A 57,671-nucleotide genomic window follows, 5' to 3' on the forward strand; every position below is an offset into this window, starting at 1 on the left:
AACCGATGAAGACCTGAAAGGCTCCATATGGCTGGCGCAGTTCGTATTCACGAAATGTACAACCGTTTGTCCGCCAATGATGAGCAATATGGTCACGTTGCAGGAAAAATTGATTGATAATAATATCGAGGATTACAACATCGTGTCATTCAGTGTAGATCCGGATGTGGATACACCAGAAGAACTTGCGAAGTATCTCGACATGTTTAGCGCGCCGGATGAAAGTAAATGGCAAATGCTGACAGGATACGATATGAAGACGATTGAAAAAATAGCGGCTTCATCATTTAAACAATTGGTGAAACAAATTCCTAACGACGATCAGGTCATTCATGGTGTCTCTTTCGGCTTAGTAAATCAAAACAATGAAGTAGTAAAATTGTATGGTGGGAACGAAGATGTAGACTATGATACAATCGTAAAAGACATAAAAGCACTCATCAAAGATGGCAAGTAATCAACAGAAGGGGTGAGGCAATGAAGAAATTAAAGAAAAAGAGACTGAGTCGATCCGGACGCGTTATGGTCGCTTTTTTGGTTTTATTAGTACCTGTTGCTGTCACACTCTTTACGATTTCCGCCATTCTTTGGGTGAATTTCGGAAAACACGACACCATCACAGAAACTGCTACGGCGTTATTTCATATACAAGACCGTAAAACTGGAGAAGCCGTACCACAGGAATTTATTCCGATTTATATCGAAGCAGCAAAAGAATACAATATTCCTTGGACATTGCTTGCAGCACATCACCGCATTGAGACCAGGTTCTCTACAATGAAAACTGACGTCTCGCCTGTTGGAGCGGAAGGACCGATGCAGTTCATGCCGTGTACATTCGTTGGCTGGGATTATCCTGGTTGTAAGGAGTTAGGCAAGGGAGATATTCCTGAACGCGACAAGATTGATCCTGCTGTTATCGAGCAATACGGCGGCTACGGTGTCGATGCAAATGGTGACGGAATTGCAGATCCATTTGATATAGAAGACGCCATCTTCAGCGCCGCCAATTATCTATCGGATAGTGGTGCAGCTGACGGAGATATACAGAAAGCTGTTTTTACTTATAATCACAGCGATCAGTATGTGGAAGATGTATTGTGGTACTATAATGAGTTCGAAGAGCAACGCATAGCATCTGAGAAGCAAGTGAAGAAATAAAACGTAGAGTCCACCGAATATGGTGGCTCTACGTTTTTTATTTTCTTTAAATTTGAAGGTGAAGGTTCAAGAGTGGTGCGATTGAGCGGTTGCAGGTCGGGATAGAGCGCTTAATGTAAAATATGAGCGTTTACGGACCATTGATAGAGCGGTTGCCAACTAGGATAGAGCGGATACACATCAACTATGAGCGCTTAGCCGAATTAATGAGCGAAAAAGCGAACTTGCAAGACCTTCATTTACAAAACAAAAAACGTGAAGATCACCGAATGGCATCTTCACGTTTTGATGTTTAGTTTTATGAAGCTTTGCGCATACTCTTCATAATCAAGCTCACAATGAATACAAGTACGATCGCACCGATTAGCGCTGGTACGAAATAGAAACTTGAGATCTGTGGACCCCATTCTCCTAATAGTGCACCACCAATCCATGCACCTACAATACCTGCAATGATGTTACCAATAATACCGCCGGGAATATCTTTGCCTAAAATAAGTCCAGCTAGCCAACCAATAATACCTCCGATAATTAAGAACCATAAAAAGCTCATGTTGCTCATCTCCTTTTCAAATTGTTATGTAGCTCTCGCTTAGTATTGGTATTACCATCTTTTTAATACCTCAAACATTTTTCGAAAAAAGTTCAGACAGGAAAAATACCTGCTGAACTTTTGTATCGTTTTATTTGGCTAAAACGGTTGCGCCCAATGTGTTTTGGAAGTGGGAGAGAGCCCAGTCGTGGCCTGCAGCATTGAAACTTGCGACACCGCCTTCGTGGACGACAATCGTGTAACCGAGGTTGTACGCATCGACTGCAGTATGTAAAATGCAAATATCCGTACATACACCCATAAGATGAATTTCTGTAATGCCGCGTGCACGCAATTGGATATCGAGGTCTGTTCCGGCGAATGCACTGTAACGTGTTTTATCCATCCAGATCATTTCCTCGTTCTGTTCGGTATAGAGATCGTGCAGTTTCCCATAAAGATTTCTGCCTTCCGTGCCTCGAATATTGTGAGGAGGGAATAGCTTGCTTTCAGGATGATATGGATCATTTTGTTCATGCAGGTCGTTGATGACGAATACTGGCAGTTGTTGTTTCAAATAAGCTGCTGTCTGATCCACGATATACTCCTCTAGCGCGATACCTGGTTCGCCGCAAGTCAACGCTCCTTCCTTATCTACAAAATCCACTGTATAATCTACAACGAGTAACGCTTTCTTCATATAGAACAACTCCTTGAGTAACGCTTTCTTCATATAGAACAACTCCTTTTCTTTATTTTCTCATAGTGGCGGCTCGGTGTCTAAACAAATGTAAAGACATCTTTAGCTTTATTCATTTAGATAAAATTATAATAAAAAATAAAATATTTTAATTAATTATCTTACCGATAAGATATACAATAAATGTCATAAACGGCCTATTTACGAGTGAAATTCGCGCTATTTGAGAATGTAAATGACTAATTGAGAATTCTTAACGATATTTCGAATAGTCATAAGCTTTTCTTATGTATACCTATAAATTAAATGTATTTTACTATTGTTCTTTGATATACTAAGATGGAATAGAGGAAAGATGTAAACTTTTCGTCTTTCAGTACATAAAGGGAGGAAACATAAAAATGGCAAAGAGCAATTTGCATAATAGCCGTCAGTCTTTTACAGTAAACGACAAGACGTATAACTACTACCGTTTGAAAGCTTTAGAAGAAGCAGGACTAACAAAAGTATCGAAACTTCCTTATTCCGTAAGAGTATTACTAGAATCAGTACTTCGTCAACACGACGGATACGTAATCAAGGACGACCATGTTGAAGATTTAGCTAAATGGGGCACTGTACAAAACGCAGACGCTGAAGTTCCATTCAAACCTTCACGTGTAATCCTACAAGACTTCACAGGAGTTCCTGTTGTAGTGGACTTGGCTTCACTGCGTTCTGCAATGAACGAACTAGGTGGAGATCCAAACGAGATCAACCCTGAAATTCCAGTGGATCTAGTAATTGACCACTCAGTACAAGTAGATAGCTATGGTACGCAACAAGCTCTACAACTGAACATGGAACTTGAATTCGAACGTAATGCTGAGCGTTACCAGTTCTTGAGCTGGGCACAAAAAGCATACGATAACTACCGTGCAGTACCACCTGCAACGGGTATCGTTCACCAAGTAAACCTTGAATATCTTGCAAACGTTGTTCACGCTGTTGAAAACGAAGATGGATCATTCGAAACATACCCTGATACATTAGTTGGAACGGACTCCCATACAACTATGATCAACGGGATCGGCGTACTTGGATGGGGCGTTGGTGGTATTGAAGCGGAAGCAGGAATGCTTGGACAACCTTCATACTTCCCAATTCCAGAAGTTATCGGTGTAAAATTGGTTGGAGATCTTCCAGACGGAACAACTGCAACTGACTTAGCGCTTAAAGTAACTCAAATCCTTCGTGCACAAGGTGTTGTAGGTAAATTTGTTGAGTTCTTCGGCCCTGGCGTTTCTAAATTGCCACTTGCTGACCGTGCGACAATCGCAAACATGGCACCTGAATACGGTGCAACTTGTGGATTCTTCCCAGTTGACGAAGAGTCACTTAACTATATGCGCTTAACAGGCCGCGACGAAGAGCACATTGCAGTAGTGAAGCAATACTTGATCGAAAACGATATGTTCTTCACTCCTGAAAAGGAAGAGCCGACATTCACTAAAGTTGTAGAAATCAACCTTAGCGACATCGCTGCAAACCTTTCAGGTCCAAAACGTCCACAAGACTTGATTCCATTGACTGAAATGCAACAGTCGTTCAAAGACGCAGTTGTAGCTCCAGAAGGAACACAAGGCTTTGGCTTAACACCAAAAGAGCTTGAGAAAAAAGGCACAATTAAGTTCGAAGACGGACGTAAAGTGGAGCTTAAAACAGGTGACGTTGCGATCGCAGCTATCACTTCTTGTACAAACACATCTAACCCTTACGTTATGTTAGCGGCTGGATTGGTTGCGAAGAAAGCTGTTGAAAAAGGACTTACACCTCCTGCATACGTTAAAACTTCATTGGCACCAGGTTCAAAAGTTGTTACTGGCTACTTGAACGAATCAGGTCTATCTGATTACATGGATCAAATTGGATTTAACACAGTAGGTTACGGATGTACTACATGTATCGGTAACTCTGGTCCATTGCTTCCAGAAATCGAAAAAACAATCGGTGACGAAGATCTTCTAGTTACATCTGTTCTTTCAGGTAACCGTAACTTTGAAGGCCGCGTACACCCATTCGTTAAAGCGAACTACTTGGCTTCACCTCCACTAGTTGTGGCATACGCACTAGCTGGAACAGTGAACATTGACTTCGCAAAAGATCCAATCGGAACGGACAAAGACGGTAATGACGTATTCTTCAAAGACATCTGGCCTTCTACACAAGAAGTTAACGATGTATTGAACGCTACGGTTACACCTGAATTGTTCCGTAAAGAATATGCTCGCGTATTCACTGAAAACGAAGCATGGAACGCAATTGAAACGACTGACGATTCTCTATACGATTTCGATGAGTCTTCAACATATATTCAAAACCCACCGTTCTTCGAAAACCTTTCGAAAGAACCTGCGGATATTGAGCAGCTTAAAGGCTTGCGTGTAATCGGTAAGTTCGGTGATTCGATCACGACTGACCACATTTCACCTGCTGGAGCGATCGGTTTGAACACACCTGCTGGAATCTACTTGCGTGAAAATGGCGTAGAGCCACGTAACTTCAACTCTTACGGTTCACGTCGTGGTAACCACGAAGTCATGATGCGCGGAACGTTTGCGAACATTCGTATTCGTAACCAAATTGCAGCTGGCACTGAAGGTGGATTCACTACGTACTGGCCAAACAAAGAAGTTATGCCGATCTATGATGCAGCTATGAAGTATCAACAAGACGGTACGGGTCTAGCTATCCTTGGTGGTAAAGACTACGGAATGGGCTCTTCACGTGACTGGGCAGCAAAAGGTACGAACTTGCTTGGTATCAAGACAGTAATCGTAGAAAGCTTCGAGCGTATTCACCGTTCGAACCTAGTGATGATGGGTGTACTTCCACTTCAGTTCATCAATGGTGAAAACGTTGAGTCTCTAGGCTTAACTGGTGAAGAAGAAATCAGTGTGAATATCGCTGAAGGCGTAAAACCACGTTCTATCCTTAAAGTTACAGCGAAAGCTCCAGACGGCAAGGAAACTGAATTTGAAGTACTAGCTCGTTTCGACTCTGAAGTTGAAGTGGACTACTACCGTCACGGCGGAATCCTTCAAATGGTTCTACGTAATAAATTAGCAGCAAAGTAATAAGGAATAGATAAGGATGCCCGGCATTGCCGGGCATCTTTTTTGCGTATTTTACAAGTACAATAGCGAAGAAATAGTGAAAAACATCGCGTAGGCGCTCATTAATTCGTATACGCGCTCATAGTTCATGCGTAAACGCTCTATGGTCACCGTGAAGCGCTCTATGATAAAGGGCAACCGCTCTATCACAGTCTGTATCCGCTCATACCCGACTTGCAACCGCTCATAAGGACGTCCTAAGTGCTCTATAGCAACTATCTATCGCTCTATCATAGTCTGTATCCGCTCATACCCGACTTGCAACCGCTCATAAGGATGTCCTAAGTGATCTATAGCAACTATCAACCGCTCTATCATAGTCTGTATCCGCTCATACCCAACTTGCAACCGCTCATAAGGACGTCCTAAGTGCTCTATAGCAACTATCAATCGCTCTATCATAGTCCCTAACCGCTCATAGCCTCACCTCTCTTCTCATTTTGAACTAGAACGCGCAAATCCAAACGCGACTCTAACTATAATTTCGACCCCATCATAATGTCTATCACAAGCAATCCACTTTCCCATTCGCTATACTAGACGATGAGGTGATGACATGTTTACCAGTGAAAAAGAAATCGAAGTACGATACGCAGAAACCGATCAGATGGGCGTCGTTTACCATGCCAACTACTTAGTTTGGATGGAAATCGGCCGCACTGCGTTGATCAAAGACCTTGGATACGAATATGCGCAGCTCGAACGTGATGGCTACCTAGCGCCTGTAACAGAGCTGTCAGTGAAGTATAAGGCGTCGATTACATATGGTGAGACTATTACAGTCAGAACATGGGTGGAGTCGCACGGCAAGCTACGTACGGTCTATGGCTATGAGATCTTGCATGCGGATGGATCGATTGCGGCAACTGCGGTTTCCGAGCACGTACTAGTCAAAAAAGAAAATTTCCGTCCTGTGTCATTGCGCAAAATTCATCCAGAATGGGACGCGTTGTACACGGAAATTCAGCGAGGCGAAAGCTGATGGCATTCGGAATCAATCGCCAGCAATTAAAAGAGTGGAAAAATGCGGTCCGACGTGAGGAAATTGCGTTTTTGACACATTATTGGCTGGACGACCGGTTTCCAACAGTAAATACAGTCACGAAAGCGGGATGTAGTAATGTGGAAAAGCTCATACAGTGGGGAAGACAGTATGGTTTGCAACCGGAATGGATCCACGCACGCGAGGAATACCCACATTTTGATCTGCTCGGCGAACGTCAAGTGGAAATTTTAACGCAAGAAGGGCAATTACATCAATTAACCCAATTAAAAAATGGTAAGCATAACTCTCTATAGGAGTTGTGCTTACCATTTTATTTGTCATTTACGCTACTTGATAGTCAAAGGATAACTCTTCCGTTGACGTATCCACATCAATATGCAAGTCATGTCCATCGAAGAACCAGACATCGCGTTCTTCTACGTAATAATGCACATCATTAACAATGGTTTCGACTGCCAGTTCATCTGGCTCTTCTTTCGTAATCCCTATGGAAAAGCCTTCATGCAGCGGGCTCGATCCGCCATAACGTGCGAAAAATTTCACATAATCGCCTGCAGCGACTTCCATATCTTCTTCAAACCATTGAATTGCTTGTTCGGATAGGTGAATATTCATGCTTTATACATCCTTTCCAGTGGATAAACCTATAACCATTTCACTTTCGGCTCGGTCCCATTTTTAATTCGACTGATATTGTCACGATGGCGATAAAAAATGAAGAAGCCCATCAGTGCGACGACTAAAAATAAATACAGGTCGCCACCCATAAAGTAATATATGAGACAGTATAGTGGTCCCAAGACCGACACGATGATGGATGTTAACGATACCATCTTCGTTAGTTTTAATGCAATTAAAAACGTAATGACGACCAATAAGAAAATCGGCCAATTAAAGCCAAGTAATACACCGCCAGAAGTCGCAACGGCTTTTCCGCCCCTAAGTCCTGCGAAAATAGGGAAGATGTGCCCAAGAACTGCGACGACTCCAAGTATTAATGGATGAATCGCTGTATCGTGGAAGAAAGGTAATAGCGGTAAGAGGACAGCTGCTGTTCCTTTGAAGATGTCCAACAGTGTGACAACGATGCCAGCTTTTTTTCCAAGTACCCGAAATGTATTTGTCGCGCCCATGTTTCCACTGCCATGCTGTCTAACATCCGTCCCATAAAAAAGCTTGCCGATCCAGAGTGCGGAAGGGATGGAGCCAAGTAAATAAGCTGCCAGAATGATAACGTAATTTTCCATAGTGAACCCCTTTATGCATGATAAACGATTTTATTATTAGTGTAGCAGATGCATAAGTTCTGGACAATAATAGAATTCTAGAGGAAGATGAAGAACAGGCGAAAAAAGGAATTTGCGCATAAATCGTTCGGCGCGTTGTCATCGTTTGCTCGTTGCAATCCGTACATTTCTTCTATACAATAGGTTGAGCTGAAACAAAACGTTGATTTGACAAGGTTTATCAGAAGATGTATGATTAAAATAACAGAACATTTGTTTGACGGGGGTTTCATTTTGACGAAACAGAAAATACAAAATACGTATGATGATAGTTCCATTCAAATTTTAGAAGGCTTAGAAGCGGTACGGAAAAGACCGGGAATGTACATCGGTTCAACCGATACGAGAGGTCTGCACCACTTAGTCTACGAAATCGTCGATAACTCGGTGGATGAGGCGCTGGCAGGCTTCGGTAACGAGATTGATGTCACGCTCCATAAAGACGGCAGCATTAGCGTACGAGACTATGGACGTGGTATGCCGACGGGGAAACATGAGTCAGGGAAACCAACTGCTGAAGTCATTATGACTGTATTGCACGCAGGTGGAAAGTTCGGGCAGGGCGGCTATAAAACGAGTGGCGGCTTGCACGGTGTTGGGGCATCCGTTGTCAATGCATTGTCCGAGTGGTTGGAAGTGACGATCTACCGTGACGGCAAGAAATTTCTTCAGCGCTTTGAGCACGGTGGTAAACCAGCTACGACACTTGAAGAAATCGGTAAAACTAGAGAAACAGGAACGATGATCCATTTCAAACCGGACACGACGATCTTCTCTACGATTAAATATCAATACGACACACTGGCAGAAAGATTGCGTGAGTCCGCTTTTCTATTGAAAGGTTTAAAGATTACGCTAAAAGAAGAAGGCACGGACAAGCAAGATATCTTCCATTACGAATCCGGTATCGAAGCATTTGTTGCTTATTTGAATGAAGAAAAAGAAGTACTGCACGACGTAGCGTACCTCGAAGGTGAAGTCGACGGCATTGAAGTCGAATTTGCGTTTCAGTTCAGCGATGGCTATGCCGAAACGATTCTTTCATTCGTCAACAACGTTCGAACTAAAGACGGCGGAACACATGAAACCGGTGCGAAAGCTGCGATGACACGTGTGGTGAATGAATACGCACGTAAAGCGGGCTTGTTGAAGGAAAAAGATAAGAATCTCGATGGCTCCGATATTCGTGAAGGGATTGCAGCAATCGTTTCGGTTCGTATACCGGAAGAAATCCTGCAATTTGAGGGTCAAACGAAAGGAAAACTCGGTACAAGTGAAGCACGAACGGTGACAGATGCCGTCATTTCGCAAAAAATGCTGTATTTCCTTGAAGAAAATGCGGAACTGAGTGCAAATCTTGTCCGTAAAGCAATTCGTGCCCACCAAGCACGTGAAGCGGCACGAAAAGCGCGTGAAGATGCGCGTTCAGGCAAGAAACGTAAGAAATCCGATACATTGTTGTCTGGTAAATTATCCCCGGCGCAATCACGTAACGCAGCGAAGAATGAATTATACCTCGTGGAGGGTGACTCAGCTGGCGGTTCAGCAAAACAAGGTCGTGATCGTACGTTCCAAGCAATTTTGCCGCTCCGTGGTAAAGTCATCAATACGGAAAAAGCGAAACTCGAAGACATCATGAAAAATGAAGAAATCAACACGATTATTCATGCAGTTGGTGGTGGAGTGGGTGCTGATTTCCAAATTGAAGATGCTGCGTACGACAAAGTCATCATTATGACCGATGCCGATACCGATGGTGCGCATATTCAAGTGTTGCTCTTGACGTTCTTCTATCGCTATATGAAGCCATTAATTGAAGCAGGTAAAGTATATATCGCACTGCCGCCTTTATTTAAAGTATTTAAAGGTACCGGTAAAAGTGAAAAGCTTGCCTATGCGTGGACGGATGATGATCTTGAAGAAGCTATCGAAAAAGTTGGAAAAGGCTATATGCTTCAACGCTACAAAGGTCTTGGTGAGATGAATGCTGATCAATTATGGGAAACAACAATGGATCCATCGACACGGACGTTGATTCGTGTAACGATTGAAGATGGAGCGAAATCCGAGCGTCGCGTGACCACATTGATGGGAGATAAAGTCGAACCACGTCGTAAATGGATTGAAGAGAACGTCGATTTCGGCTTGATTGAAGAACATAATATTTTAGACAATGCATATATACATGTTGAGGGGGATACGAAATGACACAGTCAGAAACGTTTCAAGATCTGCCCTTGGAAGAAGTAATTGGTGACCGTTTTGGGCGTTATAGTAAATATATTATCCAGGACCGTGCAATTCCAGATGCGCGGGACGGATTAAAGCCGGTGCAACGTCGTATTTTGTATGCGATGTTCCATGAAGGCAATACACATGAAAAAGCGTTCCGTAAATCCGCAAAAACCGTCGGTAACGTAATCGGTAACTATCACCCGCACGGTGATACGTCCGTCTACGATGCAATGGTCCGGATGAGTCAGTCATGGAAACTGCGTCATGAAATGATAGATATGCAAGGAAATAACGGTTCGGTCGACGGAGACTCTGCGGCCGCAATGCGTTATACCGAAGCTCGACTTTCTGCTATTGCGAGTGAAATGTTGCGCGATATTCGTAAAGAAACAGTCGACTTTGCCTTTAACTTTGACGATACGGAACTTGAACCTACTGTCTTACCGGGGCGTTTTCCAAATTTGCTAGTCAATGGTTCTACAGGTATCTCTGCTGGTTATGCGACCGATATTCCGCCTCACGCACTGCATGAAGTCATCGATGCGGTCTTAATGCGCTTAAAGAAGCCGAACGTCAGCGTAGATGAGCTAATGACGGTCATTCCGGGGCCTGATTTCCCGACAGGTGCGATTATCCAAGGAACAGATGGAATCCGCACGGCCTATCAAACTGGCAAAGGGCGTTTCATTATTCGTGCGTTGTGGGAAATCGAGCAGTTAAAAGCAGGTAAATCTCAGATTGTCATTACAGAAATCCCGTATGACGTCAATAAAGCCAATTTAGTGAAGAAGATGGATGAACTGCGCCATGACCGTCGATTGGATGGTATTGCGGAAATTCGTGATGAATCCGACCGTACAGGCATGCGTATCGTAGTCGAGTTGAAGAAAGAAATAGACGGCACAGCCATCATGCAGTATTTATTGAAGCATACAGATCTACAGATTACGTACAACTTCAATATGATCGCTATTGCGGGCAGACGTCCGATGTTAATGTCTCTACCCATGCTTCTTGATGCGTATATTGATCACCAAAAAGACGTTATTACACGACGTTCCAACTTCGATATCCGCAAAGCAAAAGAACGACTACATATCGTAGATGGCTTAATGAAAGCTTTATCGATCCTTGATGAAGTCATTAAGACAATTCGCGCGTCAAAAGATAAAAAAGATGCGAAATTGAACTTGGTCAATGCATATGATTTCACTGAAGTGCAAGCAGAAGCCATTGTTTCATTGCAACTCTATCGATTAACGAATACCGATATTACGGAATTAAAACGCGAGGAACAAGAACTCCGTGACTTGATCAAAGAGTTAGAAGCGATCCTGGCAAGCGAGGCTAAATTGATATCTGTTTTGGTAAAGGAACTTAAAGGGATCCGCAAGCAGTTTTCTGAGCCACGTCGTTCTGTCATCGAAGAAAAAATCGAAGAGTTGAAAGTAGATCTCGATATTCTAATTCCTAGCGAAGAAGTCATGGTATCCGTCACAAAAGGCGGCTATGTCAAACGCACAAGTATGCGTTCTTACTCCGCATCAGGTGGAAAAGGCCAAGAAATGAAGGAATATGATTATAATCTAATCGAATCTGCCATGAATACACAACATCACTTGCTGTTGTTCACATCACTCGGTAATTACATCTATCAACCGGTCCACGAGCTGCCAGAGATACGCTGGCGTGATTTAGGGCAGCATTTGTCTAGCATTTGCGGACTCGAGCCAGGCGAAGAGCTAGTAGACGTGATCGCCCTTGAGAAATTCGATGAAAACAGCAGTATTTTAACTGCTTCATCCAATGGGAATGTGAAAATATCGAAACTGACCGACTTCCAAGTGCAACGTTTTAACCGTTCATTCAAAGCTATGAACGTCAAAAAAGACGATCGACTAGTTGGTGCACGGATTATAACGGGTGAAGAAGATGTATTATTGGTCAGTAAACAAGCCTATTCACTTCGATTTGCGCTGTCAGAACTCGCGATTACCGGTATCCGTACAGGTGGCGTCAAGGGAATCAATCTGAAAGCCGAAGACGAGCTTGTGGCGTTTGAGATCATCACACCACAAACGCGAAATATCTTTATTGCTACACAACGTGGATCAGTGAAGCGTATGAATGTTTCCGAGTTTGAAGTGAGTTCCAGAGCACTTAGAGGCGTAACGGTAGTGAAAGAACTGAAGTCTAATCCGCATCGAGTGATTGCGATGAAGACAGTGAAAGACGATGAAGAAATGGTTTTGCTGACGACACGGAATCATAAAGTGGAGATTGATCCGATGTCGTTGAAGAATACGACTCGTCAGTCGACGGGAAGTGCTATCGTAGATGAAGCTAAGGACGGCAAGGTTGTCCAAGTTTCTACAGTGAAAAAGGAAAGCAAATAAGTTCATATCCACGGAGCTGTCCGACCAGTCGTTATAGTACGACTGGCTCGGGCAGCTCTTTTTTTGCATTTTTTGCAATGTGAGTGGGTGATACGTGTTGTTGTGTATCAAAGTTAGGATTGTAGGTCCTTCAGTGAACGAATGCTCATAGTTTACCTTTCTTCACACGGTAGCTCCCCCCTTAACCACAGCCAACTTTTGACCTCTCGCTGACACCTCAGTATCCCCTACCATGCACACCTATCACCACCATACAGGAAAAAAGCGGTGATCGATCTTCCATGTCGTGGCTATCGTGCATACTAGTCGGGTGTATCTAGGTTAGTCAGAAAATAATGAGAATGAAAAACGCTTGATCCCCAACGCTTTGTCAGGATGTATTCTAACTTTTCCAGCGCTAATAATATTAATTACTTAATCCCCGAAAGTAAAAATAGTAAATAATGTGCTTTGTTATGATTCTATACAAGTTAGGCAAACAAATAGAAGACTTGAGAGCGGAGAGGTGACGAGTATATGAAAATGATAAATGAAGAGGTTGTAGCAAACTTAGAATTGGATCCTTTATTCCATCCACATACGATTGCGGTTTTGGGAACTTCCGAGAATCCAAATAAAATTGGATACTTGCAGCTGAAGGCATTACTTGACGGTGGGTTTGCAGGAGATATTTATCCGATTCATCGCAGTGCGCAGCAAATTGCAGACTTGACGTGTTACCCAAGTGTCAAAGATGTACCGAATGAAATCGATCTAGCTATTCTCTGTGTCGGGATCGACCAAGTGGAAAAGTGTTTGATTGAGTGTGGTGAAAGCGGTGTCAAAGCAGCGATCGTCTTCGCTTCAGGCTATTCCGAAATTGGAGAAGCGGGTATAGTGGCGCAACAACGCCTGAAAGACATTTGCGACCAGTACAATATCCGCATTATCGGTCCCAATTGTGTTGGTTTGCTCAATACAACGAATGGATTAATGGGAACATTTTCTCCTGGGTTGACGAATGTGCCATTAAATAAAAAACGGGAAGCAGGCTTCGTCACACAAAGTGGAGCGTTCGGTGTGTTAACGTATATTGCCGCTGCCCAGCAAGGTTTAACGTTCAACTATTTTGTCAGTGTCGGCAATGAAGCCGATGTAGGCTTTGCTGACGTCATGGAGTACATGCTGCATGATCCGAACACGGCGATTGCAACCGGCTATCTTGAAGGAGAGAAAAACCCTGAGAAGTTACGCAAGTTAGCGAAATTCGCACTCGAGATCAACAAACCCATGGTCATCATGAAATCAGGCCGAAGCAGTGCAGGCAGTCGAGCTGCAGCGTCACATACGGGTTCACTTGCTGGTGCCGATCAAGTATATGACGGATTCTTCAAACAAACCGGTATAGTTCGAGCGGAAGATTACGTAGATATTATTTCTTTCTCAAAACTATTCATGTCGAAAAAGACACCGAAAGGAAGAAATGCGGTCATCATTACGAGCTCTGGTGGAAGAGGAATTAACGAAGCAGATCGCTGTGAATCATACGGTTTGAATATTAATCCGTTAAGTAATCAAGTGAAAAAAGAAATCGAGAAAAATATTCCGAGTTATGCAAGTGCTTCCAACCCGATTGATTTGACGGCTGCAGCATCGATTACTCATCCCGAATTGTTTATTGAACCATTGAAAGTACTCGTTAACGATCCGGATACGGACATCATCATTTTCTCCGAATTCCCAATGGGCTGGGATGAAAAAACACCTGAGCTACAAGAATTCGTGCAGCTTTGTGAGAACTCCGATAAGTTCGTTCTAGTCACGACGTTCCCATTAGAAGGTATGTCCGTTCCAAAAGGTGTCGGATATCTAGAGGATCACGGCATCGCATTCGTTAGAGGCGACATGAACCCGATCCGCTCGCTTGCCAAACTTGTGGAATACAGAGAAACCTACGAGAAAGCCAAAGAACAGAGAAAGCAAGTTGAACCTAAGAAAATCAATAAAACGAACATCCGCCACTTATTACTAGAAAATCAGACATTGAGTGAATCGCAGTCAAGCGAGATCTTGAACGAATACGGAATTCGTACAGCGAAACGTGCAATCGCGCAAACTTCAGAAGAAGCCGTAGCGTTTGCCGACACTATGGGTTATCCCGTCGTACTGAAAATCGATTCGCCTGATATTCCACATAAAACGGAAGTAGACGGCATCCGTTTGAATGTAAGGAACGCGGAAGAAGTTAGAAAAGCGTTTGACGAAGTGTATCAAAATGCCACTCGAAACTGTCCAACAGCGAATATCCACGGAGTGTCCGTGCAAGAAATGCTGGCAGAAGGCGTGGAGGTCATTGTAGGCGTCACGAACGATCCGACATTCGGTCCGGTCATCATGTTCGGTCTTGGTGGTGTATTCGTCGAAGTGTTCAAAGATGTATCATTCCGCGTCGCACCGATCACGAGACAAGACGCGATCGATAAGATGGAAAGTCTCAAAGGCTATGAACTATTAAAAGGTGTACGAAATAAAAAGCCAGTCGATCAGGAAGCGATTATCGATGTGTTGCTGAAAATATCCGAATTGATTCAAGATTATTCGAATGAAATCAAGGAAATCGATATTAACCCGCTCATCGTCTACGAAAAAGGCATTGTGGCAGCAGATGCATTAATCATTACAAAGTAATAGATGAGGAGGATGGAAAATGGACTTGGATAAAAGCGTAATAGGTGTAACGAGTAATGAATACGTATTTGAAGTCGAAAGACGGCATGTCGGCCAATTCGCCACTGCCATCGGAGACGACAATCCGCTATATACAGACGAGAATTATGCCAAAGAATCGGCATATGAAGGACTGATTGTCCCACCAACATTCCCGATTGCGATGAACGATGGCAAAGTAGAATTGCCAGTGCAGCTCGACCAACGCCGGATGTTACACGGTGAGCAGGAATTTCTCTACTACAAGCCAATTCGCATAGGAGATCGACTGCGTTGCCAGATTAAAGTAAGCGATCTGTATGACAAAGAAGGCAAGAGCGGCAAGATGCAGTTCTTGAAGCTCGATACGGAAATGAAAGACACAACAGGTGAACTCTTTTGTATTAGCCGAATGAATATCGTCTATCGCTCACTTGCGAAATAATAGGAGGGACATCATATGATCAAAGATTGGGTGTTAGAAGAACTAACTGTGGATCAGAAACTTGAACCGATGGTGAAGCCGCCGATCACGAAAGTGCAGCTCGCCCAATATGCAGGTGCTTCCGGAGATTTTAACCCGTTGCACCTCGACGATGATTTCGCACAAAAGATCGGCATGGATGGTGTCATAGCGCACGGCATGCTGGTGATGGGATTCCTTGGGGAGTACGTCATGAAAATCGCAGGCAAGGAAGCACACGTCGCAAATTTGAAGATGCGTTTTGGCAAAATGACGGTACCGGGTGATGAAATACGTTGCTCAGGTATAGTCGAACGAACGTATGAAGAAAATGGCAAGCCGTGCATCGCATTGGAATTGACAGCCGAGAAAGCGTCAGGAGAAATCGTCGGATCCGGCAGCGCCATCTTACAACTGAAGTAAAAGCCATCGTGAAATAGGAGGAATGTATCTATGGGAACTATTAAAGACCGCTATGCCATTGTGGGCGTAGGAGAAAGCGAACGCTCAAGAAAATCTGGAACAACGCCTCTTCATTTGGCACTTGATGCGGCAAACGCAGCGATCAAAGATGCGGGTTTGAAAGCAACGGACATTGACGGATTCATGAACTATAACGAAGGAGATTCTTGTACATCTCACCAACTAGCCACCTATCTCGGTGTACGACCGAAGTACGTCAAGGATATTCAAGGTGGCGGAGCGAGTACGGAAATGCTGATTGCAGATGCAGTGGCGCTCATTGAAGCAGGCCAGCTGAACACGGTATTGATCTATCGCTCCATGAACGGTAGCTCAGGAACGCGTGTAGGCCGCGGATATGATCCCGATATGCTACAGGGCGCGCTCGCTGGCGGAAGTTTCGTTATACCGTATGGATCGGCAAGCCCATCTCAATGGTTCGGCATGTATGCGACGCGCCATATGCATGAAACAGGTATCACGAAAGAACATCTCGGTCATGTTTGCTTGAGCTTCTATGAGCATGCGCAACGAAATCCGAAAGCGTTCCTTCACGGCAAGCCGTTAACGATGGAAAACTATCTCGCTACACCGGATATCAGTTCTCCGTTCAATATCCATGATTCGTGCCTTGAGCTCGATGAAGGAAATGCAATCATCGTGACGTCTGCTGAAAAAGCGAAAGACTGTACGTCTAAACCTGTCTATATCATGGGTATGGCGGCAAGACAATGTCATCCTCACGCTCACTACTGGAACGATATCGACCAGGTCGCTTCGGATTATGTAGCGGAAGAACTCTATGAAAATGCGGGTGTGACACCGGACGATATCGACGTGGCCTCTATTTACGACTGTTTCAGCTGGGTCGTTATGCGACAGCTCGAAGCTTACGGATTTGCGAAACGTGGAGAAGTAGGAGATTTCGTTGCAGCGGGCAACTTGAAGATTGGCGGCAAACTACCAACCAATACAGCAGGCGGCATGTTATCCGAAGGCTATACGCACGGAATGAATAACGCCATTGAAATCGTTAGACAGCTGCGCCATGACTACGACGGAACCGACCGCCAAGTAGAAGATTGCAAGATCGGTATATGTACCGGCTGGGCCGGACCCGATATCGCAGGCGCCATGATCTTACGAAACTAGGAGGAATAACTATGACACAATCAACGACTGCTTACCAAAAACCGATTCCGTTGAAAGATATAGATAATGCCCCGTACTGGGATGCAGCAGATAAACACCAACTGGCGCTGCAGAAATGCGATGACTGTCATGCGTACTCACAACCGCCAGGCCCGACATGCGCCAAATGCGGAAGTGTAAATGTCAGTTGGGAACAATTCGGCGACGATATTAAAGCAACAGTCTATTCCTATGTGGTGTCCTACCGCCCGTTCTTGCCAGGCTTCCAGGATGAACTCCCAACGATTATTGCACTTGGACAGTTAGACAATGTACCAGAAGTGAAAATCATGGGCAACATCTTAAATTGCGAAGAAAAGGATTTGGAAATCGGCATGCCGATCCAAATGACATGGGTGGATATTACGGAAGACCGTGCATTACCGCAGTGGATTCCAGCTACGAACTGATGGATGGATAAGAAAGAAAGGATGAGCGTATATGGATTTCTCTTTCACAAAAAAAGAAGAAAAGTTTAGAACCGAACTACGAACATGGCTTGAAGCCAACCTTCCTGAAGGGTGGCTCGAAGGTAAACGCGATTTGCCGGAAGACCTCGACGAATATTCCCGTGTGTTACGAGGATGGCAAAATACATTGTACGAAGGCGGATGGGCAGCCATCGCCTGGCCTAAAGAATACGGTGGCCGCGATGCAAGTTTGATGGAAGAGATTATCTACCATCAGGAAATGGTACGTGTCAAAGCGCCGCCACTTATCAACTATATCGGAATCCATATGGTAGGTCCTACGTTGATCGATATTGGTACGGATGAACAAAAAGAGAAATACTTGAAAAAAATCCTGACGGGTGAAGAAATCTGGTGCCAAGGCTATTCAGAGCCGGGCGCAGGATCAGATTTAACAGGACTTAAAACACGTGCGGTAAAAGACGGCGATCGCTGGCTTATCAATGGCCAGAAAGTCTGGACGAGCTTTGGCCATGTAGCGGATAAATGCTTCCTGTTGACGAGAACAAGCAATCACCCGGAAAAGAAGCACCGCGGGATTACGGTCTTCATGATGGATATGCACCAGCCGGGAGTCGAAACACTTCCGATCGTGCAGATGGACGGACATAAGGACTTTAACGAAGTGTATATGACGGATGCTGTAGCGACGGATGCGGATATCGTCGGACAAGTCGACTCGGGCTGGCATGTATTGATTGCGTTAATGCTACATGAGCGTACAGGTATCGGTGCGGAACTCTTCACACTCGAAAAGCAATTCCACGATACGGTGGAACTGGCACAGCAGTATAAAGTCAATGGTCGGCCGTTGATCGAAAATCCTGCAATTAGACAAAAGTTGGCGAACTTCTATGCCCGCATGCGCGGATCACTATTGAACTACTATAAGAATTTGACAACCACGATCAAGAACGGACAACCGGGAGCGGAAACATCGATCGATAAATTGGTGGTAACCGAGCTCAACCAGGCACTCTCGGCATTCGCAGTGGAGATCCAAGGACACCAAGGTGTGTTATTTGATAGGGATGCCGTAGCCGATCCGAAATGGCAGCATTTATTCCTCGCATCATTCGGACAGACAATCGGTGGCGGTACGAGTGAAGTACAACGCAATACAATTGGCGAGCGTGTACTAGGGTTACCAAAAGACATGGGACGTTAATAGACTTGGAGGGATGAAATATGGACTTTTCACTAACAGATGAGCAAGAAATGTTCCGTGGTCATATCCGCAAAATGTTGGATAAATTTGGCGGTACACAACTGGCTCGCGAAATGATCGACAATAATCCGCAAAACTTGAAGAAAGTTTACACGACGTTAGCGGAACTGGGATGCAGTGCGATCAACATTCCTGAAGAATACGATGGTATGGACCTTGATGCACTCGATCTCGTTCCGACGTTCGAAGAGATGGGACGTTCCCTCGTACCCGGCTTATTCATGGAAACATCCGCACTCGTAGTTCCGATCCTCAAGAAATACGGTACGGAGGAGCAGAAACAACAGTATCTGCCGAATATTGCTTCAGGAGAAAAACTCGTTTCATTCGCGGCACTGGAGCCGTTCAACGACTTCTCTCCTGCAGGTATCCAATGTACATTGGTGCGCCAAGACGGACGGTACGTGCTAAACGGTACGAAAACCCTTGTACCGGAAGTTGAACTTGCGGATTCACTACTCGTAGTGGTACGCACAAACCAGGAAGATCAAGAAGACGGACTAGCGCTTGTGTTGATCAAGACAGAAGGACTGAACATCGACAAACAATTATCCTTTGACGAATCAAAACATGTAGCGAAAATCGAATTCCACAATCTAGTCATCGAGGAGCAGCAAATAATAGGTGAAGTAGACAATGGATGGACACAGCTACAAGAAGGTTTGTTGTACTTCAATGCCGCACTTAGTTCCTACATTGTTGGTGCAATGGAAAGCGTCGTCAATATGGCTACGGAATATGCAAAGATCCGAGAGCAATTCGGCCAAGCTATCGGACGTTTCCAGGCAATCAAGCACAGCATCGTCAATATGAAAGTGGATTTGGAAATTGCCCGCTCCCTCAGCCATTATGCCAACTGGGTAGTCGATACGGACGAATTCGACCGACAGGCGGCAGTATATAGCGCCCGTACATATGCGACGGAGAAATTCATCGAAGTCTCGGCTCACAACATCCAAATTCATGGCGGTATCGGATTCACAGAAGAAATCGATTGCCACTTATATGTCAAACGCGCGCGTTATTATGACCAGTATTTAGGCTCCACCCCTTTCTATCAAGAACAAGTAGTCGCATCACTAGGCTGGTAATCTGAAGGAGGAAAACATATGACGAACGTATCCGAGAAATCCAAATTGACGACTTACGGTAATATCATCAACGGGAAGACCGTACAAGCAAAGGACGGAGCCCTATCGAACAGTATCGACCCGTCTACAGGTGAAGTGTGGGCACAGATCCCGTCGAGTAAGAAAGAAGATGCAGAACTCGTCATCCAGGCGGCACGTGGAGCATTTGAAGATTGGTCGAATCTACCGGCACGTACACGCGGGGATTATATGCGCAAGATTGGCGATATGATTTCCGAGAATGCTTCGGAGCTACTTGAACTGGAGACGCGCAACAATGGCTGGGTACTCGATGAATACGGATATCTCGCAGAAGTGTTGAAGCAAGTCTGGTACGACGCAGCAGGTGCGGCCACATTAGTAGGCGCACAAGGGCGTACCGTACAGATGGGTACAGGGGATTTTGGATTCACGAAGCGTAAGCCATACGGAGTAGTCGTCGGAATCTTACCTTGGAACGCACCGCTGTTCACGTTCACGATCAAAGCGGCCTATGCACTCGCAGCAGGAAATACCGTCGTGATCAAGCCGGCTGAAAGTGGAGCGGTTGGATCTTTACGCTACGGTGAATTAATTGCACACATCTTACCTCCTGGCGTACTCAATGTCATTTCCGGGGCTGGTCGCGAAATTGGGGATTATCTCGTCAGTCACGAAGAAGTGAATAAAGTGAGTCTAACAGGCTCTAAGGCGACAGCTGAACGAATCACGAAGGCAACTGCTCATTCACCGAAGTCACTGATCTTCGAGCTCGGCGGTAAGTCACCGAATATCGTCTTTGAAGACGCGAATATCGATCAAGCGGTACACGGGTTGATCAACGGCATCTTCACACCAAACTCTGGTCAGATTTGTGTAGGTGGGTCACGCATGTTAATCCAGCGTTCCATTTACGATGAAGTGATTGGACGCTTGAAAGAGTTGATGACGGACAAGGAATTCGTTAAACACGGCAATACACTGGATACGACGAATACGATGGGGCCAATCGCCAATGAAGCGCAATACCAATCGGTCTGCAACTATATCGACGAGGCGTCAAAAGACGATTACGAGATTGTATTCGGTGGAAAGTACGGCGGGGAAGCGGTTCTACCAGGTCAGCCGGAATTCGAGGACGGCTACTGGGTGCAACCTACGCTCGTGAAGGTAGCGGATAACAGCACAAGACTAGCACGTGAAGAAATTTTCGGTCCAGTGGCGGTCGCGATTCCGTTTGATACCGAAGAAGAAGCTATTCAAATAGCGAATGATACAAACTTCGGTTTAGCGGCGGGGGTTTGGACACAAAACTTGGGTCTCGCTCACCGGATGATCGATAAGCTTCAAGCCGGCAATGTATGGGTCAATACGTACGCTAGAGTCGGAGCGGATCTGCCGTTTAGTGGTGTGAAGGAAAGTGGTTACGGTACGGACTCGATTCTCGATTATACTCAGGAAAAAGCGTGTGTCATCAATATAGGCTAATCAACTAGTAACGTTAAGATCTGTGGTGGGAGAGCTTTGGTGTTGCTCCAAGCATGCTGAACCCTCCTTCTGCAGATTTTTTAGACCACAGCTAGATTTGACATAATAAATAAAGCTTACAAACTAGTACAACATCGATAAAGGGAGGCCACTATATGAGTGAAGCGGCATTGAAAGATCAATCGATTAATAGAGGTTTTTTGTTCATAAGTTTCGGAGCATTTTTTATTATGTTAAGTTTAGCGACCCATCTTCCGGCCTATCCACATATGATAGCGGAATTTAATCTGACGCCGGGCTACGCAGTGTGGATGCAACTTGGCTTGGCTATCGGATTGACAGGTTTTCAGCCATTGCTGGGATGGATTGGCGATTCGTTCGGATTAAAGATCGTGATCTTGATCGGCGGGATCTTCATGGTCATCGGTTCATTGCTTGTCGCATTTTCGTTTTCATTTTGGGTACTCGTTCTCGGATTGTTCTTTAAAGGAATCTCGGGAGCGGCGATCGCACCGTCGGGAATTGCCTATGCTGGAAAATTCATGGTCGGTACCCAGCGTGCTAAAGCGATTGGGACGTTTGCGGCATTCATTACGATCGGGTCAGTGTTTGGACCGATTATTAGCGGCATGATCGTTGATACAGCCAACTGGCAAGCGAGCTTTATGTTTACTGCTATTCTTGGCGGAGTAGGAATTGCGCTCTTCGCTTTTGTCCCACATGTCAAAGTACCAGCAAGAAAGAAGCTGGATGTTCTTGGATTGGCTTTCGTTATCATCCTGTTATTGGGGCTACTGACGATTCCAACATTCATCAACAGTTTCGGTATCGAATCGGGTATGTGGATTCCCTCATTGCTAGTGTTTGTGGCGGCATTGATTATCTTAATCTTTGTAGAGAAAAAACAAAAAGCGCCATTGCTTGATTTGAAGTATGCTGTAAACCGTAATTTCTGGGTTCCGACAACGATTGCCGTATTCATTTTCCTCGGGTACACAGGGATCATGTACTTACTGACATTCTTCGTCCAGAACGTTCAAGGAAAAGCGGCCACGACGGTAGGATTTTTACAAATGGCGGTATTCCTTGGTACATCGTTGGCGGCGTACTTCAGTGGAAGAATTTTGAAGAAACTTTCGGCTCGAACGATTATAGGCTCAGGAATTCTCGTATTTGCTTCCGGTATTATCATGTTGAATTTCGTTACCCTTACGACATCGTTCATCTATTTGTTCATCTCGATGAGTCTGATCGGGCTTGGAGTCGGATTCCAAACACCTGCAGTTAAGGGCTTGATCGTTTCAGAAGCATCAATTGAACGAATGAATGTCGTGACATTTACGAACACAGTGATTGAAAGTCTTGCACAAAGAATGGGCGCATCATTTGCTCTAGTCGCTTTCTCGATCTTCAGTGCAAGTGGTAACAACGTCGGGGCAGTAGTGAGTACTTCCTGGATTATTATGGGCTTCGTCGTCATCGCATTGTTGTTCCTACCGTTGATTCCGCGGACTATTCCTGGAATTCATACGAATGATGATGACTTACTAGGGACGAAAATCATACCAAAAACTTTGAAAATTGAGGAAATCAAATAATTTTTCTGTTGCGTACAGAGAGGAGTCATTTAGATGAATATTTATGTTTTATTGAAAAAAACATTCGACACAGAAGAAGCCATTTCCGTGTCAGGCGGTAAAATTGATGACAGCGGCGCGGAGTTCATTATTAATCCGTACGATGAATACGCGGTGGAAGAGGCCATTTTGCAGCGTGATGAACACGGTGGTACGGTAACGGTCGTGACGATTGGTGATCAAGACTCGGAGAAGCAGCTACGCACAGCGTTAGCTATGGGAGCCGATCATGCGGTACTCATCAACACGGATGACGACCTTGACGAAGGCGATCAGTTCACGACAGCGAAAATTCTCGAGAAGTTCTTTGAAGGAAAAGAAGCGGATCTGATCCTCGCAGGAAACGTAGCAATCGACGAGGCAAGCGGTCAAGTCGGTCCGCGTCTTGCTGAGCGTTTAGACATGCCGTTCATTACGACAATTGTCAAACTAGAAATTGCCGACGGTACAGCGACAATCGAAAAAGACGTGGAAGGCGATCTAGAGAGAATCGAAGTGTCGCTTCCCGTTCTGGTTACATGCCAGCAAGGTTTAAATGAGCCGAGGTATACATCACTACCAGGCATTATGAAAGCGAAAAAGAAGCCTCTTGAGCAGCTCGAACTAGATGATCTAGACCTGGATGAAGACGATGTGGCAGCCAAGACGGCAACGATTGCTGTGTTCCTACCACCTAAAAAACAAGCAGGACGTATTCTAGCAGGCGAAACGGAAGCCCAAGTGAAAGAGTTGGTCGATTTATTGAAGAATGAAGCAAAAGTAATGTAAGTAGTTCTACAGACAGAAGGGAGTAGTATGATGAGTAAAAAGATAGTAGTAATCGGGGAGTTACAGCAAGGGGAACTTCGAAAAGTAAGTTATGAGACGATAGCAGCCGCGAAGCAAGTAGATGCCAACGCAGAAATTATCGCATTGGTCATGGGAGACGGTGATTTACAAAAATCGGCTAACGAAATGATTCAGTACGGTGCCGACCGTGCGATTACGGTAGCTCACGCGAACCTAAGCAACTATACATCGGAAGGCTACGGTCAAGTCATTATGGAAATCATGCAAGACGTAAATCCATCCGCTATTATCATGGGTCATACATCCATCGGTAAAGATGTAACGCCTAAAATCGCAAGCCGCTTAGAGCTCGGTTTGATATCAGATGCCGTAGCGATTGAAAAAGAGGACGATCAAGTGGTCTTCACTAGACCGATCTACTCCGGTAAAGCGTTCGAAAAGAAAGTGATCAAAGACGATGGACTACTGTTCGCAACAATCCGTCCAAATAACATTTCTGCATTACAATGCGATGTAAGCCGTACCGGTGACATCACAGTAAAAGATATGGATGTCAAAGATTTGCGCACGATTGTCAAAGAAGTCATCCGCAAGAAAACCGAAGGCGTCGATTTATCCGAGGCAAAGATCGTTATCGCAGGCGGACGTGGCGTTAAGAGCGCCGAAGGCTTTAAGGTATTGTATGAGCTAGCAGAACTGCTAGGAGGCGCTGTAGGGGCTTCACGTGGCGCGTGTGACGCAGATTATTGTGATTACTCCTTGCAAATCGGCCAAACAGGCAAAGTAGTGACACCAGACCTTTATATTGCGGTAGGAATCTCGGGGGCCATTCAGCATATGGCCGGAATGTCCAATTCTAAAGTAATTGTAGCAATCAACAGTGATGCAGAAGCGAATATTTTCAACATGGCGGATTACGGAATCGTTGGGGATCTCTTCGAAGTTCTTCCGTTACTCATTAAAGAAATGAAAGTCGAAGGCGCGCTCATATCATAAAATTAAAAAGTCCGTACAGTTCACAATTGAACTGTACGGACTTTTTTGCCTTAGTCGCTTACGTACGCCACTTTTATTACCGTAGAGGCGTATAGATAATTCTGTAAACTCATGATATACTACTTGAAACTTACGGTTTATCGGGGGGATAATTTTTGATCAATTACGATTTACTGTTGAATGACACGAACTACGAACTAACCCACCATCAAACGATTGCAAATAAAATCGACCGCTTCCAAGTGATCATCATTCATGATCGCCAGCCCAACTTTTTTGATTATAATTACTTACTTAACTTTCCGTCTGAAAATGTACGTAAAAAAGTGGATGCCAAACGTATTTTCCCAAGAGTGAAAAACGAGACATTCGTTGTCCGTCAGCAAAACTACGAAGAAAATATTGATTTATTTTTCAAGATGCGTGTAGATGCGAGGCGTGAAGTGCTTGCGAAGGCGACAGAGTTCATGATAGCTAAATTTTTCAGCACCTATGAAGGTCATCTTGCACCATTGCTTGCGAATAAGCCGACACTTAAATGGGAAATCATCAATAAATTACACGATAAATACGATAAGATTCTGCGGGCACACGACGGGCTCAATGATGAAAATTCCTGGAATGTATTCAGCACGTGGTACAGGACATATTTAAAGAATTATACCATCAAAGAGTTGATCGAAAAGCATGGTTACGATACGCTGAACGCTCTTAACAAAAAAGAGTTGAATGAATTATTCCTCGAAAAAATGAGCGCCAGTTTCGCTTCTAATGATAGCTTCCTGAATACATTTACCACTGACGTCAACGTTTACTTCGAAAGAATGGTTTCCGAAATACTCGCGAAGTTTGAATCGGAAAAAAACTCAATGGAGCAGATTAATGAATTAATTGGAGTTAGTGCACAGTTTTCCATACATCAACCTATCGAAGCCACGGTAAAAACAAATAATCTTGTCGTCATGAGTAATGTTGTTTATCAATTCATTACAGAAGCAATTTCTAACCAGAAATTCGTTTGCGAGCCCGATCAATGGCCACGAGCAACTATTCAAGGCACTAGATTAGCGGGTTCTCTACAATTACTTCCGAATGAAGAGGATCAAACAGCAAGCCGCTTGAATCTGCTGCATCACTATGCATGTGCATTATCCGAAGTCGATGTCGACGTACTGGATTCGCTATGTCATATGTATTTGAGACAATCCCCGCAAGCTAACACCCGAGTAGAAATTCGGATTGATGATCTATTGACAATCCGTGGACTCAAAACAAAACTCGGAGGAACAGGGCGAAGAGGTGGCTACGAAAAAGATCAACGCACCCAAATAGTGAAAGCGCTTTCGGTTATACAATCACTATGGGTAGAACTTGATAGCATAGTAATCTATGAACAAGGAAAACCAGTTAACAAGAAGATGCAAGGTCGCGCATTCTTTTTAACAAATGAAGACGGAAGTCCATTTACATTTATCGAAGATTCACTGCCTGAACGTTTATATGTCATGATCGGAGATGTATTTGATCATTTTTTACTGGGATCCGCGAGACAAGTGAAATTATTGCCGAAACAAGCAATCGAACTCAATCCATATCAGCGTAAATGGGAGAAAAAACTCATCCGTTATATTAGCTGGCGCTGGCGTACACAGGCACGCAAAGCAAGTTATTTGCAACCACATAAAATCAGTACATTGCTCGAAAAAATAGGTCTACAAGCTGACTCACAGGCTCCATCACGCATTCGGGACCGTCTGGAGAAAGCTCTTGATCTACTTGAAGAAGAAGGCGTCATTACGTTTTGGCAGTACAATCAATGGAACGAAGACAGTATGTCGAAAAAAGGTTGGCTGCGTGTCTGGTTAGATTCTACGATCATCATCGCGCCACCTGACGAGATTGTGAGCTATTACGAGCCGATCGAGAGAAAGAAATCCATCAAGGCGCCAAACAAATTTTCCTTAGTACAAACGAAAGAAGAAATCTGCAAGAACATCGGTAGTGATTTTAAAGAATGTCGGATCTATCGTGGCTTAACACTGAAACAAGTATCTGACGAATTGAATATTTCAACATCCTATATAAGCAATATTGAACGAGGTGGAGCGTTGCCTTCAGAAACAGTCTATAAAAAGATGAAGGATTGGTTAAACTAAGGTGGCATGATAGTATACTTGTCAGCTTAACTCGGCTAACTTAAAATTAAATATATAACTTTTTAAAAAAGCGAACATACGGACGCCATACTAAGGTATACTAAGCAAAGCTCAGTTTTTGTCGAGCTTTGCTTTTTTATCGATAAAAGCAAACTTAAAAGATTATAGAATCTTAAGAAACCTGGTTCCAAATAATCCTTGTTATCTAATATAGTTCGCATCAAATAAATCAGCATGCCATAAATATCCCACGAGCAGCAATCAAGAAGAGGGGATTAGCAACGACAAGAGTTACTTCATGCAAAAGTATTGGTTTCAGATGATTTATTAATTTACCAAGGAAAAGAATGTAAAACATTTCCTCGGTAAACCAATCTGAGATTTATCTAACAATGAACGTAAATATTGAAATCCTACATAAACCATATAGAGCGCGATTTTCAAGCTGCAAAGGTTTTAATAAGCCAGCATTATGCATCAATGCGTATAACGTTATTTAATGATAAAAAGCTATACTACATATCAACAAATAACAAAATACGAACATACAAGCGTTTATTAACACAATTATAATCAGGGCTCATATGGAGGAAAAGACTAAACACATAGGATATTCTCAAGAAACCTGGTTCCAAATAACCCTTGTTAAGTACAATATTACTCGCATCACATAACCACAATACACTTCAATTATTGCACGTAAAGCAATCAAGGAAGGCGATTAAAGGCTACTTAAAGGGTCTTTTCGAGAAGTCATCAAAGTAATGTTAGAAGTGGTCAGCAACTTTCGGCAATAGGATAACTAGTATGAAGAAGGTATAACGATGGATCAACATGTTAAAAGCCCAAATAAACGACACATTAAAAAAGCTTGTTCAGTTAAGCTGGTGAGATTTATTGTCGATATAGTTAAATGACATATTAAGCTCAGTGCAGGAAACCGATGAAATTGAAAAGCGAAACGTAAACACCATAAAGCTTGAAGTGAACCGGTTAAGTAATTATAATAAGACGAACGCGAAATTCAGCGGAAAATTCGCTGATATCTCACTATCGCAAGTATACTTAATAGTGAAATATTACTTCCTATAATTTATATTATGTTCGGGGCGTTCTACGATCTATACATATTCTACTCTCGATGTATCCTTCTCGCGCTAGCTTTCTAAGCGATTCTTATGATCTTTAGTTTTGATGTGTTCAAAGTCGATATGTCCTACACTGTACTCAATGACATCGTTAATGAATAGCTTGTGATCTTTTGCCAGCTGTTTAACGGATTCCAATAATTCTTTATCGTACGTCGTTTTGTACTGGATTCGATCTGTTGGACGTAAATTCTTATCGTACTCAATAACTCCTGTGGCTAATACGTTCCACAATCCATTTTCCAATAAATAATTGCTATATGTATCATGTTCTTCAGATAATTCTTCTAATTGCTGTAAAATCTCTTGACTGATATTCGTGCGAAATTTAATCCGTGTTTCATCTGTCGTTTGAATCATTTTTCCGTTCACTAATTTCCACATTGTCATTTCCTCCTTAGATATGAAAAACTCGCAAATAGTACATTCACGAGTTAATCTTTTGTAATCGATCCGTTTGTTGTAACGCCTGGATATTCGCAGAGCCCGTTGCAAACATCGCCATGCGTAATTCCAGCTCACGAACTTCCATTGTTTGGAAAACGTTTTCAGCTGATATAGTTGCTTCTTCTAAAATCGCTCGACCAAAACCGACAAAATCTGCGCCTAACGCGATACATTTTGCAGCGTCGACACCTGTATGAAGTCCACCACTTGCTACTAATAACTTATCGTTCATATGAGGTTTAACTAACTGTAGTGAATCTGCCGTTCGAATTCCCCATTCGCTAAATGCTGCTGCCGCTTGCTGTTTAATCGGCGTCGTACGGTATTTCTCAACTTGACTCCAAGATGTTCCCCCTGCACCAGCTACATCAATGAATGACACACCGATATCCAAGAGCTTCTTAGCAGTTTGGCCATCTATTCCCCATCCAACTTCTTTAATGCCGACAGGAACCGATAATACATTGCATAATTTCTCGATTTTACATAATAAATTACTGAAATTCGTATTACCTTCAGGTTGAATAACTTCCTGTAATACATTTACGTGCAATACTAATGCATCTGCATCGGTATAATCGATAATTTGACGACATTCGTCTGCAGAAAAACCATAATTCAACTGCACTGCACCTAAATTTGCGATAATGGGAGCCGTTGGAGCATATTTTCGTAATGCAAATGAAGGACGGAATGCTTTACTCTCTATTAAAGCGCGTGTCGAACCTAACGCCAGTGCCCAGCCTCTTTGTTCTACAGCAAGTGCTAGATTTCGGTTAATCGTTTCCGCAAAATCCGCACCACCGGTCATCGAACTCACTAAAAAAGGTGTTTTGCATGACTTTTTTAGAAAGTTTTGCTCCATATTGATATCGTCAAATGATAATTCAGGTAAGGCATTATGCAGAAATTCATACCGCTCCAAACCTGTCGTAATCGCATTTCCAGTCACATGTTCTTCCAACACGATTTGAATATGCTGTGCTTTCCGGTCATTCAGTTGCTTGCCCATGATATTAACTCCTATCTACTAGTAAACCCATTTTTATATTAGTCGGTTACTATGAATTATAGCTGTTCTACTTCGATTACACAAAATATAAAAAAGCTCTGATATAAAATCGGAGCTTTGTACGTTTTAAAATGTTGAAACTAGATGTTTTTTCCACTTTTCATCCGTTATTTGTCCTTGATCAAGATAAATAATACGGTCACCTAGGCGTTCTGCTTCTTCAAGATCATGAGTTACAATAATGAACGGAATTTTCCACATGGCATGTAAACGTAAGAGCTCATCTTGACACTGTTTCCGCGTTTCTTTATCGAGAGCAGACAACGGTTCATCCAGCAATAACACGGAAGGTTGGGTAGCAAGTGCTCTAGCCAATCCGACACGCTGTTTTTCTCCGCCTGAAACCTGGTGGGGATACTTCTGTAGTAAATGCTCGATTCCTAGTACTTGAAGTAACTCCCAAATCATTTTGTTACTTTCTTTTCGCTCATTCTTTTTCACGCCAAACCAAATATTCTTCTCGACCGTCATATGTGGAAATAATGCATAGTCTTGGAATAAATAACCGATTTGACGATCGCGAGCAGGCATTGGTTTTTCATCCGTTTCAAAAAAAGTGCGTTCATTCGAAAGAATCAATCCATGATCCGGCTGTGCAAGCCCCGCAATATAGTTCAATATCGTCGTTTTACCAGAGCCGGATGGGCCGACTAACACCAGGATTTCATTGCACATTTCAAAATGAATGTTCATGTCAAAATGCGCGAGTTGTTTATTGATTTCCACATGTAGCATGTCAAATCCCCCTTACACTCAAGACTTCGTAAAACGTCTAATATTACGCTTGCTCCACCAATTCACCCATAAAATCAAACTAAATCCGAATGTAATGATGATCACTACCCAAAACGTCGCTTTTTCCATCTGTCCCGACTCTACGGCGAAATAAATCGCCATCGGAATCGTGTCGGTTTTACCTGGTATGTACCCTGCAAGCATTAAAGTAGCACCGAACTCTCCTAGACCTCTTGCGAATGACAGCACCAACCCTGCCAGTAAACCAGGCCAAGCAAGCGGGAATACGACTGACCAGAACACGCGCCATTCCGAAGCACCCATCGTACGCGCAGCATTTGATAATCGTTCATCGAGACTTTCAAATGCTGCCGCTGCGCTTTGATACATTAAAGGAAACGATACGACAATCGAAGCAATAACAGCGCCAATCCACGTAAAGACGATTTGGAAATCGAACCATTCGAGTAACCAACTGCCGATCCAGCCCTTTTTACCGAATAAAATGAGTAAACCGAAGCCGACGACGGTCGGTGGTAACACGAGAGGCAATAAAAACAATGCTTCCAATATGCTTTTTCCGAAAAAATCACGCTTCGCAAGTAAGTACGCAATGAACACGCCTGCTACAAAAACAAAGAAAGTGGAGATAGCAGCTACTTTCAGAGATAATAATAAAGGTGAATAATCCATATCCAGCAAGCTTTCTCCCCCTTCCTTTACTTAAATCCAAACTTCTGCAGCGTTTCTTTTCCTTCCTCACCAGTCAAATAGTTAAGGAATTGCTGTGCGGCATCCTGATGCTTAGATTCAGCCACGACAGCGCCCGGGTACACGATCGGCTCATGCCAAACTGCATCTGCTTCTGCTAAGACTTTTACATCATCTGAAATGTATGCATCACTTGAATACACGACACCGTAATCTGCGTTACCCATTTCCACATGTGTCAGTACTTGACGTACGTCTGAGCCGAGAACTAATTTATCTTGCAAAGACTCCCAGAGATCCAAGCTTTCAAGTGTCTCTTTCGTATAGCGACCAACTGGCACCGATTCCGGTTCACCAACTGCTAAATGATCGAGTGCTGCTGGATCTATGTCTTCAAATGAGGAAATCGTACGATTGGAATCTTTATGTGTAATTAATACGAGTGCGTTTTCAGTAAAATCTTTTCTTGACTCCTTGACGAGTAACCCTTTATCTTCCATATCATTCATATCTTTTGAACTGGCAGACAAGAATAGGTCAGACGGTGCGCCGTTTTCAATAGTCGTTGCCAATTTCCCCGAGCTGCCGAAGTTGTATGTCACCGTAATGCCTTCATGCGCTTCTTCAAATGGCCCTTTTAACTCTTCCAATACATCCGTCAAACTGGCCGCAGCAGAAATTAATAATTCAGCTTCAGGTTTCTCTCGATCCACTGCGCCTGATTTCTCCGTTTCATTCGTATCTGAACATCCTACCAGCAAAACGGCTAGTGAAATGAACAGAGTGAAAAATGAAAATCGTTTCATAATGTAGTACCCCCTCCTTCCCTATTACTTATAACTAGATATATCTAAACATAACTAGTTAGATCTAGAATCATCATATTATGCTTTATAAAGCTTGTCAATTTTGCAATTATGGATGATATGTTAGAAGATAGATGTACTATTTGTGGAGGGTTGAGACATGACAAATCTAGAAAATGATATCTCCTATACGACCGATGAAATCGCTCAATTGTTGAAAGTGTCGAAATTAACAGTGTATGACATTATTAAAAAAGGAGAAATCCGAGCCTATCGCGTGGGACGTCAAATGCGTGTCGATGCCGTAGATTTGACAGCATATAAAGAACGACTGAAAAGCGGCGGCGAATCGGCAACGGCGCCTACGACTTCAGTGATTTCACAAGTCGCTGCTTCAGAAACGGTTTCAGACAACCACGTCATCATCAGTGGACAAGATTTGAGTCTGGACATCGTAGCTAGTCATATAGAAGAATCGGGACTCTATCGACCGTTGCGATCATTCTCCGGCAGCTTGAATAGCTTGATCAAGATGTATCAAGGACAAGCCGACATCGTCAGTACGCATTTATTTGACGGAGAAACCGGTGAATATAATTTGCCATATATTAAACGGCTACTTACGGGGCGCTCTTATATGGTCATCCACTTGCTAGGTAGAAAAGCTGGGTTATATGTACAAAAGAATAATCCGAAGCAACTACAGAACTGGTCAGACCTGGGACAACCAGGTGTCCGCCTTGTGAACCGCGACAAAGGCTCAGGAGCTCGTGTTTTGCTGGATGAGCAACTACAACTCGCAGAAATTACAGCCCCTTCCATTACAGGCTATGACGACGAGGAGTTGAATCACATGGCCGTAGCGACCCGCATTGCTTCCGGTTACGCAGATGTAGGCGTCGGAATCGAAAAAACTGCCCGATTGATCGATGTGGACTTCATACCATTAATTCAGGAGCAGTATGATTTAGTGCTGATCAAAACGGCTGAAAATGAAAAGCTGCGCGAACTCATAGTAGAGACACTGAACTCCGCTTCGTTCAAAGAGCAATTGGCTGCGGTGGGTGGCTATGACTTAACGAAAACTGGAACTATTTTGTATGAAACGGTGTAGGCATAGTTGATCGATTTTATGTAACTAGTGAGGTTTAGCACGGGTTTCGCTCATTAATTCGTCTACGCGCTCATAGTTCATGCGTAACCGCTCTATGGCCATCTCCAACCGCTCTATCACGGTCCGTAACCGCTCATACATTTCATCAAGCGCTCTATCAAGACCTGTATCCGCTCATTAGCCTCAGCATTTCGCCTATCCACACTCACCAAACACCTTCAACAAAAAAGTAACCCACCAAGTAAAAGGCGGGTTACTCTCTATCATTCTCATAATACTCTTCAAGCGAATCTGTCTCATAATACATCTCTTCTTGCGTCTCAAAGCGATTATATCGCATCGTGAACAAATAAAATACATGAGTCGCCACCACTTTCAGTAGCGCATACGCAGGAATCCCGAGAATCACCCCAGCGACGCCGAACAGCGAGCCGGCCGTCAGTAAAACAAAGATAATCGTGATTGGGTGGATATGCAGCGACTTCCCCATGATTTGAGGCGAAATAAATTTCCCTTCGATCACTTGCACGATCGTCCACACAATCGCCAGCTTGACGAGCATGAATGGCGACGTGACCATCGCAATAATAGCCGCTGGCGTGATCGCAATCACCGGACCCAGATATGGCACGATACTCGTGAACATCGCAAGTACTCCGAGCAGCAATGCATACTTCATTTCAATAATCAGGAAGCCAATTGATACCATGATCCCAATCGCAATCGCAACTAAAATCTGACCTTGAATATACGCACTGATTTGTCTATCAGCATCGCGGAAGATGATCGCTGCATCGTCACGTAAACGTGGGGGCAACATACGCAAAATCGTTTGTGGTAACTTCTCACCGTCCTTCAGTAAATAAAACAGAATGAGCGGCACGGTAACAATGCTCAAGATAATTCCGGTAAGCGCGGAAACGAATGACGTCAAGCCTGATGCGATACCACCTATCGTCTCCGTGAAGAATTTGCCGATGCTTTCGAAACCGGAGTCAAGGAACGTATTGACGTTAAAGTTGAATCCTTGATAAATCGGAGCAAAAATGGAGTTCTTGAAAAAATTATCCATGTCCAAAATCAACTGTTTAAAGTACTGAGGAAATTCATCGAATAAATTGATCGACTGCAAACGCAGGAACGGTAACACTAAGAAAATGACTAATGTTAGTAACCCAGCAGTTGCCAGTAAAAGGATCAAAATTCCATAGACGCGTGGTATGCGTAAACGCTCTTCTAAAAACCGAAGAATCGGACGCATTAAGTAGTATAAAATGGTCGCAAGTACTACAGGCAAAACGACAGTCGAGAAAAATACTTGAATTGGATAGAAAATAAATGAAACTTGAGTGAAGACCAAGATGATCAATCCAATGAACAATAAACAAAGCAGTACAAACAATGTAGATTGACCACCGAGAAATCCGACAATTGGTGATGTAGAAGGAATAGACCAGAAATCTCGTAAAGAAGGCTTTTTTGGTGGCTGCCTCAACGTTTCACTCCCCCTTTATTCGATCCGTTAGGGTGTTGCTAAAAATGAACGGATCGCTTCTCTGTTTTTATCTAAATCAATATCGATTACAGATCCTGCATGGCTGTATGAAGTAAAGGAGTAACTGCCCTCAACTGGAATACGTAATGTCTGCAGATCCAGTTTACGTTTTGCGATAACTGTCAGCACTTTTGTTAGCTCGTCCTTCGTAGTTAAATCCGTTTCAATGAAGTTATCGAGTGCGCCGGCTACTTTCGGTGCTTGCATAACAGTGGACACGCTAAATAGCTCGTCCTTCACTGCTTGTATCACTTCCTGCTGGCGGTTGACCCGACCGAAGTCGCCTTCATCGTCTGCACGGAATCGTGCATAACCGAGTAACTCTTTACCGTTCAACCGCTGTACGCCCGGTTTTAGCGTAACACCGATTTTCTCAGACATTTCATTCTTTACATTCATTTCGAGGCCTTTCGGAAACGCAATATCCATGATCGACTCGAAATTATTAAAATCGACAACTGCGTAGTGATGAATCGGGATATTGAACATCCCCGAAATCGTTTCTTTCGCCGTTTGTACTCCGCCTAAGTAGTACGCGGTATTAAGCTTGTACGACTGGTACCCTGGAATTTGTGCGTAAATATCCCGCATGAATGAAATTAAATGCGCAGTACCAGCGGTTTGATCCCAAGACAGCACCATCATCGTATCGGTGCGATATTTTCCAGTGCCATCATTGTCGATGCCAAGCAATAAATAATTTTCCGTCGTCGGATCTTGCGGACTCAGCAAATCACCTTGAAACTCTCCTGGATTAATCTTACTGCCTGCCGTCATAGCCTTACCTTGTTTATATTGAAAGTAACTATACGCTGAGGTCGTTACCGTGAAAAGCAATAGTACTGTCATAAAAACTCTGCCAACGCGTAATTTACGCTTCTTTTTTCTGCGATGCGGCTGTTGTTCGTCGAAGTGTTCTTCCATGTGGCATTCATTCCTCCATTATCCGTGTGTATCCTGTTAATCAGGACGTTTCTGTTCACAAGGGGTTGCGTCCAGTTACGAGCTTTGCTTGGCGGACCGACCTATTTGCAACGCTAGCACTAGCATAGCCACAAATAAAACAAGAAATACGAACAATGTCACGTAATGATTTTCAGTATAGTCATATAAGGAAGCGATCAGTAACGGCAAAATCCCTCCGATGATGAAACCACCTGTCTGCATCATCGCAGTCCATGAATTTGTTTCTTCGGCAGTATCCGTCGCGTCCATCGGCATCAACAAGCAAATCGGGAATAATCCACCGAGCGGAATCCCCATGACGAGAACTCCAATGGCAAACCACAGCGGATCAGCTGTCCACATTAACCCAATCGAGACAATACCGAGTGCAAGAATTACGACAAGTGCCGGCGTTCTGCTAGCAAACTTCTGTAAAACAATAGGAAAGCCGATATTCATAAAAATTTGCACGATTGTCATCCCACTTAGCAATGTCCCAGCTTGTAGAAGCGTCATGCCGTGCGATACCGCGATAGGAACGAGATACGTCAAAACAGAAAAGAATAATGCGGTCTGTAAACCAAAGAAGATCAGGAAGCTCCATGCCTGTTTACTGCGCCAAGGGTTCTTCCCTTTTTCCACAGGTTGCTCTGTCACTTGCTTCACTTCAATCGGATGTGCAGCCGTAACTGCCCACGCAATAATGCCAAGAATTGCAATGACGGCCCAAACAGCGAGTGCGAATGAATAGGAGGATTTCTCATACAAGACACCTGTCAATCCAGTACTCAGCGTCGCCCCCATGCCCATGCCGAATGAATAAATTCCGACGACTACAGCAACATGCATCGGGAAGTATTGTTTGATCAGTGCGGATAATAGCGGACCAATGACAGCAATGGCCACACCTGCACTGAAAGCTGTCAGTAATAACACACTGAACGACGTGACAGAATAACGCATGCCGGTTGCTACAGCGAGTAACAACAACATCCAGTACATCGTTTTATTCAAGCCGATTGCTTTATTCAGTATCGGTGCTAGCAGAGCGAAGACGCCCATGCAGATCACTGGAATAACAGTCAGTAGACTTACTTGAGTGTTCGACAACAACAAATCATCACGGATGATGTTTAGCATCGGCCCGATGGACGTAATTGCCGGCCGTAAGTTGAGCGCGACTATAAAGATTGCAAATAATAATAGACCTTGACTAGTTTTAGAGCGCAATCCAAAGACTCCTTTTGTATAGGATACGTATAGAACATCTACCGTCATTATATCGTAAAACGAATTTGTAAACAGTACTAGTTCAAACATTCCATTTCACGTAATTTTAATGTATACTAGGAACATTGTGAAATTAGGAGGATATTATTTATGTTAGCAGTTAGTAATTTAAGTCTTCGCTTCGGCGATCGCAAGCTATTCGAAGATGTCAATATACAGTTCAATCCAGGCAATTGCTATGGATTAATTGGAGCGAACGGCGCTGGTAAATCAACATTTGTAAAAATTGTGTCAGGTGAACTTGAACCCCAAACAGGTAATGTTATTCTTGGGAAAGATGAGCGCTTAGCTGTCCTGAAGCAGAACCACTTCGAGTACGAAGAGTTCGTAGTGATGGATCTAGTCATCATGGGTCATAAAGAGCTATATGAAGTCATGAAAGAAAAAGACGCGATTTATATGAAAGAAGACTTCTCTGACGAAGATGGCATGCGTGCAGCTGAACTCGAAGGTGAATTCGCAGAGATGAACGGATGGGAAGCGGAATCTGAAGCTTCTGTACTTCTTCAAGGTCTTGGTGTTCCTGAAAGTATGCATCACGCGACGATGGCAGAGCTTGATGGGTCAAGCAAAGTAAAAGTATTGCTCGCACAAGCTTTGTTCGGCAAACCAGATGTACTACTACTAGATGAGCCGACAAACAACTTGGATCTTAAAGCAATCCAGTGGCTTGAAGAATTCTTGATCAACTTTGAAAACACTGTCGTAGTCGTTTCCCACGACCGTCATTTCTTGAATAAAGTATGTACACACATCGCCGATCTCGACTTTGGTAAAATCCAGATCTACGCGGGTAACTATGACTTCTGGTACGAATCAAGTCAATTAGCTTTGAAACTGTCACAAGAATCAAACAAGAAAAAAGAAGAAAAAGTAAAAGAATTACAAGCGTTTATCGCGCGTTTCAGTGCTAACGCATCGAAATCCAAACAAGCAACGTCTCGTAAAAAGACATTGGATAAAATCGAGTTGGATGATATCAAGCCTTCTTCACGCCGTTATCCATTCGTTAACTTTACAATAGGCCGCGAAATTGGTAACGATGTCTTGACGATCAAAGATGTCACAAAAACGGTTGATGGCAAAACATTTATTAAAGATGCGACCTTTACACTCAATAAAGATGATAAAGTCGTATTGATCGGTAACCCACTTGCAAAATCGGCTTTACTCGATATGTTAGCTGAAGAAACAGAGCCGGATACAGGAGTAATCAAATGGGGCGTGACGACAACTCGTGCCTACTTCCCTATGGATAACTCGAAGTATTTCGAAGGTTCCGAGCCGACATTAGTTGAATGGCTTCGTCAATACTCTCCTGAAGATGAAACGGAAACATTCTTGCGTGGATTCCTTGGACGTATGCTATTCTCAGGTGAAGAAGTAAAGAAAAAGCCGAACGTCTTATCAGGTGGAGAAAAAGTTCGCTGTATGTTATCGAAAATGATGCTGACAAGCGCAAACGTTCTTCTTCTAGACGAGCCAACAAACCACTTGGACTTGGAATCTATCCAAGCACTTAACAATGGTTTGATCGCGTTTAAGGGCGCTATGATCTTCACATCTCATGACCACCAGTTCATCCAAACAATTGCTAATCGTGTAATCGAAATCAATGATGATGGAACAATCTTTGATAAGATGATGACATATGATGAGTATTTGGAATGGAAAGGTCAGAAAGCTTAATAGGTAGTGGATATAGTGACTCCCCTAGAAGGTAAAACTTCTAGGGGAGTTTTTTGCACTTATACGAATACATGATAAATTTACATGATGTATAAAAGCCGTCGATTTGCTAGCGACATAAACTTGATTTGCTAAAACATTAGCCAGCACGACTTCACATATTATTGTCTCTTTTGCGAATAATTGTCTTGCAGTGCTCTCTTTAGTAATGAGATAGATCGATCAATCTCGAACTTTATAGTATCTTTATAAGCTTTCACTTTCTCCTTGTCCCCAATGCGGTAAATGTAAAGCGTCTGCATCTCCGTTCCTTGCTTATGGATTGGATGTCTGACGATTAAACCATCGTTGAGTAAATCATGAAGAGACTTGTATACTTCAGATTTAGTTGGACGATAACCTAGGTCTCTAAAATGATCTTGAAGGTCATCTAACATCTGTAAACCATACAAGTTCCCTTCTTCTGCCTTGTTGAGCATGTAGAGCTTCAAAAAAGCTCTTTGACGAATGACGAAAGTACTCTTCATTGCTCTTCCCCTCCTTGATTGCTGTACGTGCGTTATGCATAGTATACCAAATAATGAGATGCGAGTATTATTATAGCATATAGGGATTATTTGGAACCAGGTTTTGTTAGAACTATATAATATGTTCATAGATGGATTAATTTGGAGGTTAGTAAATTAGCCCTATAATTTGAGAGTCGATATCTCCATTTCTATCTTTAAAAATATTTATAAAATTATTTGTTCTTGCTAGAATTCGTTTGTCGAAAGAAATCTTTAGCTTAGAAATCGAATGAAATATTAAGAATATTTTAAGTGTTGTCCCACCCCAATAATTAAATTGAATCCTGAGCCGTTTACTCTGACCTATTTTTATACTCTACGAATAGATTCCACTATGAAGGGAATAACACAAAGTAAAAAGGAGGTTTTTCATTATGAAACGCAATTTATGGTTTCTAATGGCTGCACTGCTTCTCGTGCTCGCTGGATGCTCAAACAAGCCTACTACGTCGATGGATGGTAAGACTGACTCTTCAGAGACAAATCAAAAAGGAACGGACACTGACAAGTCAGAACAGCAAAATGGGAACGAGGATGCCAATTTAACCGACGTATCTCTCTTGGATTACTTTCTTCCTGACGGTTCCAGCGCGCATTATAAAGGTGTCGGTAATGAATTTGCTGAGCTAGACATCACTGTTGCACGACCTGCACAAGATTATGTCGTGATACACGAAAACAACGGGGGTGCATTCGTTCAAAAAGTATTTAAAGTGGATGGAGATGAAATTCAAGTATTGCAAGAGGAACATATCGAATTGGATGCTGGAGTCCCAACGACAGCTGAGCTAGAGTCCATGAATCCGGTCCGTACGTATTTGAAAGGTCCAATCGAAGTAGGGACAACATTTGATGACTGGAAAATTGTCGAGATGAATGCCTCAGTGGAAACGCCTTATCAGCAATTTGAAGATGCGGTCGTAATGGAGCAGGCTGGAAATGACTTTGTGAACAGGATCTATCTCGTGAAGGATTTCGGAGAAGTTAAACGTGAATCGGTGATGCCGATGGAAGGCGAAGAAGAATTTGTTGTCACGTCTAGCCTAGAAACAGTGACACAACCTTGATTTTTTGCAAACAAAAAGGCGCCACACTAGGCGCCTTTTTAAGTGGTTTAGATTTTAACAACGTTAGCTGCTTGTAGACCACGGTTACCTTCGACTACTTCAAATTCAACCTGCTGACCTTCGTCAAGAGATTTGAATCCTTCGCCTTGGATTGCTGAGAAGTGTACAAAGATGTCTTCTTCTCCGTCAACTTCGATAAAACCGAAGCCCTTTTCTGAGTTAAACCATTTCACTGTTCCTTGTTTCATTCGATTACCTCCAAAAAAATATAAATACTTTAATACACGAACCTTAACATACAAAAAAATTCACGTATTACAAAAGTTGCCGACGTCGCCGATCCCTTTTGTAATAGGTGAATCTCTTAGCATACGGTCGTTCGATTGATTTACTTACGTCTAGTATAACATACTGGGCTTCTTTGTCAATTGAATAAATACATTTTTACAGAATGTTCTTACGATATGTTTGGTTCTCCGTCTACTAACACAATGATGCCGTGATACAATTGCAAATCTCCCTCACAGCCTTCGCAATAGTGTTTTTCGGAAGTCGACCAAAATGCATGGAAGCAGCCTTTACGAACTTCATAATGCTCGAAATACGGTTTCATCTTCCCGATCACTTCTTTAATATATGATTCTGTGTCGATTATATTCGTAAATGTTTTGGATGAAACAGAGTAGTCTCTCCACTCTTCAAACATCCACCACGGCTCAAAGTCCGCCTTCATGTATACCACTTCATACATTCAGTAAGCACCCCTTTATCTCTCGCTATGCAGGAATGATATTCATTTTAGCAAATTCAACTCGCTTATCAAAGTAAATCGATTCATGTGGCGTAATATATGAGTTTTCGGCGGTTTTCGGCTATAATTGATATAGGCTCCAGTAACCTTACTATCTACACGATAAATGAAACCTTTTCGCTGTTAATCCGTAAGTATTATATAGAGTCAGAATGGAAGGCGGCCTGAACCATCATGAATAATATAAAAAATTTCTTCACACGACATGTAATTATGGCTTCGACTAGTTTCCTGACATGGGCTCTCCTAATAGGCGGTACAAGCATGAACTTTTTCATAAGCTCCGCGATCGGGATCGCACTGTATGCAGGAGGCAACGTAGGAATTAAAGAACTGCAGTTACGCTCCACACTAAAAAAATTCGGGATGGCGCGCTCTGAATATAAACATATTGAACAACAAGTGAATGAATCTAAACGGAAGCTAAAACAACTCGGAAGTATGTACGGACAAGTTCGTTCAATACAGGCATTCAGACAAGTATACGATATGTCTTCGATGGCTCGACGCATCATTAAGATCGTCCAGTCCAATCCAAGAAAGTTCTATCAAGTCGAAAGCTTTTTCTATGCTCATCTTGATTCTGTCGTTGAATTAACATCAAAGTACAGCCTACTCGTTAATCAACCATTAAAAGACCAAGATATCAAAGTCGCGTTACAACATACACGCGAAACATTATCCGATTTGAGCCTCGAAATGGAACGAGATCTACGCAACGCTGTATCAACTGATTTGGAACAGCTCCGTATGGAAATTGATTACGTCGATATTACACTCAAGAGAGACAAACCGTTGCTTGAATCGAAAGGAGAACACTCTAATGACAGATAAAAACGTACTACAAGAAAAATCAATGGATGACCTACTCGATAATCCATTTGATATGGATGCTAGCTTGCTTCCGAAAGAGATGGAAAATTCGCTGGCAGACACAGCAGCACCCGCTAAATTGATCGACCGATTAACACCTGAAGAACAAGACAAAGCAAGACAATTGGCTTCACAAATTCCTGTTGGTAATTATGAAGCTGTGATTTCTTACGGTGCGAATGCACAAAATGAACTATCCAACTTTTCACACAAAATGCTTGATCATGTACAAAGCAAAGACATCGGCCCTGTCGGTGAGGTACTGAATGAATTAATGGCTAAACTATCCGAAATTGATACAGACGATTTATCGGATAAAAAGAAATCAGGTCTTAGCCGTTTATTTAACAAGGCAACTCGCCCGATTAAAGAAATTATGACTAAATACGAAAAACTCGGCACACAAGTCGATAAAATAAGCGTTCAACTAGAACACTCCAAGCGCGGTTTAATGGATGACGTCCGTATGCTAGATAATTTGTATGAACAAAATAAAACCTACTTCCAAGCACTGAACGTTTACATCGCAGCTGCGGAATTAAAGATCGATGAAATCAATAGTACAATCATTCCTGAACTGCATAAAAAAGCACAGCAGTCAGACGATCAAATGATGGTCCAAGAAGTCAACGATATGGCACAATTTGTTGATCGTTTAGAAAAACGCCTATACGACTTGCAACTATCCCGTCAAATCACGATTCAAAGTGCTCCACAGATCCGCATGATCCAGCAAACGAACCAAACGTTGGCGGAGAAGATTCAGGCATCCATTATGACGGCGATTCCCCTATGGAAGAACCAGATTGCAATTGCTCTGACGCTAAACCGTCAACAAAAGGCTGTGGAGTCACAGAAGCTTGTCACGAAGACTACGAACGACTTGTTGCTTCGTAACTCCGAAATGTTGAAAGTGAATAGTATTGAAACCGCAAAAGAGAACGAAAAAGGTATTATTGAAATCGATACATTGAAGACGACACAGGAGAACTTGATCCAGACGATCGAAGAAACTTTGCTGATCCAAGCGGATGGCCGTGCGAAACGCAAAGCTGCTGAGAGCGAGATCGCTAAAATGGAACAAGACCTCAAAACACGTTTACTAGCTGTATATGAAGAGTCACAAAACCGTCCCTCGTAAGAGAGACGGTTTTTTTGTTGTGTAAGTTCAGTATATCGGTCTAGACCGATAGAGCGGTTGCGGGCATTGAGCGGTTACAGTCTACGATAGAGCGTTTAGTGTTATCGTATGAGCGGGTGCGGCACCTGATAGAGCGGTTGGCAGTGACTATAGAGCGAATTCGCTTGAACTATGAGCGCTTAGACGATTTAATGAGCGAAACCCGCATTGCCGTCCTCACCAGTTAATGACGTTTAAAACTTCAAACTACAACACTTCCCGCCCTACCAATCTCAAACATAAAAAAGACGATTCAATTAAGAATCGTCTCAAAAATCCCTACTATACTATCTATTCACCAATCAATCACTCAAAATACGTCTTATAATACCCGCCGACCTTGCCAGAATTATCTACTACAAAGATAAATTCTTCTGTCTCATTCTTTACTTCATATGACTTCCCTACTGTCAGCATATTACTAACCAAATACTTCGCTGCATCGGTATGCGTACACGTCACCGTCTTCAACGAAGGTTCATCCAACCATTGTAAAAATGACATACAATCTCTCCTTCCTTAAATAAAAACGACCCGCTGATTAGCGGGTCGCTTGATTTGAGTTAATTAAGAACCTAGTAGAAGGTCTTCAGGGTTTTCAAGCAACTCTTTAACCATCTTCAAGAATCCTACTGAATCTTTCCCATCAATTACACGGTGATCATAAGAAAGTGCAACATACATCATTGGGCGAATTTCGATATTGTCACCAACAGCTACTGGACGCTTCTGAATTGTATGCATACCTAAGATTCCTACTTGTGTACCGTTAAGGATTGGAGTAGACAATAGTGAACCGAATACCCCACCGTTTGTAATGGTGAATGAACCGCCTGTCATATCAGCCATTGTCAATTTGTTGTCGCGAGCTTTTTTCGCAAGTTCTCCGATAGATGCTTCGATTTCAGCAAAGCTCTTACGGTCTGCGTCTACTACGTTTGGAACAACTAGTCCGCCGTCAGTAGATACTGCGATACCGATATCGAAGTAGTTCTTCAATAGAATTTCATCGCCATCGATTTCAGCGTTAACATATGGATATTTCTTCAATGCTGCAACGACTGCTTTCGTGAAGAATGACATGAAGCCTAGACGTACATCGTTTTGCTCGAAGAACTGGTCTTTTTTGCGTGAACGAAGTTCCATCATTTTCGACATATCAATTTCATTGAATGTAGTCAACATTGCTGTAGATTGTCTTACTTCAAGCAAACGCTTAGCAATTGTTTGACGACGACGAGTCATTTTCTGACGTGTAATACGGCCGTCATCCTTTGCTTCTGCTTTAGTAGCTGGTGCTGCAGGAGCTTTAGGTGCTGGAGCGTTGTTGTGAGCAGATACGTCTTGTGCGCGTACGCGACCCATTGGATCAACAGGTGATACGTCTGCAAGATTAATACCTTTTTCACGAGCAAGCTTGCGTGCTGCTGGGCTTGCAATCGTGCGGTCTGAAGAAGATGTTTCTTCCGCTACAGCTGCTGCCGGAGCCGGAGTTTCTTCTTTTTGCGCTGGAGCAGGTGCTGCAGCTTCAGTTGCTTGTGGAGCTTGTTGTGCCGGTGCACCTGAACCTTCCCCTACAATCGCGATAACTTGGCCAACTTCAACTGTGTCGCCTTCTGCAGCCAATAGTTCAGACAAAACGCCTGCTTCTTCTGAGATGACTTCGACGTTTACTTTATCTGTTTCCAATTCAACGATGAATTCACCTTTATCCACGTTTTCACCGGGTTGTTTTAACCATTTTGCAATTGTACCTTCTGTAATTGATTCTGCTAGTTCAGGTACTCTGATCTCTGCCACAATAAATTCCTCCTCGTAGGTATACCGTTTTATTAACGGACAAGCTACTTTGTTTAAGTAGTTTTTAAATTTAATTGTAAAGCTTCCTTACTTGTTATATCACTTTTTTAAAGCTTCTTCAATGATGCGATTTTGTTCTTTTTTATGAGAAGCGCCGTCACCTTCAGAAGGACTTGAACGCTTAATACGTCCTACATACGAAATGTTCTTACCGTCAGCTAATTTTTCTAGGAATGGATAAGCAAATGACCATGTACCCATGTTCTTCGGCTCTTCCTGAACCCATACTAAATCTTTTACTTTCGGGTAACGTGCAACGATTTCTTTGATTTTGTCGGATGGGAATGGATATAGCTGCTCTACACGTACCACGTGCAAGTAGTCGAATCCTTCGCCGTCTTTAATCTTTTCAGCCAAGTCGATTGCCATCTTCCCGCTTGCAAACAAGATCTTTTTGACTTTTTCAGGCTTTTTCCCTGTGCCAGGTTGCTCGAGAACTGTCTTGAAGTGACCTTCCGTTAAGTCTTCAACATCCGCTCCAACTAGTGGGTGACGAAGTAAAGACTTAGGTGTAGCAATAACTAACGGACGTTCTGCTTCGCTGCCGAGAATTTTCGACTGACGACGCAATACGTGGAAGTAGTTTGCTGCGCTGGAGATATTCGCAACTGTCCAGTTGTTTTCCCCACAGAGTTGTAGGTAACGTTCAATACGTGAACTGGAGTGTTCTGGTCCTTGTCCTTCAAATGCGTGCGGCAACAATAGCACTAGGCCGGATTGCTGACCCCACTTCGAATAACTTGAAGATACGAACTGGTCGAACATAACTTGTGCCATGTTCGAGAAGTCACCGTATTGCGCTTCCCAGATCGACATCGTTTTGTCTTCTTCTAAGTTATAACCGAATTCATAACCTACGATTCCTGCTTCTGACAGTGGGCTGTTATACGCCACGAATGAAGCATTGGATCCGCTAATATGATGCAATGGAACAAGTTCTTCACCTGTTTTCTCATCATGCAATACTAAGTGACGCTGTGCAAATGTACCGCGCTGGATATCTTGTCCAGACATACGGATTGGTTTACCGTCTTGAATGATTGAACCGAATGCTAATTGCTCCGCATGTGCCCAGTCAATCTTCCCTTTACCTTTAAACGGCTCCAGGCGACGCTTCAAGATTTTATCCAATTTGTTGAAGACGGTGAATTCATCCGGGTAAGTCAATAGCTCTTCGTTCATTAGGCGAAGGCGATCTTCCGCTACCCCTGTTTCAAGGTCACGTGGAAGTCCAGCTTGTACCACTTCCGGCGTTGCGTTGGAAATTTCCGGTGCGTCTGCTGATTCTTCTTTTACGTGATCGTACGCTTGTTGCATAGTTGCGATCACGGACTTGTCCATTTCTTTCACTTCTTCGTCTGTCAAAAGGTTTTGCTCAACTAGACGCTGTCCGTAAAGTTCACGAACCGTTGGGTGTTTATGGATTTCGTGGTACATCACTGGATTTGTTACTAGTGGCTCATCCATTTCGTTGTGTCCGTAACGACGGTACCCAATCAAGTCGATCAGTACGTCTTTACCGAACGCCTGGCGATATTCAAATGCCAGTTTAGCAACAGCTAGTACTTCTTCTGGGTGATCTGCATTCACGTGGAATACAGGCACTTCATAGCCTTTTGCTGGATCGGATGCATAGTGTGTAGAACGGGAATCATAATATTCCGTCGTGAAGCCAATTGTGTTGTTGGCGATGACGTGAACCGATCCGCCTGTTCTGAAACCGCGAACGCGAGAATAGTTGAACGATTCAGGAACGATACCTTGTCCAGGGAACGCAGCATCACCGTGTACTAAGATCGCGTATGCTTTATTTGTATCTTGTTGTGGAATACCTGGGTTGTCCGTGTTTTCTTGTGCAGCACGAGTCTGACCAGTAATCACCGGGTTTACCACTTCTAGGTGAGACGGGTTGTACGCAAGGAAGCGATTCATCCCAGATTTACCTTTATGAAGAGCACCCATATGGTATTTCACGTCGCCGAACCAGCCGCGAGTTACTTCAAGAGATCCGTCTTTTGGCAAGAACGGTGAAGCAGGTACGCCTGCGAATTCTGCGAACATCATTTCGTATGGTTTGTTTAAGTTGTGCGTCAACACATTCAGACGTCCGCGGTGAGCCATGCCAATTAGCACTTTTTCCATTTGCGCATCTTCGGATAGACGCATTAATTCATCAATTAAGACGACTAATGTGTCTACACCTTCGATAGAGAAACGTTTCGCTCCAACGAATGTACGGTGAATGAATTTTTCAAAGCCTTCAATTTTCGTCAAACGCTCAAGAAGTTGTTTTTTCTCGTCTCCTTGCATTTTTGACTGTACGTCGCCGTTTTCAATTTTAGATTGAATCCAGTTACGCTCTGTTTCATCGATCAAGTGAGAGAATTCGTATGCAATGGAGCCTGTATAAAGAGACTTCAAATAATTCATTGCATCTAATCCGTTTTCAACTGTCGCTGGAACATTTTTCAAGAACAAAGTTGCTGGCAATCCGACCAGATCGCTTTCTGTCAATCCATGATATGACAGTTCAAGACGTGATGTATCTTTAGGTCGATCGTTTAATGGATAAATGTCTGCTGCAAGATGTCCATAAGAACGAATAGCTTCAAGTAAAGAATAAACGGCAAGAACTTTACGCAAATCCGTTTGGGAACCTTGCGCTATAACTGCCTCTTGACCTGACTCATCCATCTGAGGCGCACCAAAATTCCTGAATAGCTCTGCTAAATCAGGATCTACTGCATCTTGATCTGTTTTGAACAGATCGTACATTTCCATTACATACCCAAGGTTTGGACCCGAAAAATTAGCATACGGGGAACGATGGGAATCCACATTGTTCGACATGTAATATGACCTCCACATTTGCCAAATGGCTTGTTGTGTTTATTTTCACTACTTCTACATAATAATAGCACGCAAACCTTAGAACTGAAAGGGATTAATCCTAATATGCGTAGTTTTCTGCAAAGTTCTTGAAAATATATTAAATAATACTGAAAACTACGTCTCTTAGGCACTTCACGTACATTCTCATTTTTGGAACGACAAAATCAATTCTGCCATCTTTTCAGGTGTCTTCGGTTCTGTCGTCTTTTCAATATTCGACAGCAATCGAGCTTTTTCCTTCATGAGTCTATCAAATTGTTCTGTAACAGACTGCACTTCGAATTGTTCTTCTTCTATTTGTAATGCCAGCCCTTTGGAAGCAAAGTATTTCGCGTTCAATATTTGATCGCCCCGACTCTTTGACGCTGCAAGCGGAACGAGCAACATCGGCTTATGGATGGCAAGCAATTCGAAAATCGCATTCGACCCCGCACGCGAAATCGCATAATCAGCAGCCGCGAGCAGGTCGGGCAATTCATCAGTGACATATTCGTACTGCACGTACCCCGCCACTGAAAGACCTTCCACCACATTCCCTTTACCACATAAATGAATGATCTGATACTTCTTAAGTAAGTCGGGCAGTTCATTACGCACCGCTTCATTCAACACGGCAGAGCCTTGACTACCTCCCATAATAATAAATACCGGCTTTTCGGAATTCAAACCCGTTCTACGCAATCCTTCTTCTCGATCACCCATAAACAGCTCTGGACGAATAATCGGACCCGTACACATAGATTTCGCTGCCGGCACGTACTGCAACGTCTGTTCGAAGACCGTGAAAATTTGCGAAGAGAACGGCAATGCCAATTTATTCGCAAGACCAGGCGTAACGTCCGACTCGTGAACGACGACTGGCACGTTCGCAAGCTTAGCCGCCATCACAACAGGTACGGAAACGAATCCGCCTTTGGAAAAAATTATTTCCGGCTTTACTTTACGAAGAATAGCGAGCGCCTGTAATGTCCCAGCACCGACACGAAATGGATCCGTAAAATTCTTCATTGAGAAATAACGCCGTAACTTTCCACTTTGAATCGCATGATACACCACTTCCGGATGACCTTCCGCGATCAGTTCCTTTTCGATTCCTTCATGGGAACCAATATAATGCACACTGTATCCTTTACCCAAAAATACGGGAATTAACGCTTGGTTGACGGATACGTGTCCTGCTGTACCGCCACCTGTTAATACGACTACCGGTTGCTTCATTCTTTCCATCCTTCCCTATACGTTGCCTACTATATTTCATGCTACAATAGTCAAAACGAAAACATTAGTAGAGGAAATCAAAACTATGACTACTGCAACGAAACCTTTGCAACAAAAAACATCCATTTTCATTAAAATCATGATTCCCATTGTCATTACACAAGTCGCGCTTTATCTGATGTCGTTCTTCGATATTCTCATGACGGGACGCTATGACACGTTCCACTTAGCAGGCGTGACCATCGGCAGTTCCTTCTGGATACCAGTCTATACCGGTCTTTCCGGAATTCTGATGGGCCTGACTCCTATTATCGCACAGCAAATCGGTGCGAAGAATAAAAACGATGTCCGTCCTACTGTCCAGCAAGCATTATACGTATCTCTCGCTCTTTCAGCAATCATTTTCGTGCTGATCCACTTTGTCGTGTTACCTGCCATTACCAGAATGCCACTCGATGCGCCAGTTATAGAAGTAGCTTCCGCCTACTTGACTGGCATGAGTATTGGATTAGTTCCACTCATGGCCTATACCGTACTGCGTTCATTCTTTGACGCACTCGGTGCAACCCGTGTCTCGATGTTTATCATTCTGTTGTCCGCGCCAATCAATATTGCATTGAACTATCTATTAATTTTCGGTAACTTCGGGTTTCCAGAACTAGGGGGTGCCGGTGCAGGGTATGCATCTGGATTCACGTACTGGCTCGTATTCTTCATAGCGGTACTGATTGCTTGGTCGTCCCGCCACTTTAAGGAGTATACGCTGTTTAGTGGTTGGCAAAGAATCTCCTTCCGCAAATGGAAAGAAATTTTACTCATCGGCGTGCCGATCGGTCTATCTATTTTCGTTGAGACGAGTATCTTCTCCGTCGTGACGTTATTGATGAGTAGTTATACCGCACAAGTCATCTCGGCTCACCAGATCGCGCTTAATTTTACGTCACTCCTCTATATGGTGCCGTTAAGTGTGTCGATGGGGACGACGATACTAGTCGGTCAGTCCATTGGTGCCAATAAAACGAAAGACGCGCGGGAGTATACGTATCTCGGCATAGCGTTCGCAGTTATTTTCAGTTTCTTATCCATATTCATTTTACTGACGTTCCGTGAGTCGATTGCTTCTATATATACGACGGACACAGCGATTATTACACTGGCCGTACATTTCTTCATCTATGCTGCACTATTCCAGCTATCGGACGCGGTGCAAGCGCCGATCCAAGGTGCGTTGCGCGGCTATAAGGACGTGACAATGACGTTCTTAGTCGGCGTCGTGTCATTCTGGCTCATTGGGTTGCCAACGGGATTCGTTCTTGCCCGCTATACAGAGCTAGGCGCATACGGTTACTGGGTTGGTCTCATCGTTGGTCTATCGGTGGGTGCGGTGATTCTTTCGTTTAGGTTACGGTATATACAGAATAAGTACCGTGAAGTTGAATAATAGATATGTATGGGTCGATGGAGAATTTATTCCATCGACCTTTTTTGTAGTTGTGAGTTTCAATAGTGAATAACTGGTGAGAGTGGCGCGTGTTTCGCTCATAAATTCGTCTTAAGCGCTCATAGTTCATGCGTATCCGCTCTATCGTCACCGCCAACCGCTCTATCAACGTCTGCAACCGCTCATTACTTTACGTTAAGCGCTCTATAACAGCTCGTATCCGCTCATTACCCCCAGCGTCTCTATCAGTCATGACCCATCACTCAAACGTACACAACGAACGATGCCAGTCTATTACGTGAATGAAGTCTCAAACTCTCCCAATTAAAAAAAGGTCAATGGATATAAATCCATTGACCTTCACATTCTTACTTCTGTATAAACTGCTGCGTCCAATAATGTCCATTCGCATCATACCCGATACCGATATGCGTAAACCCAGGTGTCAGGATATTTTGTCGGTGTCCAGCTGAATTCATCCAAGCTGTCACGACATCCTGTGCACTACGTTGACCCTTCGCAATGTTCTCGGCTGCCGAACGGTATGTAACGCCATTCTGCTTCATTTGATCAAACGGTGAACCGTATGTCGGGCTTGTATGAGAGAAATAGTTGTTCGCTGCCATATCCGCTGACTTCTGCTTTGCGGACTTCTGTAAAGCTGCATCGATCTGTAACGGCTTGAGGCCTGCTTTCGCACGTTCCGCATTCGTCAAATCGAGTACGGCTTGCTCTGTAGCAGACACATTCGCTGTCTGTTGCTGTGCCGGCTTGTCTGTTTGCGGCTTTTCCACTGGTTTGGTTGGTTGAGTAGGTTGTTGTGCAGGCGGTGTCGGTTTCGCTACCGGCTTACTAGGTTGCTGTGGCTTCTGATAGTTGCCCCAGTAACATGAATAGTCCTGCTTGTTCGATACACTCCACGTATACGTGTGAGTTTGCACCTGATTTGTCGTGCTTGCCTCTGCTGCATGTGTAGGCAATAAAATAGCTGAGCTTAATAAGATGAGTGATAACGGTTTTTTCATCTTGGTCCCTCCTTTTCTACGAGACTTAGCATAACGTCAAAGAAAAGGAGAGATATTGGTCATTCTAACCAATTTGTCCAACAAACTCTACAAAGCTATGAAATGAGAGTTTAAGAACGATATAATTAGCAACTTTGTCCAGTGGAGAAGACCTTTACCAACAAAAAGCTATTGACAACTAGTTTTTTGGTGAATACTCGATGTCGGTCAGTTGCTCCCCGATGATCACAAGTTTAGACGGAATTTGCATATATTCCGGTATCCAGTTGACCATGCCATATGCATATTGGAATAAATGCGAGTACCGAGAACCATCTAGTTGAATATAGCCTTTCATCCGGTAGACGCTGTCCGGTAATGTGCGCACCCAGTCTTCAAAATGTTCTTGGTTGATCGGCGCGTCGAACGACAACACTTTTGAAGCGAGTGGCAAACCACTACCTGTTGCGACCGGCTGTTTTGGTGCCGCCACATTGACCATCTTCTCGACATAGCTGAAATCGACTTTCGCGTTCACTGTCTGGACGAGCGGTGCATAACTATTAAATTGGGTCACTTGCATCGTCACGAAGGCCAACTGATTATCTGTCAGCAAATCCGTTTTATTGAGCACCATAAAGTGTGCGTGACGGACTTGTTCAAGGAATAATGCTTGTATACGTGGTGAGAGCTTGTCACGGTCGATCCAGCGCTTGGCATCCACTACGGTGACAATTCCCTTGACGTCCAGTTTCTCTGCGAATAACGGCGAGTATACGGCGTCTAACGCTTCTACTGGGTGAGCTGCACCAGTCGTTTCAATGAACAGCACGTCAATCTCCGGGTAATCTGCTAGTAAGCCTTGTAATTGTGCTTCCGTAGATTCCGCACCCGAACAGCATATACAACCGTTTAGTAACTCTTTTAACGGAACTTCTCCTGCATCCTCGACGATTTGACTGTCGATGTTCAGTTCTCCGAATTCATTCATCAATACAGCTGGCTGTCTACCGGACTCCTTTACTTGGTCGACTAGATTTACGAGTAACGACGTCTTGCCGCTTCCGAGAAAGCCGCTGAGTAAATATACATCAATCATGTGTGTATCATCCTTTTCCATAGAGAACACGCGCCCAACGATTGCTGGACGCGTGTTTCTTTGATTATGAGTTAATTTCTTTTAACACGACTTCTTTAGCTTTCAGCAATTGCGGGTCATCTTCTTTCATCTTGTCCCGTAATTTCTGCATTAAGCCGACTGTTGTATCGCCAGTCAAGATGCCTGTTTGCTCTTGTGATAGATCTTTTTGTAACGTTTTAACGGCTTCTGCTGTATCCGCGTCGTAAAGACCATCTACTTCGCCTGGATCATACCCTACCGCTTCTAACATCTCTTCTGCAGCTTGTACAGACGGAGAGACGACACCTTCGTCCATCACTTCAGATGAATCAAGGAACGGCAGTGACGCGTATGGAGGGTATGGTACTTTCACATCAGGTTCGATCCCTTTTTTATGGATCCAGTTGCCGTCTGGAGTTAACCATTTCGCTGTCGTCAATTTCAAGTTGGAGCCGTCTGGTAATTGAGTTGGTGTTTGAACCGTTCCTTTACCGAACGTCTTGACGCCGACAATCGGAATACCCGCAGACTCTTTTAACGCACCCGCTAAGATCTCAGACGCAGACGCACTGCCTTCATCTACGATCAACGCGACGGGAACCGTTACTTTCTGTCCGTCAGACGAAGGATACGCTTCCGGTGTCTTGCCTTTTTCTTCTGTTTGGAACAGAATCTTGCCGTCTGGGACGAACAAATCGGAAATATCGATTGCCCCGCTTAAGATGCCACCTGGGTTTTGACGCACGTCAATGAGTACGCCTTCCATGCCTTTATCGGTCATTTCATTGAGCGCTTCGAGTAATTCCTCGTACGTATGTTCAGAGAACGATGTGATATTGATATGTGCGATATTATCATCGAGCATTTCTGCGTAAACCGTATTGATCGGAATGACGTCTCGAACGATCTTTACGTCAAACGGATCAGATTTTTCGCCGCGTCGTACAGATAATGTCACCGTTGACCCTTTTTCTCCACGGATGAGCAATACCGCTTCCGATGAAGACAAACCTTGTATGCTCTCACCGTCTACCGATAGTACGGTATCGTTCGGTAGTAAACCCGCTTTTTCAGCAGGTGAGTTTTTGATCGGTGACACGATACTAATATAGCCGTTTGACTCTTGAATTTCTGCACCGATTCCTTCAAAACTTGAAGATATACTTTCATTTAATTGCTTGGCTTCTTTTTCATTTAAATAATCTGAGTACGGATCGCCTAATGAATCGACCATTCCATTGATCGCACCGTCGATGACGACTTGATCGTCCACTTCGTCAAAATAACTTTCTTTAAGTTGATCGTATGCTTCATACAGTTTCTTGAACTCTTTTCGTTCCGTACCTACTTGATTCGGTTTGACGACTTCTACTACTTTATCGTCTCCGACTGTCAGTGCAACGAAGGTAACGGTGGCTGTCGCCAGCACAAGGAAAAAAATGAGCATGATCAGAGAAAACGGTTTAATCCGAATAAAGCGAGTAGGTTTTGGCCCTTCCGGTTGTGGTTTCCCGTTCTCATGCGAATCGTTTTCGTTCATTGTCTTCCCTACTTTCCATATCCCTGCAAAAGACCGCTACCAAGAGCGGTCTATTACAAGTTTCTATCTATTCAATTAGTCAGCAATTGCTGCATCTAACGCGACTTCGATCATTTCGTTGAATGTCGTTTGACGCTCTTCAGGAGTAGTGATTTCTCCAGTGAGGATGTGGTCACTTACTGTTAGGACAGCGAGTGCTTGACGGCCATAGCGAGCTGCTAGTGTATAAAGTGCTGCCGCTTCCATTTCCACCGCCAATACGCCGTGACGCGCTAGTTTCTCGTGCTGTGCGTCTTCATTATAGAAGAAGTCTTCTGTATAGACGTTACCTACTTGTAAATGCAAGCCTTTTTCTTTCCCTGCATGATACGCTTTCGTCAATAAATCAAAGTTCGCAATCGGCGCAAAGCGAATCGGTCCGAATGTTACGTCGTTTAATGAAGAGTTGGTTGTCGCACCTTGTGCTAAGATGACGTCACGTACTTTTACGTCTTTTTGAATCGCGCCACATGTTCCAACGCGGATCAATTTCTGAACGCCAAACTCCTGCATTAACTCGGTTACGTAGATAGAAATAGACGGAACGCCCATTCCAGTACCTTGTACGGAAATACGCTTGCCTTTGTATGTTCCCGTATAGCCAAACATGTTACGTACCTCGTTATACTGTACAACGTCCTCTAAAAATGTTTCTGCGATATACTTCGCACGTAATGGATCTCCTGGAAGAAGAACCGTTTCTGCGATATCACCTGGTTTTGCATCAATATGTATACTCATCTTTTTTCAGCCTCATTTCACTAATTTGTTATTATCATACAGTGAATAATGGCGAGATGCAATGAAACCCTCGCCATTTACCTACTGCAAAGCTCTTGATAGATTGCGTATAATTCGTCAAACGTAGTAGAACGTAAATGATCGTCCGCCATGTCCTCGACGTAACGCGACAATGAATCGAAATCCTCTTCATCCTTCGGGAAACCGGCATCAAGAAACATCCTATCTGCAAACAACGCCTTTTCATCATCTTTTCCACCGCCACGATAACGTAGCGCGAAATGGTAAAAGGATCGATCCATCGTCGTCACCTTCCTTCACTCAAATAACCCTTTGTATTCTTCATAACCTTCTTTTTCTAGGTCACTCACCGGAACGAAGCGCAATGCCGCGGAGTTGATGCAGTAACGCAATCCGCCTTGGTCTGTTGGTCCGTCGGGGAAGACATGTCCTAAGTGAGAATCCGCTGTCTTACTGCGTACTTCCGTGCGGCGCATGCCGTGAGTGGTATCGAAGTGCTCGGTTACTTCCACTGCTTCAATTGGCTTCGTGAAGCTTGGCCATCCGCAACCCGCGTCGTATTTATCATTCGAGCTAAATAACGGTTTGCCCGACACAATGTCTACATAGATTCCTTCTTCGAAATGCGCATCATATTCATTACGAAATGGTGGTTCTGTTCCGCTTTCTTGCGTCACATGATACTGCATCTCGGTTAATTCAGTACGTAAGTCTTTTTTCATGAATGATTCCCCCAATTTTTTTCGATAAATCCTGCGCGTCCTGATCCAACAGTGTAACGTGCGTAGTGGTCTGGGTTCTTTTCATAATACTGCTGGTGATATTCTTCCGCTGGATAGAATTCTTTTGCCGGGAAAATATCTGTTACAATCGGCGCGTCAAACTTGCCGCTATCTTGTAAAGCTTGCTTCGATCGCTCTGCTGCTTGTTGTTGCTCGTCCGAGTGAGTGTAGATCGCGGATTTATACGATTCGCCACGGTCATGGAACTGGCCGCCTGCATCAGTAGGATCAATTACTTGCCAGAAAATACTCAATAATTCTTCGTAACTGATGACGCTATCGTCGAATTCGATCTCGACGGCTTCCCGATGACCCGTTGTATTGGTACAAACTTCTTTATACGTTGGATTGACGGTATGTCCGCCAGTATAGCCACTCGTGACAGAATGTACACCATCGTATTGGTCGAACGGCTTGACCATACACCAGAAGCATCCGCCTGCGAAAGTTGCGAGTTGTGTTGTCATAGGTAGTGCCCCCTTAGTTATTCGGTATCAATACTTCCAATATAATCTCATCTTTTGCTAAATTCACTTCTTTTGCCTTTACTTGAACGTCCCCCGAGATTGGCAAGTCCTTTAGATCGATGAAAATTTCCTCTTCCTTCGGTCGGACGACCATCCACTTTGGAAGCTCTACTGAACTCTTCAGTAATTTCAGTACCGTAGAAGGTGGAATATTCAACTGCCCTAATTCCATGGACGATTGTTTGAGAATTAAGTTTCCGTCTTTTCGTACGACTGGGTCAAAATGCATCGCGAGCGGCAATGTATGCGAGAACACCGTGAGTTCGGATGTCAACAATACATCATCACGCATTTCCAGTTCTACTGGTAACGTGCCTTTCACGGCCTTTCGGATATACGTATTCGCCATTCCTTGAAAATTCTCTTTGGTTGTATTCAATGCCAACGTGTAGCCTTCCTCTTTTACCGCTGTATCTTCCGGCAGAGGTGGAGAAGCAGTGGCGCCACTGATGAGAATTATCAATCCTACAAGCGCCGCTGCCACTATTCCCGCCAGGCTGAAAAACGCTACTTTCCAAATATTCATATTGTACTTCACTCCACTTCCAGGTCAACCGCTGAACAGCCTTTTATTTCTCTTACGAAACGCTTTTCCATCAAATCATACCCTTTACTGTTCGGATGGAAGAAGTCTGTGTGATAAACCAAGTTTTCATTCGAATTAAATAAATCTTTCACAGGAACAAAGCAAGCCATGCCGTCTTGTTCCACTTGTTCTTCTATCGAGCGGTTCCAGTCCGCGATAATGTCTTCGAACTCTTGTACCTCGTCCGTCACGACGGAGAACGGATTATAGAGACCCGCTACGATGATCGGAGCATCCGGGTTATACAGACGTATAATCTCGAACAACTCTTCGATTCTCGTTTCGAATTTACCGAGAGCTTTGTAGAAATCAGACATTTTCATTTGCATGAAATTCCCTTTGACGACTTTCATGATATCATTGCCACCGATCGTAAAGACGATATAATCTGCCTGAATGACCGCTTCTTGTACTTCTTCATCTTGTAATTGTTTTAAAAACTGGTCGCTGCGCCGTCCGCGTTTCGCTAAGTTCACGGCGTCCACTTCCATAACGCCTTTCCATTGTTCCATGTCCGACGTCAAACGGCCAAAATATCCGCCTTCTTTACGTTCGTCACCGACACCTTGTGTCAATGAATCACCTAGCCCTAAGACGTTTACACGTTTCGGGATAAATGTTTCCGGCACAACGAACGGATCGAACGCGACGGTTTCACGTTCCGCAAGCGTCGTCTCTTTTTTGCTGAATGGGGCTTGGCACCCTGCTAAGAACAATGAAAAGACGAGACCTAGCACTAGCAT

At 43.6% G+C, this 57,671-nt stretch carries 54 protein-coding genes (2 of these 54 cut by a window edge); 25 read left to right on the forward strand and 29 right to left on the reverse strand.

Features of this window, described 5'->3' with window-relative positions; genetic code table 11:
- Positions 1 to 457, forward strand: the 3' portion of a protein-coding gene (locus CSV74_RS05130) for an SCO family protein (RefSeq protein ID WP_099690829.1). The gene continues 134 nt to the left of window position 1, outside the view; 457 of the gene's 591 nt are visible here — the last part of the coding sequence; the start codon falls outside the window, past its left edge; its stop codon occupies positions 455 to 457.
- A gap of 20 nt (positions 458 to 477) precedes the next feature.
- A complete protein-coding gene (locus CSV74_RS05135) occupies positions 478 to 1,161 on the forward strand; it encodes a lytic transglycosylase domain-containing protein (protein ID WP_029053794.1) in 684 nt (227 codons plus the stop codon).
- Positions 1,162 to 1,459: 298 nt separating this feature from the next.
- Here CSV74_RS05135 and CSV74_RS05140 read toward each other — a convergent pair whose 3' ends face one another.
- Both CSV74_RS05140 and CSV74_RS05145 read right to left on the reverse strand, forming a co-directional pair.
- Positions 1,460 to 1,714, reverse strand: coding sequence for a GlsB/YeaQ/YmgE family stress response membrane protein (locus tag CSV74_RS05140; protein ID WP_029053795.1), 255 nt, complete (start codon positions 1,712 to 1,714; stop codon positions 1,460 to 1,462).
- A 130-nt stretch (positions 1,715 to 1,844) separates the two neighbouring features.
- Positions 1,845 to 2,393: a cysteine hydrolase family protein gene (locus CSV74_RS05145; RefSeq protein WP_099690983.1), complete on the reverse strand. Its 549-nt coding sequence runs from the start codon at positions 2,391 to 2,393 to the stop codon at positions 1,845 to 1,847.
- A gap of 401 nt (positions 2,394 to 2,794) precedes the next feature.
- Between CSV74_RS05145 and acnA the strand changes: the two genes are divergently transcribed.
- Positions 2,795 to 5,509: an aconitate hydratase AcnA gene (gene acnA / locus CSV74_RS05150; RefSeq protein WP_099690830.1), complete on the forward strand. Its 2,715-nt coding sequence runs from the start codon at positions 2,795 to 2,797 to the stop codon at positions 5,507 to 5,509.
- Between the two features lie 258 nt (positions 5,510 to 5,767).
- On the opposite strand, the gene CSV74_RS16475 is transcribed toward acnA, so the two are convergent.
- Entirely contained in the window at positions 5,768 to 5,950 is a 183-nt protein-coding gene (locus CSV74_RS16475) for a hypothetical protein (protein ID WP_143560742.1), read from the reverse strand.
- A gap of 154 nt (positions 5,951 to 6,104) precedes the next feature.
- Between CSV74_RS16475 and CSV74_RS05155 the strand changes: the two genes are divergently transcribed.
- Together CSV74_RS05155 and CSV74_RS05160 are read left to right on the forward strand one after the other, a co-directional pair.
- Positions 6,105 to 6,530, forward strand: coding sequence for an acyl-CoA thioesterase (locus tag CSV74_RS05155; RefSeq protein ID WP_099690831.1), 426 nt, complete (start codon positions 6,105 to 6,107; stop codon positions 6,528 to 6,530).
- A complete protein-coding gene (locus CSV74_RS05160) occupies positions 6,530 to 6,847 on the forward strand; it encodes a hypothetical protein (protein ID WP_099690832.1) in 318 nt (105 codons plus the stop codon). The genes CSV74_RS05155 and CSV74_RS05160 overlap by 1 nt, the downstream gene beginning before the upstream one ends.
- A gap of 28 nt (positions 6,848 to 6,875) precedes the next feature.
- Here the strand turns inward: CSV74_RS05160 and CSV74_RS05165 are convergent, their stop codons facing one another.
- Complete coding sequence (locus tag CSV74_RS05165) at positions 6,876 to 7,169, reverse strand: HesB/YadR/YfhF family protein (protein ID WP_099671005.1); 294 nt, start codon at positions 7,167 to 7,169, stop codon at positions 6,876 to 6,878.
- Between the two features lie 29 nt (positions 7,170 to 7,198).
- Positions 7,199 to 7,801: a glycerol-3-phosphate 1-O-acyltransferase PlsY gene (gene plsY / locus CSV74_RS05170; protein WP_029053801.1), complete on the reverse strand. Its 603-nt coding sequence runs from the start codon at positions 7,799 to 7,801 to the stop codon at positions 7,199 to 7,201.
- A gap of 231 nt (positions 7,802 to 8,032) precedes the next feature.
- Here plsY and parE point away from each other — a divergent pair, with 231 nt between their 5' ends.
- From parE to CSV74_RS05240, 14 genes are all read left to right on the forward strand, one after another.
- Entirely contained in the window at positions 8,033 to 10,048 is a 2,016-nt protein-coding gene (parE, locus tag CSV74_RS05175; RefSeq protein WP_211225428.1) for a DNA topoisomerase IV subunit B, read from the forward strand.
- Entirely contained in the window at positions 10,045 to 12,471 is a 2,427-nt protein-coding gene (gene parC, locus CSV74_RS05180; protein WP_099690833.1) for a DNA topoisomerase IV subunit A, read from the forward strand. The genes parE and parC overlap by 4 nt, the downstream gene beginning before the upstream one ends.
- Before the next feature lie 516 nt (positions 12,472 to 12,987).
- Positions 12,988 to 15,138, forward strand: a complete 2,151-nt coding sequence (locus CSV74_RS05185; RefSeq protein WP_233190785.1) for an acetate--CoA ligase family protein — start codon at positions 12,988 to 12,990, stop codon at positions 15,136 to 15,138.
- Positions 15,139 to 15,157: 19 nt separating this feature from the next.
- A complete protein-coding gene (locus CSV74_RS05190; RefSeq protein ID WP_099690834.1) occupies positions 15,158 to 15,601 on the forward strand; it encodes an FAS1-like dehydratase domain-containing protein in 444 nt (147 codons plus the stop codon).
- A gap of 15 nt (positions 15,602 to 15,616) precedes the next feature.
- Positions 15,617 to 16,042 carry a MaoC/PaaZ C-terminal domain-containing protein gene (locus CSV74_RS05195; protein WP_099690835.1) on the forward strand — a complete coding sequence of 142 codons (426 nt, stop codon included), beginning with the start codon at positions 15,617 to 15,619 and terminating at the stop codon, positions 16,040 to 16,042.
- Between the two features lie 30 nt (positions 16,043 to 16,072).
- A complete protein-coding gene (locus CSV74_RS05200; RefSeq protein WP_099690836.1) occupies positions 16,073 to 17,233 on the forward strand; it encodes a thiolase C-terminal domain-containing protein in 1,161 nt (386 codons plus the stop codon).
- A gap of 11 nt (positions 17,234 to 17,244) precedes the next feature.
- The gene (locus tag CSV74_RS05205) at positions 17,245 to 17,682 is read left to right on the forward strand and encodes a Zn-ribbon domain-containing OB-fold protein (protein ID WP_099690837.1); all 438 of its coding nucleotides are present in this window, start codon (positions 17,245 to 17,247) and stop codon (positions 17,680 to 17,682) included.
- Positions 17,683 to 17,713: 31 nt separating this feature from the next.
- Positions 17,714 to 18,910, forward strand: a complete 1,197-nt coding sequence (locus tag CSV74_RS05210; RefSeq protein ID WP_099690838.1) for an acyl-CoA dehydrogenase family protein — start codon at positions 17,714 to 17,716, stop codon at positions 18,908 to 18,910.
- Positions 18,911 to 18,930: 20 nt separating this feature from the next.
- A complete protein-coding gene (locus tag CSV74_RS05215; RefSeq protein ID WP_099690839.1) occupies positions 18,931 to 20,061 on the forward strand; it encodes an acyl-CoA dehydrogenase family protein in 1,131 nt (376 codons plus the stop codon).
- A gap of 18 nt (positions 20,062 to 20,079) precedes the next feature.
- Positions 20,080 to 21,567, forward strand: a complete 1,488-nt coding sequence (locus CSV74_RS05220; RefSeq protein WP_099690840.1) for an aldehyde dehydrogenase family protein — start codon at positions 20,080 to 20,082, stop codon at positions 21,565 to 21,567.
- A gap of 155 nt (positions 21,568 to 21,722) precedes the next feature.
- Positions 21,723 to 23,165: an MFS transporter gene (locus CSV74_RS05225; protein WP_099690841.1), complete on the forward strand. Its 1,443-nt coding sequence runs from the start codon at positions 21,723 to 21,725 to the stop codon at positions 23,163 to 23,165.
- Positions 23,166 to 23,198: 33 nt separating this feature from the next.
- Complete coding sequence (locus CSV74_RS05230; protein WP_099690842.1) at positions 23,199 to 23,972, forward strand: electron transfer flavoprotein subunit beta/FixA family protein; 774 nt, start codon at positions 23,199 to 23,201, stop codon at positions 23,970 to 23,972.
- Positions 23,973 to 24,002: 30 nt separating this feature from the next.
- Entirely contained in the window at positions 24,003 to 24,989 is a 987-nt protein-coding gene (locus CSV74_RS05235) for an electron transfer flavoprotein subunit alpha/FixB family protein (RefSeq protein WP_099690985.1), read from the forward strand.
- A 155-nt stretch (positions 24,990 to 25,144) separates the two neighbouring features.
- On the forward strand, positions 25,145 to 27,145 hold the full coding sequence (locus CSV74_RS05240; RefSeq protein ID WP_099690843.1) for a helix-turn-helix domain-containing protein: 2,001 nt from the start codon (positions 25,145 to 25,147) through the stop codon (positions 27,143 to 27,145).
- Between the two features lie 1,157 nt (positions 27,146 to 28,302).
- Here the strand turns inward: CSV74_RS05240 and CSV74_RS05245 are convergent.
- The 5 genes from CSV74_RS05245 to modA all read right to left on the reverse strand — a co-directional run bounded on the left by CSV74_RS05245 (position 28,303) and on the right by modA (position 32,064).
- Complete coding sequence (locus tag CSV74_RS05245) at positions 28,303 to 28,677, reverse strand: rRNA methyltransferase (RefSeq protein ID WP_099690844.1); 375 nt, start codon at positions 28,675 to 28,677, stop codon at positions 28,303 to 28,305.
- Positions 28,678 to 28,720: 43 nt separating this feature from the next.
- Positions 28,721 to 29,752 (reverse strand): type 2 isopentenyl-diphosphate Delta-isomerase, encoded by a 1,032-nt coding sequence (gene fni / locus CSV74_RS05250; protein WP_099690845.1) that lies wholly within the window; start codon positions 29,750 to 29,752, stop codon positions 28,721 to 28,723.
- Positions 29,753 to 29,878: 126 nt separating this feature from the next.
- Positions 29,879 to 30,547 carry an ATP-binding cassette domain-containing protein gene (locus CSV74_RS05255; RefSeq protein ID WP_099690846.1) on the reverse strand — a complete coding sequence of 223 codons (669 nt, stop codon included), beginning with the start codon at positions 30,545 to 30,547 and terminating at the stop codon, positions 29,879 to 29,881.
- A gap of 18 nt (positions 30,548 to 30,565) precedes the next feature.
- Positions 30,566 to 31,240 carry a molybdate ABC transporter permease subunit gene (gene modB, locus CSV74_RS05260; RefSeq protein WP_099637793.1) on the reverse strand — a complete coding sequence of 225 codons (675 nt, stop codon included), beginning with the start codon at positions 31,238 to 31,240 and terminating at the stop codon, positions 30,566 to 30,568.
- A 26-nt stretch (positions 31,241 to 31,266) separates the two neighbouring features.
- On the reverse strand, positions 31,267 to 32,064 hold the full coding sequence (gene modA, locus CSV74_RS05265) for a molybdate ABC transporter substrate-binding protein (RefSeq protein ID WP_099690847.1): 798 nt from the start codon (positions 32,062 to 32,064) through the stop codon (positions 31,267 to 31,269).
- Positions 32,065 to 32,224: 160 nt separating this feature from the next.
- On the opposite strand from modA, the gene CSV74_RS05270 reads away from it, so the two are divergent.
- Positions 32,225 to 33,178, forward strand: a complete 954-nt coding sequence (locus CSV74_RS05270; RefSeq protein WP_099690848.1) for a substrate-binding domain-containing protein — start codon at positions 32,225 to 32,227, stop codon at positions 33,176 to 33,178.
- A gap of 253 nt (positions 33,179 to 33,431) precedes the next feature.
- On the opposite strand, the gene CSV74_RS05275 is transcribed toward CSV74_RS05270, so the two are convergent.
- The 3 genes from CSV74_RS05275 to CSV74_RS05285 all read right to left on the reverse strand — a co-directional run bounded on the left by CSV74_RS05275 (position 33,432) and on the right by CSV74_RS05285 (position 36,908).
- Positions 33,432 to 34,628, reverse strand: a complete 1,197-nt coding sequence (locus CSV74_RS05275) for an AI-2E family transporter (protein ID WP_037561801.1) — start codon at positions 34,626 to 34,628, stop codon at positions 33,432 to 33,434.
- A 72-nt stretch (positions 34,629 to 34,700) separates the two neighbouring features.
- Positions 34,701 to 35,657, reverse strand: a complete 957-nt coding sequence (locus tag CSV74_RS05280) for an LCP family protein (protein ID WP_029053822.1) — start codon at positions 35,655 to 35,657, stop codon at positions 34,701 to 34,703.
- A gap of 75 nt (positions 35,658 to 35,732) precedes the next feature.
- Positions 35,733 to 36,908, reverse strand: coding sequence for an MFS transporter (locus CSV74_RS05285; protein WP_158231749.1), 1,176 nt, complete (start codon positions 36,906 to 36,908; stop codon positions 35,733 to 35,735).
- Positions 36,909 to 37,058: 150 nt separating this feature from the next.
- Between CSV74_RS05285 and CSV74_RS05290 the strand changes: the two genes are divergently transcribed.
- Entirely contained in the window at positions 37,059 to 38,657 is a 1,599-nt protein-coding gene (locus CSV74_RS05290) for an ABC-F family ATP-binding cassette domain-containing protein (protein WP_029053824.1), read from the forward strand.
- 161 nt (positions 38,658 to 38,818) lie between these two features.
- Here CSV74_RS05290 and CSV74_RS05295 read toward each other — a convergent pair whose 3' ends face one another.
- Positions 38,819 to 39,184: a helix-turn-helix domain-containing protein gene (locus CSV74_RS05295; RefSeq protein WP_029053825.1), complete on the reverse strand. Its 366-nt coding sequence runs from the start codon at positions 39,182 to 39,184 to the stop codon at positions 38,819 to 38,821.
- A gap of 416 nt (positions 39,185 to 39,600) precedes the next feature.
- On the opposite strand from CSV74_RS05295, the gene CSV74_RS05300 reads away from it, so the two are divergent.
- Positions 39,601 to 40,293 carry a hypothetical protein gene (locus CSV74_RS05300; protein ID WP_029053826.1) on the forward strand — a complete coding sequence of 231 codons (693 nt, stop codon included), beginning with the start codon at positions 39,601 to 39,603 and terminating at the stop codon, positions 40,291 to 40,293.
- 47 nt (positions 40,294 to 40,340) lie between these two features.
- Here CSV74_RS05300 and CSV74_RS05305 read toward each other — a convergent pair whose 3' ends face one another.
- Positions 40,341 to 40,541, reverse strand: a complete 201-nt coding sequence (locus CSV74_RS05305) for a cold-shock protein (protein ID WP_029053827.1) — start codon at positions 40,539 to 40,541, stop codon at positions 40,341 to 40,343.
- A 209-nt stretch (positions 40,542 to 40,750) separates the two neighbouring features.
- Entirely contained in the window at positions 40,751 to 41,044 is a 294-nt protein-coding gene (locus tag CSV74_RS05310; protein ID WP_099690850.1) for a DUF1033 family protein, read from the reverse strand.
- Between the two features lie 324 nt (positions 41,045 to 41,368).
- On the opposite strand from CSV74_RS05310, the gene CSV74_RS05315 reads away from it, so the two are divergent.
- The gene (locus CSV74_RS05315; protein WP_232321227.1) at positions 41,369 to 41,938 is read left to right on the forward strand and encodes a 5-bromo-4-chloroindolyl phosphate hydrolysis family protein; all 570 of its coding nucleotides are present in this window, start codon (positions 41,369 to 41,371) and stop codon (positions 41,936 to 41,938) included.
- Positions 41,865 to 43,118: a toxic anion resistance protein gene (locus CSV74_RS05320; protein WP_369823690.1), complete on the forward strand. Its 1,254-nt coding sequence runs from the start codon at positions 41,865 to 41,867 to the stop codon at positions 43,116 to 43,118. The genes CSV74_RS05315 and CSV74_RS05320 overlap by 74 nt, the downstream gene beginning before the upstream one ends.
- 345 nt (positions 43,119 to 43,463) lie before the next feature.
- Here the strand turns inward: CSV74_RS05320 and CSV74_RS05325 are convergent, their stop codons facing one another.
- The 4 genes from CSV74_RS05325 to CSV74_RS05340 all read right to left on the reverse strand — a co-directional run bounded on the left by CSV74_RS05325 (position 43,464) and on the right by CSV74_RS05340 (position 49,127).
- Positions 43,464 to 43,661 (reverse strand): DUF6501 family protein, encoded by a 198-nt coding sequence (locus CSV74_RS05325; protein WP_029053831.1) that lies wholly within the window; start codon positions 43,659 to 43,661, stop codon positions 43,464 to 43,466.
- Positions 43,662 to 43,724: 63 nt separating this feature from the next.
- Complete coding sequence (gene odhB, locus CSV74_RS05330) at positions 43,725 to 44,957, reverse strand: 2-oxoglutarate dehydrogenase complex dihydrolipoyllysine-residue succinyltransferase (protein WP_099690853.1); 1,233 nt, start codon at positions 44,955 to 44,957, stop codon at positions 43,725 to 43,727.
- Positions 44,958 to 45,056: 99 nt separating this feature from the next.
- Positions 45,057 to 47,867 (reverse strand): 2-oxoglutarate dehydrogenase E1 component, encoded by a 2,811-nt coding sequence (locus tag CSV74_RS05335; protein ID WP_099690854.1) that lies wholly within the window; start codon positions 47,865 to 47,867, stop codon positions 45,057 to 45,059.
- 186 nt (positions 47,868 to 48,053) lie between these two features.
- A complete protein-coding gene (locus CSV74_RS05340) occupies positions 48,054 to 49,127 on the reverse strand; it encodes an undecaprenyldiphospho-muramoylpentapeptide beta-N-acetylglucosaminyltransferase (protein ID WP_099690855.1) in 1,074 nt (357 codons plus the stop codon).
- An 85-nt stretch (positions 49,128 to 49,212) separates the two neighbouring features.
- Between CSV74_RS05340 and CSV74_RS05345 the strand changes: the two genes are divergently transcribed.
- Complete coding sequence (locus CSV74_RS05345; protein WP_099690856.1) at positions 49,213 to 50,568, forward strand: MATE family efflux transporter; 1,356 nt, start codon at positions 49,213 to 49,215, stop codon at positions 50,566 to 50,568.
- 368 nt (positions 50,569 to 50,936) lie between these two features.
- Here CSV74_RS05345 and CSV74_RS05350 read toward each other — a convergent pair whose 3' ends face one another.
- The 9 genes from CSV74_RS05350 to CSV74_RS05390 all read right to left on the reverse strand — a co-directional run.
- Positions 50,937 to 51,593, reverse strand: coding sequence for a CAP domain-containing protein (locus CSV74_RS05350; RefSeq protein WP_099690857.1), 657 nt, complete (start codon positions 51,591 to 51,593; stop codon positions 50,937 to 50,939).
- A gap of 178 nt (positions 51,594 to 51,771) precedes the next feature.
- Complete coding sequence (locus tag CSV74_RS05355; protein ID WP_099690858.1) at positions 51,772 to 52,671, reverse strand: CobW family GTP-binding protein; 900 nt, start codon at positions 52,669 to 52,671, stop codon at positions 51,772 to 51,774.
- A 64-nt stretch (positions 52,672 to 52,735) separates the two neighbouring features.
- A complete protein-coding gene (locus CSV74_RS05360; RefSeq protein ID WP_099690859.1) occupies positions 52,736 to 54,232 on the reverse strand; it encodes a lmo1851 family serine protease in 1,497 nt (498 codons plus the stop codon).
- A 75-nt stretch (positions 54,233 to 54,307) separates the two neighbouring features.
- A complete protein-coding gene (gene deoD / locus CSV74_RS05365) occupies positions 54,308 to 55,012 on the reverse strand; it encodes a purine-nucleoside phosphorylase (protein WP_099690860.1) in 705 nt (234 codons plus the stop codon).
- A gap of 77 nt (positions 55,013 to 55,089) precedes the next feature.
- Positions 55,090 to 55,314 carry a YozE family protein gene (locus CSV74_RS05370; RefSeq protein ID WP_029053840.1) on the reverse strand — a complete coding sequence of 75 codons (225 nt, stop codon included), beginning with the start codon at positions 55,312 to 55,314 and terminating at the stop codon, positions 55,090 to 55,092.
- Between the two features lie 15 nt (positions 55,315 to 55,329).
- Entirely contained in the window at positions 55,330 to 55,755 is a 426-nt protein-coding gene (gene msrB / locus CSV74_RS05375) for a peptide-methionine (R)-S-oxide reductase MsrB (RefSeq protein WP_099690861.1), read from the reverse strand.
- The gene (gene msrA / locus CSV74_RS05380) at positions 55,752 to 56,282 is read right to left on the reverse strand and encodes a peptide-methionine (S)-S-oxide reductase MsrA (RefSeq protein ID WP_099690862.1); all 531 of its coding nucleotides are present in this window, start codon (positions 56,280 to 56,282) and stop codon (positions 55,752 to 55,754) included. The genes msrB and msrA overlap by 4 nt, the downstream gene beginning before the upstream one ends.
- A 13-nt stretch (positions 56,283 to 56,295) precedes the next feature.
- Positions 56,296 to 56,868, reverse strand: a complete 573-nt coding sequence (locus tag CSV74_RS05385; protein ID WP_099690863.1) for a YpmS family protein — start codon at positions 56,866 to 56,868, stop codon at positions 56,296 to 56,298.
- 8 nt (positions 56,869 to 56,876) lie between these two features.
- On the reverse strand, positions 56,877 to 57,671 hold the 3' portion of the coding sequence (locus tag CSV74_RS05390; RefSeq protein WP_037561780.1) for an SGNH/GDSL hydrolase family protein. Its footprint extends 9 nt past the window's final position; the window shows 795 of its 804 coding nt (coding positions 10-804); its start codon lies beyond the right edge, outside the window; its stop codon occupies positions 56,877 to 56,879.

Origin of the sequence: Sporosarcina sp. P19, from assembly GCF_002743165.1 — a bacterium.
GTDB lineage: Bacteria > Bacillota > Bacilli > Bacillales_A > Planococcaceae > Sporosarcina > Sporosarcina ureae.

Bases quoted from the DNA above. Each gene is read 5' to 3' on its own strand.
- CSV74_RS05135 (WP_029053794.1), top strand. From the start codon at position 478: ATGAAGAAATTAAAGAAAAAGAGACTGAGTCGATCCGGACGCGTTATG.
- CSV74_RS05140 (WP_029053795.1), bottom strand. From the start codon at position 1,714: ATGAGCTTTTTATGGTTCTTAATTATCGGAGGTATTATTGGTTGGCTA.
- CSV74_RS05145 (WP_099690983.1), bottom strand. From the start codon at position 2,393: ATGAAGAAAGCGTTACTCGTTGTAGATTATACAGTGGATTTTGTAGAT.
- acnA (WP_099690830.1), top strand. From the start codon at position 2,795: ATGGCAAAGAGCAATTTGCATAATAGCCGTCAGTCTTTTACAGTAAAC.
- CSV74_RS16475 (WP_143560742.1), bottom strand. From the start codon at position 5,950: ATGATAGAGCGATTGATAGTTGCTATAGAGCACTTAGGACGTCCTTAT.
- CSV74_RS05155 (WP_099690831.1), top strand. From the start codon at position 6,105: ATGTTTACCAGTGAAAAAGAAATCGAAGTACGATACGCAGAAACCGAT.
- CSV74_RS05160 (WP_099690832.1), top strand. From the start codon at position 6,530: ATGGCATTCGGAATCAATCGCCAGCAATTAAAAGAGTGGAAAAATGCG.
- CSV74_RS05165 (WP_099671005.1), bottom strand. From the start codon at position 7,169: ATGAATATTCACCTATCCGAACAAGCAATTCAATGGTTTGAAGAAGAT.
- plsY (WP_029053801.1), bottom strand. From the start codon at position 7,801: ATGGAAAATTACGTTATCATTCTGGCAGCTTATTTACTTGGCTCCATC.
- parE (WP_211225428.1), top strand. From the start codon at position 8,033: ATGATTAAAATAACAGAACATTTGTTTGACGGGGGTTTCATTTTGACG.
- parC (WP_099690833.1), top strand. From the start codon at position 10,045: ATGACACAGTCAGAAACGTTTCAAGATCTGCCCTTGGAAGAAGTAATT.
- CSV74_RS05185 (WP_233190785.1), top strand. From the start codon at position 12,988: ATGAAAATGATAAATGAAGAGGTTGTAGCAAACTTAGAATTGGATCCT.
- CSV74_RS05190 (WP_099690834.1), top strand. From the start codon at position 15,158: ATGGACTTGGATAAAAGCGTAATAGGTGTAACGAGTAATGAATACGTA.
- CSV74_RS05195 (WP_099690835.1), top strand. From the start codon at position 15,617: ATGATCAAAGATTGGGTGTTAGAAGAACTAACTGTGGATCAGAAACTT.
- CSV74_RS05200 (WP_099690836.1), top strand. From the start codon at position 16,073: ATGGGAACTATTAAAGACCGCTATGCCATTGTGGGCGTAGGAGAAAGC.
- CSV74_RS05205 (WP_099690837.1), top strand. From the start codon at position 17,245: ATGACACAATCAACGACTGCTTACCAAAAACCGATTCCGTTGAAAGAT.
- CSV74_RS05210 (WP_099690838.1), top strand. From the start codon at position 17,714: ATGGATTTCTCTTTCACAAAAAAAGAAGAAAAGTTTAGAACCGAACTA.
- CSV74_RS05215 (WP_099690839.1), top strand. From the start codon at position 18,931: ATGGACTTTTCACTAACAGATGAGCAAGAAATGTTCCGTGGTCATATC.
- CSV74_RS05220 (WP_099690840.1), top strand. From the start codon at position 20,080: ATGACGAACGTATCCGAGAAATCCAAATTGACGACTTACGGTAATATC.
- CSV74_RS05225 (WP_099690841.1), top strand. From the start codon at position 21,723: ATGAGTGAAGCGGCATTGAAAGATCAATCGATTAATAGAGGTTTTTTG.
- CSV74_RS05230 (WP_099690842.1), top strand. From the start codon at position 23,199: ATGAATATTTATGTTTTATTGAAAAAAACATTCGACACAGAAGAAGCC.
- CSV74_RS05235 (WP_099690985.1), top strand. From the start codon at position 24,003: ATGAGTAAAAAGATAGTAGTAATCGGGGAGTTACAGCAAGGGGAACTT.
- CSV74_RS05245 (WP_099690844.1), bottom strand. From the start codon at position 28,677: ATGTGGAAATTAGTGAACGGAAAAATGATTCAAACGACAGATGAAACA.
- fni (WP_099690845.1), bottom strand. From the start codon at position 29,752: ATGGGCAAGCAACTGAATGACCGGAAAGCACAGCATATTCAAATCGTG.
- CSV74_RS05255 (WP_099690846.1), bottom strand. From the start codon at position 30,547: ATGCTACATGTGGAAATCAATAAACAACTCGCGCATTTTGACATGAAC.
- modB (WP_099637793.1), bottom strand. From the start codon at position 31,240: ATGGATTATTCACCTTTATTATTATCTCTGAAAGTAGCTGCTATCTCC.
- modA (WP_099690847.1), bottom strand. From the start codon at position 32,064: ATGAAACGATTTTCATTTTTCACTCTGTTCATTTCACTAGCCGTTTTG.
- CSV74_RS05270 (WP_099690848.1), top strand. From the start codon at position 32,225: ATGACAAATCTAGAAAATGATATCTCCTATACGACCGATGAAATCGCT.
- CSV74_RS05280 (WP_029053822.1), bottom strand. From the start codon at position 35,657: ATGGAAGAACACTTCGACGAACAACAGCCGCATCGCAGAAAAAAGAAG.
- CSV74_RS05290 (WP_029053824.1), top strand. From the start codon at position 37,059: ATGTTAGCAGTTAGTAATTTAAGTCTTCGCTTCGGCGATCGCAAGCTA.
- CSV74_RS05295 (WP_029053825.1), bottom strand. From the start codon at position 39,184: ATGAAGAGTACTTTCGTCATTCGTCAAAGAGCTTTTTTGAAGCTCTAC.
- CSV74_RS05300 (WP_029053826.1), top strand. From the start codon at position 39,601: ATGAAACGCAATTTATGGTTTCTAATGGCTGCACTGCTTCTCGTGCTC.
- CSV74_RS05305 (WP_029053827.1), bottom strand. From the start codon at position 40,541: ATGAAACAAGGAACAGTGAAATGGTTTAACTCAGAAAAGGGCTTCGGT.
- CSV74_RS05310 (WP_099690850.1), bottom strand. From the start codon at position 41,044: ATGTATGAAGTGGTATACATGAAGGCGGACTTTGAGCCGTGGTGGATG.
- CSV74_RS05315 (WP_232321227.1), top strand. From the start codon at position 41,369: ATGAACTTTTTCATAAGCTCCGCGATCGGGATCGCACTGTATGCAGGA.
- CSV74_RS05325 (WP_029053831.1), bottom strand. From the start codon at position 43,661: ATGTCATTTTTACAATGGTTGGATGAACCTTCGTTGAAGACGGTGACG.
- CSV74_RS05335 (WP_099690854.1), bottom strand. From the start codon at position 47,867: ATGTCGAACAATGTGGATTCCCATCGTTCCCCGTATGCTAATTTTTCG.
- CSV74_RS05340 (WP_099690855.1), bottom strand. From the start codon at position 49,127: ATGAAGCAACCGGTAGTCGTATTAACAGGTGGCGGTACAGCAGGACAC.
- CSV74_RS05345 (WP_099690856.1), top strand. From the start codon at position 49,213: ATGACTACTGCAACGAAACCTTTGCAACAAAAAACATCCATTTTCATT.
- CSV74_RS05350 (WP_099690857.1), bottom strand. From the start codon at position 51,593: ATGAAAAAACCGTTATCACTCATCTTATTAAGCTCAGCTATTTTATTG.
- CSV74_RS05355 (WP_099690858.1), bottom strand. From the start codon at position 52,671: ATGATTGATGTATATTTACTCAGCGGCTTTCTCGGAAGCGGCAAGACG.
- CSV74_RS05360 (WP_099690859.1), bottom strand. From the start codon at position 54,232: ATGAACGAAAACGATTCGCATGAGAACGGGAAACCACAACCGGAAGGG.
- deoD (WP_099690860.1), bottom strand. From the start codon at position 55,012: ATGAGTATACATATTGATGCAAAACCAGGTGATATCGCAGAAACGGTT.
- CSV74_RS05370 (WP_029053840.1), bottom strand. From the start codon at position 55,314: ATGGATCGATCCTTTTACCATTTCGCGCTACGTTATCGTGGCGGTGGA.
- msrB (WP_099690861.1), bottom strand. From the start codon at position 55,755: ATGAAAAAAGACTTACGTACTGAATTAACCGAGATGCAGTATCATGTG.
- msrA (WP_099690862.1), bottom strand. From the start codon at position 56,282: ATGACAACACAACTCGCAACTTTCGCAGGCGGATGCTTCTGGTGTATG.
- CSV74_RS05385 (WP_099690863.1), bottom strand. From the start codon at position 56,868: ATGAATATTTGGAAAGTAGCGTTTTTCAGCCTGGCGGGAATAGTGGCA.